The organism is Streptococcus sp. DD13, assembly GCF_001578875.1.
Classification (GTDB): domain Bacteria; phylum Bacillota; class Bacilli; order Lactobacillales; family Streptococcaceae; genus Streptococcus.
This window is the reverse complement of the sequence record NZ_KQ969506.1, coordinates 311,380-361,313: the sequence shown is the minus strand read 5'-3', so window position 1 is coordinate 361,313 and position 49,934 is coordinate 311,380. Positions and strand designations below refer to the sequence as shown.

Annotated in this window: 32 protein-coding genes and 1 pseudogene; 10 read left to right on the top strand and 23 right to left on the bottom strand. The window is 43.6% G+C overall.

Features of this window, described 5'->3' with window-relative positions:
* Together maeA and STRDD13_RS01555 are read left to right on the top strand one after the other, a co-directional pair.
* Nucleotides 1–1,019 (top strand): oxaloacetate-decarboxylating malate dehydrogenase (gene maeA / locus STRDD13_RS08650; RefSeq protein WP_231852535.1); only part of this gene is annotated, 1,019 nt, incomplete at its 5' end.
* Nucleotides 1,020–1,040: 21 nt separating this feature from the next.
* Nucleotides 1,041–2,315, top strand: a complete 1,275-nt coding sequence (locus STRDD13_RS01555) for a 2-hydroxycarboxylate transporter family protein (protein WP_067100995.1) — start codon at nucleotides 1,041–1,043, stop codon at nucleotides 2,313–2,315.
* Nucleotides 2,316–2,507: 192 nt separating this feature from the next.
* Here the strand turns inward: STRDD13_RS01555 and STRDD13_RS01550 are convergent, their stop codons facing one another.
* Together STRDD13_RS01550 and nox are read right to left on the bottom strand one after the other, a co-directional pair.
* Entirely contained in the window at nucleotides 2,508–3,434 is a 927-nt protein-coding gene (locus tag STRDD13_RS01550) for a hypothetical protein (RefSeq protein WP_067100992.1), read from the bottom strand.
* 361 nt (nucleotides 3,435–3,795) lie between these two features.
* Entirely contained in the window at nucleotides 3,796–5,175 is a 1,380-nt protein-coding gene (gene nox / locus STRDD13_RS01545; RefSeq protein ID WP_067100989.1) for a H2O-forming NADH oxidase, read from the bottom strand.
* Nucleotides 5,176–5,411: 236 nt separating this feature from the next.
* Between nox and STRDD13_RS01540 the strand changes: the two genes are divergently transcribed.
* The 4 genes from STRDD13_RS01540 to glgB all read left to right on the top strand — a co-directional run bounded on the left by STRDD13_RS01540 (nucleotide 5,412) and on the right by glgB (nucleotide 11,175).
* Nucleotides 5,412–6,524, top strand: coding sequence for a glucose-1-phosphate adenylyltransferase (locus STRDD13_RS01540; RefSeq protein ID WP_443031067.1), 1,113 nt, complete (start codon nucleotides 5,412–5,414; stop codon nucleotides 6,522–6,524).
* Nucleotides 6,525–6,535: 11 nt separating this feature from the next.
* Nucleotides 6,536–7,651 carry a glucose-1-phosphate adenylyltransferase subunit GlgD gene (gene glgD, locus STRDD13_RS01535; protein ID WP_067100983.1) on the top strand — a complete coding sequence of 372 codons (1,116 nt, stop codon included), beginning with the start codon at nucleotides 6,536–6,538 and terminating at the stop codon, nucleotides 7,649–7,651.
* Nucleotides 7,652–7,660: 9 nt separating this feature from the next.
* Nucleotides 7,661–9,109 carry a glycogen synthase GlgA gene (glgA, locus tag STRDD13_RS01530; protein WP_067100980.1) on the top strand — a complete coding sequence of 483 codons (1,449 nt, stop codon included), beginning with the start codon at nucleotides 7,661–7,663 and terminating at the stop codon, nucleotides 9,107–9,109.
* A gap of 173 nt (nucleotides 9,110–9,282) precedes the next feature.
* On the top strand, nucleotides 9,283–11,175 hold the full coding sequence (glgB, locus tag STRDD13_RS01525; protein WP_067100977.1) for a 1,4-alpha-glucan branching protein GlgB: 1,893 nt from the start codon (nucleotides 9,283–9,285) through the stop codon (nucleotides 11,173–11,175).
* A gap of 103 nt (nucleotides 11,176–11,278) precedes the next feature.
* Here glgB and glgP read toward each other — a convergent pair whose 3' ends face one another.
* Nucleotides 11,279–13,552 (bottom strand): glycogen/starch/alpha-glucan family phosphorylase, encoded by a 2,274-nt coding sequence (gene glgP, locus STRDD13_RS01520; RefSeq protein WP_067100974.1) that lies wholly within the window; start codon nucleotides 13,550–13,552, stop codon nucleotides 11,279–11,281.
* Nucleotides 13,553–13,739: 187 nt separating this feature from the next.
* On the opposite strand from glgP, the gene pulA reads away from it, so the two are divergent.
* Nucleotides 13,740–15,809 carry a type I pullulanase gene (gene pulA, locus STRDD13_RS01515; RefSeq protein ID WP_067100971.1) on the top strand — a complete coding sequence of 690 codons (2,070 nt, stop codon included), beginning with the start codon at nucleotides 13,740–13,742 and terminating at the stop codon, nucleotides 15,807–15,809.
* A gap of 290 nt (nucleotides 15,810–16,099) precedes the next feature.
* Here the strand turns inward: pulA and STRDD13_RS01510 are convergent, their stop codons facing one another.
* On the bottom strand, nucleotides 16,100–16,510 hold the full coding sequence (locus STRDD13_RS01510; RefSeq protein ID WP_067100968.1) for an acyl-CoA thioesterase: 411 nt from the start codon (nucleotides 16,508–16,510) through the stop codon (nucleotides 16,100–16,102).
* A 163-nt stretch (nucleotides 16,511–16,673) separates the two neighbouring features.
* On the opposite strand from STRDD13_RS01510, the gene STRDD13_RS01505 reads away from it, so the two are divergent.
* Nucleotides 16,674–18,158: a DUF1846 domain-containing protein gene (locus tag STRDD13_RS01505; RefSeq protein WP_067100965.1), complete on the top strand. Its 1,485-nt coding sequence runs from the start codon at nucleotides 16,674–16,676 to the stop codon at nucleotides 18,156–18,158.
* A gap of 258 nt (nucleotides 18,159–18,416) precedes the next feature.
* Here the strand turns inward: STRDD13_RS01505 and STRDD13_RS01500 are convergent, their stop codons facing one another.
* A complete protein-coding gene (locus tag STRDD13_RS01500) occupies nucleotides 18,417–19,340 on the bottom strand; it encodes a carbohydrate kinase family protein (protein WP_067100962.1) in 924 nt (307 codons plus the stop codon).
* 199 nt (nucleotides 19,341–19,539) lie between these two features.
* On the bottom strand, nucleotides 19,540–20,724 hold the full coding sequence (gene trpB / locus STRDD13_RS01495) for a tryptophan synthase subunit beta (RefSeq protein WP_067100958.1): 1,185 nt from the start codon (nucleotides 20,722–20,724) through the stop codon (nucleotides 19,540–19,542).
* A 640-nt stretch (nucleotides 20,725–21,364) separates the two neighbouring features.
* Between trpB and STRDD13_RS01490 the strand changes: the two genes are divergently transcribed.
* Complete coding sequence (locus tag STRDD13_RS01490; protein ID WP_067100955.1) at nucleotides 21,365–22,651, top strand: uracil-xanthine permease family protein; 1,287 nt, start codon at nucleotides 21,365–21,367, stop codon at nucleotides 22,649–22,651.
* A gap of 732 nt (nucleotides 22,652–23,383) precedes the next feature.
* On the opposite strand, the gene STRDD13_RS01485 is transcribed toward STRDD13_RS01490, so the two are convergent.
* From STRDD13_RS01485 to STRDD13_RS01425, 13 genes are all read right to left on the bottom strand, one after another.
* Complete coding sequence (locus tag STRDD13_RS01485; RefSeq protein ID WP_067100952.1) at nucleotides 23,384–24,454, bottom strand: VldE C-terminal domain-containing protein; 1,071 nt, start codon at nucleotides 24,452–24,454, stop codon at nucleotides 23,384–23,386.
* Nucleotides 24,455–24,819: 365 nt separating this feature from the next.
* Nucleotides 24,820–25,764 (bottom strand): mannose-6-phosphate isomerase, class I, encoded by a 945-nt coding sequence (gene manA / locus STRDD13_RS01480; RefSeq protein ID WP_067100950.1) that lies wholly within the window; start codon nucleotides 25,762–25,764, stop codon nucleotides 24,820–24,822.
* Between the two features lie 36 nt (nucleotides 25,765–25,800).
* Complete coding sequence (locus STRDD13_RS01475) at nucleotides 25,801–27,186, bottom strand: glycoside hydrolase family 1 protein (RefSeq protein WP_067100947.1); 1,386 nt, start codon at nucleotides 27,184–27,186, stop codon at nucleotides 25,801–25,803.
* 128 nt (nucleotides 27,187–27,314) lie between these two features.
* Nucleotides 27,315–28,598, bottom strand: coding sequence for a response regulator transcription factor (locus STRDD13_RS01470; RefSeq protein ID WP_067100944.1), 1,284 nt, complete (start codon nucleotides 28,596–28,598; stop codon nucleotides 27,315–27,317).
* A gap of 2 nt (nucleotides 28,599–28,600) precedes the next feature.
* On the bottom strand, nucleotides 28,601–30,238 hold the full coding sequence (locus tag STRDD13_RS01465) for a sensor histidine kinase (RefSeq protein ID WP_067100941.1): 1,638 nt from the start codon (nucleotides 30,236–30,238) through the stop codon (nucleotides 28,601–28,603).
* A complete protein-coding gene (locus STRDD13_RS01460) occupies nucleotides 30,235–30,849 on the bottom strand; it encodes a DUF624 domain-containing protein (RefSeq protein ID WP_067100938.1) in 615 nt (204 codons plus the stop codon). Before STRDD13_RS01460 ends, STRDD13_RS01465 begins: the two co-directional genes overlap by 4 nt.
* A 413-nt stretch (nucleotides 30,850–31,262) precedes the next feature.
* Nucleotides 31,263–32,720, bottom strand: coding sequence for an ABC transporter substrate-binding protein (locus STRDD13_RS01455; RefSeq protein WP_067100934.1), 1,458 nt, complete (start codon nucleotides 32,718–32,720; stop codon nucleotides 31,263–31,265).
* Nucleotides 32,721–32,809: 89 nt separating this feature from the next.
* Nucleotides 32,810–33,745, bottom strand: a complete 936-nt coding sequence (locus STRDD13_RS01450) for a carbohydrate ABC transporter permease (RefSeq protein ID WP_067100931.1) — start codon at nucleotides 33,743–33,745, stop codon at nucleotides 32,810–32,812.
* 12 nt (nucleotides 33,746–33,757) lie between these two features.
* Nucleotides 33,758–34,693: an ABC transporter permease gene (locus STRDD13_RS01445; RefSeq protein ID WP_067100927.1), complete on the bottom strand. Its 936-nt coding sequence runs from the start codon at nucleotides 34,691–34,693 to the stop codon at nucleotides 33,758–33,760.
* A gap of 172 nt (nucleotides 34,694–34,865) precedes the next feature.
* Entirely contained in the window at nucleotides 34,866–36,749 is a 1,884-nt protein-coding gene (locus tag STRDD13_RS01440; protein WP_067100923.1) for a beta-N-acetylhexosaminidase, read from the bottom strand.
* Nucleotides 36,728–37,612 (bottom strand): ROK family protein, encoded by an 885-nt coding sequence (locus tag STRDD13_RS01435; RefSeq protein ID WP_067100920.1) that lies wholly within the window; start codon nucleotides 37,610–37,612, stop codon nucleotides 36,728–36,730. The genes STRDD13_RS01440 and STRDD13_RS01435 overlap by 22 nt, the downstream gene beginning before the upstream one ends.
* Nucleotides 37,613–37,662: 50 nt before the next feature.
* The gene (locus tag STRDD13_RS01430) at nucleotides 37,663–40,302 is read right to left on the bottom strand and encodes an alpha-mannosidase (RefSeq protein ID WP_067100917.1); all 2,640 of its coding nucleotides are present in this window, start codon (nucleotides 40,300–40,302) and stop codon (nucleotides 37,663–37,665) included.
* A 1-nt stretch (nucleotide 40,303) separates the two neighbouring features.
* A complete protein-coding gene (locus tag STRDD13_RS01425; RefSeq protein ID WP_067100914.1) occupies nucleotides 40,304–41,596 on the bottom strand; it encodes a glycoside hydrolase family 125 protein in 1,293 nt (430 codons plus the stop codon).
* Between the two features lie 173 nt (nucleotides 41,597–41,769).
* Here STRDD13_RS01425 and STRDD13_RS01420 point away from each other — a divergent pair, with 173 nt between their 5' ends.
* Nucleotides 41,770–43,866 carry a GH92 family glycosyl hydrolase gene (locus STRDD13_RS01420; protein ID WP_067100911.1) on the top strand — a complete coding sequence of 699 codons (2,097 nt, stop codon included), beginning with the start codon at nucleotides 41,770–41,772 and terminating at the stop codon, nucleotides 43,864–43,866.
* Between the two features lie 183 nt (nucleotides 43,867–44,049).
* On the opposite strand, the gene STRDD13_RS01415 is transcribed toward STRDD13_RS01420, so the two are convergent.
* The 4 genes and pseudogenes from STRDD13_RS01415 to STRDD13_RS08940 all read right to left on the bottom strand — a co-directional run.
* A complete protein-coding gene (locus tag STRDD13_RS01415; protein WP_067100908.1) occupies nucleotides 44,050–45,798 on the bottom strand; it encodes a Cna B-type domain-containing protein in 1,749 nt (582 codons plus the stop codon).
* Between the two features lie 81 nt (nucleotides 45,799–45,879).
* Nucleotides 45,880–47,586: an alpha-L-fucosidase gene (locus STRDD13_RS01410; RefSeq protein WP_067100905.1), complete on the bottom strand. Its 1,707-nt coding sequence runs from the start codon at nucleotides 47,584–47,586 to the stop codon at nucleotides 45,880–45,882.
* Nucleotides 47,576–49,072: an Ig-like domain-containing protein gene (locus STRDD13_RS08945; RefSeq protein ID WP_443031066.1), complete on the bottom strand. Its 1,497-nt coding sequence runs from the start codon at nucleotides 49,070–49,072 to the stop codon at nucleotides 47,576–47,578. Before STRDD13_RS08945 ends, STRDD13_RS01410 begins: the two co-directional genes overlap by 11 nt.
* A 6-nt stretch (nucleotides 49,073–49,078) precedes the next feature.
* A pseudogene (locus STRDD13_RS08940) lies at nucleotides 49,079–49,934 on the bottom strand (DUF4982 domain-containing protein); the annotation flags it as partial.

Below are 49,934 nucleotides of genomic sequence, written 5' to 3'. Positions count from 1 at the left end.
GTCATGAACGGGTTCGTGGTGAAAAATACGATGCCTTTGTCGATCAATTTGTTCAAACGGCTGGAAATCTTTTCCCTAAACTCTACCTTCACTGGGAAGACTTCGGCCGTTCAAACGCAGCAGATATCTTGAACCGCTACAAGAAAGAAATCCCAACCTTCAACGATGATATCCAAGGAACAGGTATCGTTGTCTTGGGTGGTATCTTTGGAGCGATGGACATCACGGGTGAAAAATTGACAGACCAAGTTTACCTTTGCTATGGTGGTGGTTCTGCCGGTGCTGGTATTGCAGATCGTGTTCATGCGGAAATGGTTGCTGAAGGTCTTGATCCAGAAGAAGCTTACAAACGTTTCTTCATGATTGATAAACAAGGTCTTTTGTTTGACGATATGGAAGATTTAACGCCAGCTCAAAAACCATTTGCTAAAAAACGTGCTGACTTTGAAGGAAAAGGAGACATGACCAGTCTTCTTGAAGTAATCAAAACTGTGAAACCAACCATCTTGGTCGGAACTTCCACAAACCCAGGTGCCTTCACAAAAGAAGTCGTCGAAGCCATGTGCCAAAATACAGAACGCCCCGTGATCTTCCCAATTTCAAACCCAACCAAGAAATTAGAAGCAACTGCCCAACAAGTCATCGAATGGTCAGACGGTAAAGCCTTTGTGGCGACCGGTGTCCCTTCAGGAACTATCAGCTACAAGGGTGTGGACTATGAAATCGGTCAAGCCAATAACGCTTTGATCTATCCAGGTCTGGGTCTTGGAATGTTAGCATCTGAAGCTAGTCTTTTGACAGACGAAATGATTGGGGCAGCTGCTCACTCCTTATCCGGTATCGTCAATCCAGGTCAACCAGGTGCGCCTGTTCTCCCTCCTTTCCAATATGTAGCTGACGTGTCCATCAAGGTTGCTGAAGCTGTTGCTAAGAAAGCTCAAGAACAAGGTTTGGCGCAAGCTAAGGAAACAGATATGGCAAAAGCTGTCCGTGACCTTAAATGGTATCCAACCTACTAAAAAGGAGTTGACTGAACAACCATGAAAAAATTGAACAACATCAAAATTTCCGGTGTCAGTCTTCCTCTATATGCATTCATCGTCATCGTTCTTGCGGTGACGATTGCTATGGGGAAACTCCCACTCAATATGCTTGGAATCACCCTTTTATTGGTCGTGATGGGGCATCTTCTCTACTATATTGGTGAGAAACTTCCGATTATGAACTCTTACCTGGGCGGAGGCTCTGTCTTTACCCTACTTGGTGCGACCCTGCTCGCTACTTTCCACGTCATTCCAAGTGACATCATAGTAGCAACTAAGGGCTTCTTAGGAGATTCTTTCGGATTCTTGGACTTTTATATTGCCGCTCTCATCTGTGGCTCTATCCTTGGCATGAATCGAAATCTTTTGGTCAAGGCATCTGCCCGTTTTATCCCTGTCTCTCTTGTAGCCATGGTTGTAGGAGCTCTCTCAGTTGGTGCGGTAGGTGCTCTTCTTGGACAAGGGTTTGGGCATTCCATTCTCTATGTTTCCTTCCCTCAAATGGTCGGAGGCATGGGAGCTGGGATTTTACCCCTTTCCAAGATTTATGCAGCCAACCTTCATGCAAATCAAACAGATATTTTCTCCCAGTTAGCCCCTGCTACAACCCTTGGGAATATCCTAGCTATTATCGGTGCAGTCATGATTGCAAAGGTATTTGCAAACAGCAAATATAATGGTCACGGCGTTCTCATCCCCGTCAATAAGGACGAATTAAAAAAAGAGAAACTGACCCTGGACCCAAGCGAAATTGGAGTGGGTATGATGTTTGCTTTCACCATTTTCTTGCTCGGTGTTATCTGTAATGCCTTTATTCCCAAAATTCATAGCTATGCTTTCATGATTATTATCGTATTCATCCTCAAGGCTCTCAATGCTGTGCCGAAGGCTCTTGAAAACTGTGTCGTCATGTTTAACCAAGTGATCATGACGAACTTGACTCATGCCGTTTTGGCTGGGATTGGTCTCTCTCTTATTGACCTTTCAACACTTGCTAAAGCCATGACTTGGGAATTCATCCTCCTTAGCTTGACTTCCGTAGTTGCGATGGGCCTTGCTTCAGCCTTGATCGGAAAAATGGTTGGCCTCTATCCAGTTGAAACAGCGATTGGATCTGGAATGATCAACAACTCCATGGGCGGAACAGGAAATATTGCGGTACTTTCAGCCTCTGATCGTATGGAAATGATTGCCTTTGCCCAAATGGCCAATCGACTTAGCGGTGCCATTATCTTAATTTTAGGTGGATTGCTGGCTTCTATCCTTTCATAACTAAAAAACTCTGTCATTTCTGCAGTCAAAACGGCTATAGAAATGATGGAGTCTTTTTGTTATTCCCTGCTCCTTCAATCCTATACCATCTGTAGAAAGAATTGGCCCCCTTTAAACTCACAAATCTAGGTTCTTCCAACAAAGCAAAAAAACAGCCACCTCCAATAGGCGACTGTTTCTCTCCAATAAAATCTAATAGAGATAATAACGGCTGATGACTGTCCATACTTGACCAGAATCAGTGGATTCTTCTAGATATCCATTTGCATTGACCCGATAGTAACCACCGGTAGCTGCTGGTGATGTGCTTTGGGAAGAAGGACGAACCCGTATATAGACCAGATGATCGTCCCCCATCCAACTAGATGCCTGATAGTCTGAGTTGGAGCTATCTGTTCCATTTTCTTGTCGATAGGCTGCAATAGCCCAGTTATTCACTTGTTCAGTCGTTAAGCTTCTTGTATCTACGGAGCGATCTTCCCGTATCGGAGAGGATGTTTTATCCGTAGAGGTGCCATTTTTGGTTAATATCAAATCTTCACGTGATTGTAAAGGTTGACTGTAATCAAAGGACTCGTTGCTTGCAGCCTGCCAAATAACAGGTTGAATGCCGTCTGATGAGATCCGAATCCCAAAATCATATTTGACATAAGCCCCACCAATCTGAGCACCAGGACTTAAGGCGGCCGTTTGAGAATCGTCCTCTAAAACATAGCGATAAAGACCACTTCCGACCTGAATGGTTTGCTTTACCTGGGAGATGTACTGGGCATTTCCAATCACCGTTTCCACTTTTCCATTTTCAGAGAAAGTCATGCGAATTTGAGTCTGCATATTTTGATCATAGATAGACCAGGTCCCCAAAAGTGTAGAAGGAAAGATGGTCCCCGCCTGAGAAGTTGTCGTAGATGAAGAAACCGTCGACTCTGTCTGACTTTTTGAAGTAGCGCTTTGTGACGTGCTGCGACCTAAATTGGCATTATTGACCGTATTTTGGCGACTCCATATCGTGAAAAAAATGACAGCAAAAATGGAAACTAATATCAAACTAATACCTAAACCAATCCAAATTCCCAATTGGCGCTGTTTCGGTTGTCTGCGATTTGGTACCCGGGACATAGGGTCCTCCTTTTTTATATCGAACTTATCAATTCATTATACCTTTTTCAAAGCACTCTCGCTAGTAAAAGAACCTGATAATAGTGAAAATCCGATGGTTCATTCGGGCTTTGAAAGAAAGTAAACGGACCTGCTCCTACTCTTACAGGCCAAATCAAAAAAATAAAAAAGAAAGTGGGACAGAAATCGGTCATTCGTTCGAATTCGATTTCGTCGTCCCAGCTCCGCACAGTTGACTAGGGCTATAAAAACAGATGAAATCAGGCTAGTCGAGCCCAATCAACCACTGCGTCTTGCGCGACAATCCAAAAACAAAAAGAGGCTAGGACTTTTGTCCCAGCCTCTCCACTACAAGCTTCTATTAGTCTTTAGCAGATAGGGCTGCCATCGTAATGTAGTTGTATGGTTTATTGAAGTGTGGTAAGAAGAATAGGTCTGTCAAAGCCAATTTCTCAATCGTTACATGTTCTTGGATTGCCAAGGAGAACATATGAATTCCCATTGAAATCGCCGAATCACGTGAAACCATTTGAGCACCTAGGATTTCACGGCTATCTTTATCATAGACGATTTTAATCGCTACTTCATGGTTGTCATGTTTGATAAATTCTGGTTTTTGAAGGTCATTAAAACCTGTTTCTACCGCATTATAGCCAGCTGCTTTAGCCTTTTCAAGCGTCAATCCAGTTGAAACCATGTGAAGACCATAGATGGAAATACCATTTGAACCTTGCACGCCGATACCCTCTAACTCATGGCCACAAGCATTGTAAGCACCTACGATACCTGTACGAACAGCATTTGAGGCAAGTGCAATATAGCTAGTATCTTTACGAGCATTGTCATAGACAGTCGCACAATCTCCTACTGCATAGACACCTGGAAGAGATGTTTCTTGTTTCTTATCTACAAGGAAAGCACCATTACGGAAAAGTTCAATCTTGCCATCTCCAAGTGCAGTGTTAGGACGGAAACCAACAGCAAGAACCACCATGTCTACATCAAAGGTTTCTTTGTCAGTCACCAAACGTTCTACTTTTCCATCACCTTCAATTGCTTTTACAGTTTGACCAAGCGCTAAGCGAATATTGTTTTCTTCTAGGTTTTTCGCCATTAGCTCTGTGAAATCTTTATCGTAGTAACCATTTAAGACGGTATCGACAATATCCACTAGAACCACTTCTTTTCCAAGGCGTTCAAAGGCTTCTGCAAGCTCTACACCAATATAACCGCCACCAACAACAGCGATTCGTTCAAGGTGTTTGCTCTTATCTTCCAGTTTTTTAATGACTTCTTCAGCATTTTGGTACAATTTTACAAATTGAACATTTTCAAGGGTCGCCTTAAATTCGCGATTGCCTTTCACAATTTCTACCCCTTCAATTGGTGGTAAAATTGGTGTCGAACCGGTTGCAAAGATTAATTTTTCGTATGACTCTTTGTGTTCTTTACCTTCAACTTCTGCAGTCACAACTTTGTTATCGTAGTCAATTGAAAGAACTGGTGAGTTCATGTAAACTTTAGCACCTTTTGCTTCCAATTTTTCTTTATCTGAGTAGAAAAGTCCTTCTGGACCATCGATTTGCTCCCCGATCCAAAGTGCCATCCCACATCCTAAAAAGGAAATATTTGAATTTTGGTCAAAAACAACGATTTCATTTTCATTCCCAAAATTATCTAGCATGGTATTGATACATGCTGTACCAGCGTGATTGGCACCAACAACAACGATTTTTGACATAGAGAATTCCTCCAAAATAATATTGTACAATGTCATTATAATGAAAAAGTAGAGCGTTTTCAAAAAATATGCTCATGAATTCACAATTTTTTTGAAAAGTCTTCTAAAACATTTTAAAACAAAAATACATGAAACCTTTCAAAAAAACATGGGAATCGCTTTCAAAACGCCTCTTTTTATGCTATACTAATAGCGTAATATCTGATAAGGAGGACGGAAATTTGGCTCGTAACAAAATGCTTGCGATGATCCTAGCTGGTGGTAGAGGCACCCGTTTAGAAAGTTTAACGAAAAAGATTGCAAAACCAGCAGTCGCTTATGGTGGAAAGTATCGCATTATTGATTTTCCTCTGAGTAACTGTGCCAATTCAGGACTAGAAATTGTCGGTGTCCTGACACAGTATGAATCGATTTTGCTCAATGCCTATGTATCTCAGTCACAAAGATGGGGATTGGATGCGCAAGGATCTGGAATTTTTGTTCTTCCTCCTCGCGAAAAAATCGAAGGTTTTGGACTTTACAAGGGAACTGCTGATGCCATCACTCAGAATATTGACTTCATTGATTTAAATGAACCAGAGTATGTTCTGATCTTGTCTGGGGACCACATTTATAAAATGAACTATGACAAGTTGTTAGAAACGCATGAAAAAAATCAGGCAGATGCTACTATTGCTGTTATCGAGGTTCCACTTGACGAAGCTTCTCGCTTTGGAATCATGAATACCGACGCAGATTTACGGATAAACGAGTTTGAAGAAAAACCGGCCAAACCAAAAAGCAATCTCGCTTCGATGGGGATTTACATCTTCAACTGGAAAACCCTTAAAAAGTATCTCCAAGAAGATGATAAAAACGAAGAATCCTCACATGACTTTGGTCATGACATCATCCCGAAATATCTAGCAGATGGCCGCCGTCTCTGGGCACATCCCTTCAAAGGATACTGGAAGGATGTTGGAACGGTTAACAGTCTCTGGGAGTCTAATATGGATTTGATTGACCATTCTGATCAGCTCAACTTGTCTGACTCTACTTGGAAGATTTACTCTGAGGACAAGGGGTCTCCTGCTCAAGTCATCGGTGAAAACGCAGTAGTTCGTTCTGCTTACGTTGATAAAGGGGCAATCATCTATGGACACGCTGAGCACTCTGTCATTTCGACAGACGCCATTATCGAAGAAGGGGCGATTGTGACCAACTCTGTCTTGTTACCAGGTGTTCGCATCCAAAGCGGGGCTAAGGTGGATCATGCTATCGTTTCTGAAAACGTCCAAATTTCCGAGGATGTCGAAGTAGCGGGTAGTCCTGAGAAAATCTTATTAGTCGATCGAAATGTAAATAAATAAGGGGGATGGCTATGTTAAAAAATACACTCGGAATTGTCAATATTGAAGGTACCAATGTAAATTTTGGCAAGGTCATGTCTCATCGGGCTGCACAATCTTTTAGTTTTCTTGCCCGGTATCGATTGATTGACTTTGTCCTGTCCAATATGTCTAACTCAGGTATTTCTGAATACCAAGTTTATATGCCGGCAAACAGTCGCTCCACCATTCAGCACGTTGGAACGGGTCAGCACTACAACATCAATAGCAAGCGAGGAAAACTCCGTCTTCTCCATAGCGAACTAGATAGTTCTCCGATTTACCAGCATGATGTGCGGGCCTTTACGGATAATCTCCGTTATATTGAAGATTCCAATAAAGAATTTGTTCTCATCGCCCCTAGTTACTTTATTTACAGCCAAGACTATACCGAACTCCAGGAAGATCATGAACGGACCGGAGCAGATATCACTGTTCTTTACAAGAATGTCAACAACGCCCGTGAAAACTTCATCGGTTGTTCGACCATCGTGTTTGGAGATGACAAGCGAATCGTTAACTTCCAAGAAAATCATGGAAAATATAAGAACCGTCCTGTCTCTCTTGAAGCATACTTCATGCGTCGCGAGACTTTTATCGGCCTCATCAAGCGTGCCAACCAAGTCTCATCCCTCTATTGGTTGAAAGATATCTTACACGACGTCGTCAACGAATACAAGATTTACGGATACGCTCATCGAGACTATGTCGCTTGTATCAACAACGAGGAAACTTATTTCAATACCCAACTTGAGTTGATCGATGCCAAGCAAAGAAAGCTTCTTTTTAAGCCCAACTGGCCAATTTTCACGCGGACAGGCGATTCTTCTCCTACTCTTTACGGCCCTTTATCTGAGGTCAGAGGAAGCTTACTTGCAAATGGTAGTATCATTAACGGTCATATTGAAAACTCTGTCATTGACCGTGATGTGGTGGTAGAAGATGGTGTCACTATTAAAAATTCTATTATTTTAAATCGGGTTCACATCCGGACAGGTGCTTACATCGAAAATGCCATCATAGACAAGTCTACAGATATTAAACATGCCGTAGAAATCATTGGTAAGGATAATAAACCTGTCTATATCCGCTCAAATAGTATCATTTAGGAGGCAACGATGACCAAAAAGAAACGAGTCCTGTTTGTAGCATCCGAAGGACTTCCTTATATCAAAAGCGGAGGACTGGCAGACGTTATTGGCTCCCTTCCAAAAGAGCTCGTTCTACAAGGACAAGATGTCAGAGTAGTCTTGCCTCTCTATTTAAAAATGGCAATCCAAGACCATGGTCGCTTTGAGTATGTGACGACTTTTGATGTCAATGCTGGAGACATCCATACCCTGGCAAATGTCTACACCGAAAACGTCGACGGGGTTCAATTTTACTTCATTGAACACAGAGACTTTTTCGAGCGTGATGAGCTCTATGGATACGATGATGATGCCATCCGCTTCGGCTTTTTCCAGCACGCTACCTGTCGGTTATTAGAAGCCTTGGATTTTTTCCCAGATATTATCCATAGCCATGACTGGCATACGGCTGCGATTCCATTTCTCTGCCGTACCTTCTACAGCTATCGAGAAGAATTCCGAAACATTCGCCATGTCTTTACGATCCATAACCTAGCCTTTCAAGGGATTTTCTCAAAAGAGGCTCTCTGGTCAGCCCTAGGCATGAACTACCATTACTATGAAGACGGAACGGCTCGCTTTTATGAGAACTGTATTAGCTATATGAAACTTGGCATCCTCTATGCAGACAAGGTAACAACTGTCTCAGAAACCTATGCCCAAGAAATTCTAACCGATGAATTTGGGGAAAATATGAACCATGTTCTCGGCAGCCGCTACTATGACCTCTCAGGCATTGTCAATGGAATCGACTATGATCTTTGGGATGCTCAGACAGATCCTTATTTAGCTCAGCCCTATAGCTTCAAGAATCTACAGGATAAGAAGAAAAACAAACTCGCCTTACAAGAGCAGTTTGCTCTACCACAAAATCCCAATGTTCTTCTGATTGGTGTTGTGTCTCGTCTTACCTGGCAAAAGGGCTTCTATCTTATGGCCCATCATTTAGATGAACTCCTCGCTTCTGGAGCACAATTTGTGGTCCTTGGAAGCGGTGAGGAGGCGATTGAGGACACATTCCATTTTTACAAGGAAAAATATCCGCAACAGTTTGCTTTTTATCGTGGCTATAATGAGCCCCTGGCGCATCAGATTTATGCTGCTTCTGATCTCTTCTTTATGCCATCCATGTTTGAACCGTGTGGCATTAGTCAATTAATTTCCATGCACTACGGGACCCTTCCATTGGTTCGAGAAACTGGCGGGCTGAAAGACACAGTAGAAGCCTATAATGAATTTGACGGGACTGGAACAGGCTTTAGTTTTGCTGGTAAACAAGCACACAGTATGCTTCAAGTCTTTGGTTTGGCCATTGATACCTACTACAACCGCCCTGAAGACTGGCAGAAATTGATAAAACAAGCCATGGAGAAAGATGTTTCTTGGACCGCATCGGCTCAAAAATATCTCCTTCTTTACGATCAATTAGTATCCTAGTTATCTTGTGTATTAGCGTTTGGGGAGACCCAAACGCTAATTATCGAAGCAAGATGTCGATTCTTATTCTTAAACGATCAAATATAGTAATTTTGAAACATTTTCTATTTTGGGATCAGGAATGCTCTTTCCTACAGAACCCAATTTTAGCCTGTCGCTTTTAGGAGGTTATCATGTCAACATTTGGTGAGCTGGATCACTATTATTTCCAATCTGGAGAGCATACAAGCTTATATGAGAAGATGGGAGCACACCCAATTTTTGAAAATCAAAAAAGAATCGGCTTCCACTTTCGACTATATGCCCCAAACGCTCAAGCAGTCTATGTAGTGGGAGACTTTAATGAGTGGGAAAAGCAACATCCCATGTTAACTGAAGGAGATGGCTACTTTTCTCTTCCTATCCTAGGGGTCTTGGAACAAACAGCCTATAAATACCTCCTTCACACGAAAGATGGTCAGTGGCTCTACAAGTCCGATCCCTTTGCCTTTTGGAGTGAAATCCGACCTCACACTGCGTCTCTCACCTACCAGAGCCACTATGATTTCCAAGATCAAGACTGGATCAATCAACGACTCGAGACCTCATACGAAAACCAACCTCTTTCCATCTATGAAGTTCATTTAGGGTCCTGGAAACAAAAACATCCCAAACAACAAAAGGACGACCCTTCTACTGATCATTTTTACAGTTATCGAGAAATCGCTCCCCTCCTGATTGACTATGTAAAGAGCAACGGTTTTACTCATATCGAATTGATGCCGATCATGGAGCATCCTTTTGATGGCTCTTGGGGATATCAGGTTACAGGCTATTATAGTGCAACCAGTCGTTATGGTGAACCAGACGATCTGAAATACCTGATCGACCAATGTCACCAAGCGGGAATCGGTGTCCTCTTAGATTGGGTTCCCCTTCACTTCTGTAAAGACGCGCATGGTCTTTACCTGTTTGATGGCTCTCCACTTTACGAATACCCTAAGGAATCCGATCGTGAAAATCATCAATGGGGGACCGCAAACTTTGACCTCGCAAAGGGCACTACGCGCTCTTTTCTCCTCTCAAATGCCAGCTACTGGCTAAAAGAGTTCCACTTTGATGGAATTCGGGTGGATGCCTTGTCTTACATCCTCTACTGGCGTGGGGAGACAGAAGAAGACAAACTGAATCACGGAGCGATTGATTTTATCAAACGGGTCAACGCCCTTCTTCATACGGAACATAAAGGTATCCTCATGATTGCAGAAGATTCCTCCAGCTATCCTGGAGTAACTCATCCTCTGGATCAAGGGGGGCTCGGTTTCGATCTCAAATGGGATCTAGGTTGGATGAATGATTCCCTTAAATTCATGAGCCGTTCCTCGATTTACCGACCATTTCACAGCAATGAACTAACCTTTGGCATGTATTACAACCAAAATGAACACTTCATTTTGCCACTGTCACATGATGAAGTAGTCCATGGAAAGCTTTCTATTGTTGAAAAAATGAATGGAGACTATGAAGATCAGTTTCATCAAGCACGGGTCTACTATAGTTTTATGTATGCTCATCCAGGAAAAAAACTCCTCTTTATGGGCAATGAGTGGGGACACATTCGCGAATGGCACGAACATAGGGAAATGGACTGGATGTTATTAAATTACCCCGTTCACCAAAGCTTTCATCAAATGATGAAGACCCTTCTTACGCTCTATAGAGATCATGATGCCTTTTGGAAATACGATTTTCAAGCCTACGAAAAAGGCTTTGATTGGGTCAAAATTGATCCCGAAGCCAATCTTTATGCCTTTAGGCGCATGTCGGATGACGAAGAAATTCTCATCGTTAACAATTTCAATGATCAGGAATTGTTTGATGTCGAATTAGACCTACCCGATGATGGAACTTATCGACTGATTTTTTCTTCAAATGCTGTTCCAACCGCTACTTTTAATTTACAGGTCACGGATGGAAAAACAAAACTGACCATCCCACGCTATACAAGTTTTTATTTTAAAAAACTTCCCCAAGAAACACCTGCAACTGAAATAAAAAAAGGATCCCTTTCCAAACACATGCATTGAAGAAGACCACATCAAAAAAGCCAATCTGATCAAAACAGGATTGGCTTTTTGATTGTCCGGATAACGAACCCTTTTCAAAAGTCTTTTCAGGGGTCATGTTCGTTTAGTTTTCTTCTCTTTTTAAGTGCCAGATGTCTTGATTGTACTGCTCAATAGTCCGATCACTTGAAAAGAATCCAGCTTGAGCAATATTGACAATTACTTTGTCTAACCAAGCATCTCGATCCTCATAATCTGTCAGCATCCGATCTTTGACACGGATATAATCTTCCAAATCTAAGAGAGTCATAAAGTAATCCTCATTCTGCAACCGTTCTTGCAGGCGCCATAGTCTCTCATCGATTCCACCGGCTTGACGGACAACGTCAGACGTAATGAAATCAACTAAAGGCTTGATGGACGGACGCTCGTAATAGTCTCTGCAGTGATAACTACCATCCATATAATGCTGTATGACAGTCTGACTATCCTCTCCAAAGATATAGATATTGTCATCGCCAACTAAATCTGCAATTTCTACATTCGCTCCATCCAAAGTCCCAAGGGTCAGGGCTCCATTTAACATAAACTTCATGTTGGATGTCCCAGAAGCTTCCTTAGAAGCGAGGGAGATTTGTTCAGAAATATCTGCCGCTGGGATTAAGAAGCTGGCTTCTGTGACGTTATAATTTTCAATCATAACGAGCTGAAGATGAGGTGCCACTTCTGGATCATTGGCAATCACCTGCGATAAGACCAGGATCAAATGAATGATGTCCTGTGCAATCGTATAGGCAGGTGCGGCTTTCCCACCAAAAAATACAGTCAACGGGCGACTAGGAATCTTGCCCTCCTTAATTTCCAAATATTTATGGATGACGTAAAGGAGATTCATTTGTTGGCGTTTATACTCATGTAGCCGTTTAATCTGTACGTCAAAAATAGAATTCGGATTAATATCTAACCCTTGTTTTCTCTTCAGGTGACGTTGTAATTTCCGTTTGTTATGCGCTTTGATATCCTCTAAAGCAGTCTTAAAGGAATCCTTGTCCGCAATCGCAAGCAACCCTTCTAGTTCCGTTGCATCATGGTGATAGCCATGTCCTAGCAGTCGATCTAATTCCTGGGCCAAATGAGGATTGGCATGCATCAGCCAGCGTCTAAAGGTAATTCCATTTGTTTTGTTATTAAACTTGTCTGGATAAAGTTCATAAAAAGCCTTAAGCTCGGAATTCTTAAGAATCTCGGTATGTAAGGCGGCGACACCATTGATCGAATAGCCATAATGAATGTCCATATGCGCCATATGCACGCGACCTTCGCCATCAATGATATTCACAGCAGGATGATCTTTTATAGCCTTGGCACGACGGTCCAATTCTTCAATAAAGGGCACCAAATGTGGGACAACTCGATATAAGAAATCCAGTGGCCACTTCTCCAATGCCTCTGATAAAATAGTATGGTTGGTGTAGGCAGTCATAGACTGGACAATATTCACCGCCTCATCGAAGGAAATACCTCGTAATTCTAGCAGTCGGATTAATTCTGGAATGACCAAGGATGGGTGGGTATCATTAATCTGAATCACCGCATAATCCGCTAGGTCATGAAGATTTGAACCCTTCGCGATTGCTTCATCAATTAAGAGTTGGGCCGCATTTGAGACCATAAAATATTGTTGGAAAATACGCAAAATTTTTCCTTGATCCGTGGAATCATCTGGGTATAAAAAGAGCGTCAAGTTGCGGAAGATGTCTTCCTTGTCAAATTCAATCCCATCATACACAATGTTATTGTCCACAGAAGCCACATCAAACAGACGAAGTCGATTTTTTCGTTCTGTTTTATAGCCCGGTACATCAATATCAAAGAGCTGCGAAGTCAGAGTAAAGTTTGCAAAAGGAACCTGATAGGAAATCGGTGACTTGGTCAACCAGGACTGCTCCGTAATCCAACTATCCGGGATAGTGGACTGTTGGTGGTATTCAAAAATCTGACGAAATAGCCCAAAGTGATAATTTAAGCCAACTCCATCACCATTGAGGCCCAGGCTTGCAATCGAGTCCAAGAAACAGGCCGCCAATCGACCTAAACCACCATTTCCAAGAGAAGGTTCCATCTCCAACTCTTCAATAGCAATCAAATCTTTTCCTGCAGCTGCTAACTGCTGCTTCACTTCATCATACACCCCAAGATTGATCAGATTGTTAGACAACAGTTTTCCGATTAAAAATTCAGCTGAGATATAATAGACCTTTTTCTTTTGATCATTGGTACATTTTGCCTCACTTCTTTGTTTGGTAAAAGCCAGGAGAGCATAATACAGTTCCTGGTCCGAACAATCCTCAATCCGCTTGGCATAGCGAGCTTGCACAAAGTTCTGCAAATTTATCATGTCGTGACTCCTCATTTTCCATTCTTTCTATCTATTTTACCCTAAAAACTCATTTTGTGCATGAGGTTCTGGCTACTTTTTCACAATATCTTAGAATTTTTTCAATGGATGGACTCTTTTTGCTATGCAAGCGCTTGTTTTTAGATTATAATATTGACGTAACGAAATTCAAAGGAGATTTTCTAGGATGGCTTTTCGAAGATTCACAGCCTATTTAGACGACTTAAGAACTATTAGCATTCACCTTCCCCACCACTTTGAGCATTCGCACCTTACCTTTACTATCACGAAAAAGGGCGAAAAACATCTCGGTCAGGAGTTGCAATTGCAACACTCCCTCGAAGTAAATCAGGAAGTCATTTATCACTTGCAGGCAAGTGAGGATCTCGATCTGGATACCTTTTACGAAATTTACGATCACGACCGGAATCATACTACTTTGGAATATCGCTCTATTGTTCGTACCGCAGCCTTCGATCAGCACTTTTTTTACAATGGATCTGATCTAGGGGCTAACTATACACCAGAAGCCACTACTTTTACCCTCTGGGCTCCTATCTCCGAATCCGTCCTTCTGCAAATAGGAAACGAGACAAAACCACTAGTAAGGAAAGAGCGTGGAATATGGACGCTCACTCTTTCAGGAGACTACGACGGGCAAGCTTATCACTACTTGCATAAGGTCAATAACCAATGGGTGAGTGTCCATGACCCCTATGCCCTATCTTCAGAAGCAAACTCTAAGAGGAGTTATGTCATAGACAAAGGACGTTTTCAACCTGTCAAGCGTGCACGAACGCAAGTTCCCAAGCAAGAAGCTGTAATCTATGAGATGAGCGTCCGTGACTTTAGTTCGGATAAAGAGGCTGGTTTTAAAGGAGGTCCTTTTCAAGCTCTAACAGAGTCACCTCAGTTGAATGGGAAAAAAATCGGCTTTGACTATTTGAAAAAACTGGGTGTTAGCCATGTCCAATGGATGCCCCTTTATGATTTTGGCAGTGTCGATGAGGATCACCCTGAGCTGGTCTACAATTGGGGATACGATCCTGTCCAATACAACGTCCCCGAAGGAAGCTTTGCCTCCAATCCGAATGATCCTTATGCGCGTATCATCGAGCTACAAGAAGCCATTCACTTCTACCATCAAGCAGACCTATCGGTTATCATGGATGTCGTCTACAATCATGTCTATGACATTGATACCTATGCCTTTGAAAAAATCATTCCCGGCTACTGCTATCGCGTCGATGAGCATCATCGCAAAACGAATGGTACCTTCTGTGGAAATGATATGGCAAGCGAACGTTTGATGATCCGCAAGTACATCAAAGACTCGCTTACTATTTGGTTAGACCTCTATGGTTTTGATGGGTTCCGGTTTGACTTGATGGGGATTTTAGACATCCAAACGATGAATCAAGTAGCACAAGAACTTCAGAAACGTTACCCGAACGTTTACCTCTACGGAGAAGGGTGGGAGATGGCTACTGGACTCGAGTCTAGATTATTAGCACACCAGTACAATGCGGAGCAACTTCCACAGATTGGCTTCTTTAACGATCTTTATCGAGATACCCTAAAGGAGACCTTAGTTCAACCACAGCTTCTCCAAGACATCCATCATCGTCAGAGAATCGAGGACATCCTAACAGGGACCATCGGTGCAGCCTTAAAAAATGGTCGCTATCAAACCATTCAGCAAACCGTCAACTATATCGAATGTCATGATAATGCAACCTTTTTTGATTATATTCACCTAAAAAGACCGGATCTCACCCCGGAAGATCAAATTCATATCGCGCGCCTCGGACTTCAGCTGGTCCTCCTTTCTCAAGGAACCGCCTTTCTTCATTCTGGTCAAGAATTTTTCCGGACAAAGGATAACTTAGACAACACCTATAACTGTCCCGATACCATCAATCATCTGGACTGGTCCCGTGCTAACCTATTTGAAAAAGATGTCACCTTTATCCAAAAACTCATTCAATTTCGAAAGAATCATCCAGAGCTGACTTTCTCGTCGAGAGAAGACATTATTGAGAAAATTGATTTTTATTGGCTTAGTGAGACTCTCCTCCGATATAAGATTCAGGCGGAGAATGAAACTCTTGAGATTGTGATCAATTTTGGACAAGAAGGAGCCACTTACCCTCTCGAAACCGAAAAAACCCTGCTCGTCCGCTACCCATTTGTCGGAGAGCAAATCGTGCAAGAGAACGTCCAACTTGGTGGTCAAACTCTCTTGATTTTACGTTAACGAAAATGACTATTCAGACATGTCAACCATGTGAAGAGGGGGAATCCCTACGGTCGCGTGTTCGAATAGTTCTTTTCATTTCTTGCTAAATATACACGATATCTTCTTTCCTAGTCCCGTCTGGTAAATGGAGCACAACTCCTTTCGATTCCTGATTAAATTGACGCAAGGAGCCTTTTCTGAAAAATCTAAGTTAGAAATATGTCAAAAATGCCTGCGATAGAATAAAAGCATTCTACGACAGGCATTTACAACGATTGAAAAAGTTTTTTGATGAACCAATCGACGGACTAGTCTACTAAAATAGCTTCTAGAGCCTGATAAAGCTCCGGTAAATCACTCTTTAAGCGGATAAAGGTCCGGTCTTGACGTAAAAAGGTATTTTCAGTCCGTCCACGAAAGACCAATTCATCTGTGACGGTTCGCATCTCATAATCTAAGGTGATGCGCACACTCGATAGCTTTGTACAGCGGACTTGAATTTTGACCCAATCAGAAAACTTGGTCATCCCAAGATATCTGGCCTCCACCGATACAATCGGACAAAAGACTCCTGTATCTTCTAAGCGATCATAGGCCCAGCCAATTTGCTGAAAAAAATCAATCCGTGCTTCTTCCATCCAGCGAATATAATTGGAATGATGGGCAATCCGCATGCCATCCGTTTCGTAATATTGTACTTGATGCAAATAATCTTTCATAAGGAAAGTGCCTTCTTTTCTCTAGAATCTACTATCATCATAGCATCCCTTGAAAATCTTTGCAAGGATATCTAGAGTTATCTGACCTATTTTCTAGAAAATGGACTTTTGCTATCCTAGACCACTATTTTTTTGATATAATTTGGTCCAGAGGTACAAAATAATGAAAAAACTTGCATTTGATTCAAATCAATACTTAACACTCCAAAGAGACCACTTACGGGAACGGATTAATCAGTTTGACGGAAAGCTTTATCTAGAATTTGGTGGAAAGATGCTGGAAGACTTCCATGCTGCGCGAGTCCTTCCTGGTTATGAACCGGATAATAAGATCAAGCTGCTTCAAGAAATGAAAGAAGAAGTTGAAATCGTCATTGCTATCAATGCCAGCAATATCGAGCAGTCAAAAGCGCGTGGCGATTTGGGAATTTCCTATGACCAGGAAGTGCTCCGACTGATTGATACCTTTAAAGAGCTTGGAATCTATGTTGGATCTGTCGTGATTACCCAGTATGCCAATCAACCAGCTGCTGATTTGTTTCGATTCCAACTGGAAAAAAACGGCATTACGGCCTACTTCCACTATCCAATCAAAGGATATCCGACAGATATCGATCATATTATCTCTCCAGAAGGCATGGGCAAAAACGATTATATCCAGACTAGCCGAAATCTGATCGTTGTGACAGCACCTGGACCTGGATCTGGAAAACTTGCCACGTGTATGTCCAATATGTACCATGATCAATTAAATGGAATCAAGTCTGGATATGCTAAATTTGAAACCTTCCCTGTATGGAATCTTCCGCTCCACCATCCTGTCAATCTGGCCTATGAGGCAGCAACTGCTGACCTAGATGATGTCAATATGATTGATTCTTTCCACCTAGAAACGTACGGCCAAACGACCGTTAATTACAACCGAGATATTGAGATCTTTCCAGTTCTCAAATCCATGTTCGAACGGATTTTAGGAAGCTCCCCCTATCAATCCCCGACTGATATGGGAGTCAACATGGTGGGCTTCTCCATTGTAGATGATGAAGCTGCACGTGAGGCATCCAAACAAGAAATCATCCGTCGCTACTATCAGACTCTCGTGGATTTTAAGGCTGAAAAAGTTTCTGAGTCGGCCGTCAAAAAGATTGAACTCCTCATGAACTCCATCGGGGTTCACCCCCTAGACCGGAAGGTGACCGTCAAGGCCCGGACGAAAGAAGAGGAGACCGGTCATCCTGCTTTAGCCTTGGAATTGCCTTCTGGTGAAATTGTCACCGGAAAAACCTCTGATTTGTTTGGACCAACCGCTGCTGTTCTGATCAACGCGATTAAGCAACTCGCACACATTGATAAGGAAACCCACCTTATTAGTCCAGATTATGTAAAACCGATTCAATCCTTAAAAATTCACCACTTAGGAAGCCATAATCCTCGACTCCATTCCAATGAAATCTTGATAGCGTTAGCGATTACTGCCATGGACAATGAGCAGGCCCAAAAAGCCATGGACCAACTCAGCTCCTTGAAAGGAAGCGAGGTACACTCCACAGTGACCCTTCCTGAAGAGGATAAAAATGTCCTTCGCAAGCTCGGGATCCATGTCACCTTTGATCCAGTATATGAGCAAGAAAAACTCTATCGCCGCTAAATCTTCAAACAAAAACTAAACAAACACAATGAAACCACGAAGCTTCCAGGAACTTCGTGGTTTTCTGTTTCTTACCTCTGATAAGATTCTTCCCCTTTTTCTTATCCAGAATAGAGATCAAACGGAGAATTTCCTTCTTCACTTGAAAGGGCTTATTCTGCAACATCTATCTGTAGCCACATGCCATCAAAAGATTGGTCCATGCGTGAACGACGATATGATGAAGGCTAGAAAAGGAAATTCCAAAAATAATTCTGTCTACTGGGGAGCCTTCTCTTGTCTGATTTGGCGTAACTCTTGTCGTAAGGATGAATATTGCTCCTTTTTCAGGTGGACCCCCTTTGTAGCTACAATTTGGCTAGACACTCGGTTGGCGAAGTCAAGGGCGTCTGCTATCTCTAAATCAGACTGCCTAGCTGCTAGGAAGGCTCCCACATGGCTATCGCCAGCGCCCACTGTATCAGCGATTTGAGCAGGATACCCAGGAGCATGGTACCAGTTTCCATCATAAGCAAGGGCTCCCTTTTCACCTAAGGTCACGATAACCAACTGACCTGTCTGAGCAAACAGGCTTTTAGCCGCTTCTTTCACAGAAGATTCATTGGAAAAAGAAAGAGCTTCTGCTTCATTCACATGCAAAATAGGATGGAGGTCATAAATCGCTAGTAAACGATCCTGTGGAATGAAGAGGCCCCGTGGTCCTGGCGCAAAAATAACTTGTCCCTGTAGACGCCCAACTGCTTGAACCAATTCGAGTCCTGTCGGCTCCTCAACTTCCAATCCGCACACATAAATATAAGAAAAGGTCTCGTCTACCAGCTCATCTATCCAAGACGATTGAAAGGTATACTCGACGCCATGGTCAGATAAAAAGGTCCTTTCTCCATCCGACTCGATAAAGCAGTAGCAACAGCCATTATTCCCCTCTAACTGGATACGACTCTTGATTCCAAGCTTTTCCAGCTCGCTTTGGACATACTTTCCATAGACACCTTGACCAAGAGGTGAAAGAAATTCGTATTCTCCAGTTAGATGATGCAGGATATTGACAACATTAAAGGCACATCCTCCTAAAGACCACAGTTGATGATCTAGGTGAGCATCGCCTTCCCGACTTGGGAGACGATCCAGATAAATCATGACGTCACAGACAGTCGAACCAATGACCAAACTTCGCTTCATAATATTCTCTTTTCTACAGATTTCATTTTCTATTATACCAAAAAATAGGAGTATCTGGTTTCGATTCATTCCTGACTTCACTTATCATGAGATAAATAAAGGCCACTATCCGTCCTTCAAGTCCAACTACTGCCTTGCTGATTCTTATCCATAAACGGGAAAAAACAGGAGTTCCGTTTAGAAATCCTGTTTTTTTCGTTTATTCACCCCTATTTTCTAAATAAGCAGCAATGGAAGCCACATCCTTATCGCCACGTCCAGATAGGTTTACGATGAGGATCTTATCTTTTTCTAAGGTTGGAGCTAGTTTAATAGCTTGGGCTAGTGCATGGGAACTCTCGATTGCTGGAATGATCCCTTCTGTCTTACTTAAGAGCAAGAGGGCCTCTACTGCTTCATCATCCGTCGCAGCAAGATAGGTCACCCGTCCATTTTCCTTAAAGAAAGCATGCTCTGGACCGACACCAGGGTAGTCTAAACCAGCAGAGATCGAGTAGACAGGTGCGACTTGTCCATCCTCTTGGAAGACGGCAAAAGTCTTCATGCCATCGACAACCCCAATCGTTCCTTTCGTCATCGTAGCAGCATGTAAATCTGTATCAAGTCCTTTTCCAGCTGCCTCCACACCAATTAACTGAACTTGAGGATCCTTTACATACTCAGAGAAAGCACCAATCGCATTGGACCCTCCACCTACACAGGCAATGACAGCATCTGGGAGACGCCCTTCTTTTTCCAGGATTTGTCTACGTGACTCAACGGAAATGACTTTTTGGAATTCATGGACAATGGTCGGATAGGGATGAGGTCCAACTGCTGAACCCAGGACATAAAAAGCATCCAAGTCTGACATCCAAGCGCCAAAAGCTGCATCCACAGCATCTTTAAGGGTCTTGGTCCCTGTTTGAACCGCATGGACAGTCGCTCCCATCATTTCCATCCGAAAGACATTCAAGCGTTGGCGTTCGACATCCTCCGCCCCCATATAGATGTCACAGGCCATCCCAAACTTGGCAGCTGCAGCTGCGGTAGCCACTCCATGCTGGCCAGCGCCTGTTTCTGCCAGGACACGGGTTTTCCCCATCCGTTTTGCAAGCAGGATTTGACCTAATACATTATTCAGCTTATGAGACCCTAAGTGATTCAAATCTTCTCGTTTAAGATAAATCTTGGCTCCACCAAGGTGATCCGTCAAACTTTCTGCAAAATACAATGGAGTTTCTCGACCAGAATAATCCTTTAGATAATGATGGTACTCGGCCAAAAACTCCGGATCCTCTTTATACCTTTCAAACGTTCTTTCTAACTCATCTAATAATTCTTGAATTGGTTCTGGTACAAACGACCCACCAAATTGTCCAAAATATCCTTTTTGCTCTGCCATATGCTGTCTCCTTTCCCCAATCAGCTTTAAGCGAATGAAAAAGCCCACGCATAGAAAATCTACGCGAGGGCGCTAATCACAAAGTCATAACACGGTACCACCTCGTTGGATCCTTCACAACAGAATCCACTCATCCCTGTCTATCAACAGGATGCACGGTAAGGGGTGCCAACCGGAAGCTTATGTATTTGCTCCAAACTACTATCAGCCCATTTCCTAAAAGCATTGCCACTGTCTCACAATAACCGACAGCTCCCTGAAGACATTACTAGAAGTACTTCTTCTGATAAATCCATTATAAAATATGTTCCTCCGAAAATCAATCTCATTTTAAATCAATTTTCCTCTCTATTCAATCTTATAAACTATAACTCACTATAAACTCTAGCTATGGCGTCTAGACCGATTGACAGTATATTCATGTAGACTTCTTACCCTTCCGATACACGCTTAAAGGTTGAGGAGGTCATTGACAAATCCTTTGCTTTACGTGTGAAACTAATTTTGATATACTACTGATGCAAGAGTTTTTAAATTCATCCCGTGAGATGAGAAAGACGAGTCATTCACAGGCTTTTTGTTGCAAACTTTTGCCGCTAAAAAAAGGGGCTTTTTTTGTGCCCAAAAGAGAGGTTTAAAATTGGAAAAGAACACATCTGCTGATTTGATCCTAGACGTGGATCAAAGTCCTTCTTTTGGTAAAGGGATCTTGCTGAGCTTCCAACATGTCTTTGCTATGTTTGGAGCCACTATTCTCGTACCGCTACAACTTGGAATGCCTGTTTCTGTTGCTTTATTTGCTTCTGGGATTGGAACCTTGATCTACATGATTTGCACAGGTTTTCGCGTCCCTGTCTATCTAGGCTCCTCCTTTGCCTTTATTACAGCCATGGCATTAGCCATGAAGGAAATGAACGGCGATGTTTCAGCTGCTCAAACTGGCGTGGTCCTTGTTGGCTTGATTTATGTTTTGGTCGCTCTTTCCGTCAAATTTATCGGAACCAAGTGGATCGATGCCCTTCTTCCACCGATTGTAATCGGACCTATGATTATTGTCATTGGTCTTGGTCTTGCTAATTCAGCTGTAAGCAATGCAGGTCTAGTGGCAGATGGTGGTTGGAAGGCTCCTGCTGTTGCTTTAGTAACGTTTTTGATTGCCGCTGTCGTCAATACCAAAGGAACGGGTCTCTTTAAAATCATCCCCTTTCTCTTTGCTATTATCGGTGGCTATATCGCGGCTCTTTTGTTCGGATTGGTTGACTTTCAACCAGTCCTTGATGCGAACTGGTTTGAAATTCCTAACTTCTATCTTCCTTTTAGTACGGGTGGTGTTTTCAAACAGTATGATCTCTACTTCGGACCAGAAACAATTGCTATCTTACCTATAGCGATCGTAACCATTTCAGAACATATCGGTGATCATACAGTGTTGAGCCAAATTTGTGGCCGCCCTTTCCTGAAAAATCCTGGTCTCGACCGGACCTTGATGGGGGATGGGATTGCAACAGCCGTTTCCGCTTTTATTGGTGGTCCGGCCAATACAACCTACGGAGAAAATACTGGAGTCGTAGCTATGACCCGTATTGCTTCTGTCTCTGTGATTCGAAATGCTGCGATCATAGCCATTCTCTTGAGCTTTTTAGGCAAGTTCACAGCACTTATCCAAACTGTCCCTAAGCCAGTCCTCGGTGGGATGTCCATCCTGCTCTACGGTGTCATTGCAAGCAATGGCTTGAAGGTCCTCATCAAGGAACACGTTGATTTTGGGCAAATCAGAAATCTCATCATCGCAAGTGCCATGTTGGTCCTTGGAATCGGTGGAGCTGTTTTGCCACTGGGTCCTGTAACCCTATCTGGTACGGCTCTCTCAGCCCTTACAGGAATCTTGCTAAACTTGCTTCTTCCTAAAGAAACGAAAGCAAGCTAATAAAAAACAAGCAGCCTTACAACCTAACAAAAAGACGCGGTGAATCCTCTTCATCGCGTCTTCTCTTGCTTTTATAAGCAACTATTTACCAGTATTTCGGGCCCCTGCCCATTCTGGTAAAGGGGAAGCTAGGATAAACAGACATCCTAAAGGGACGAACGTACACCTAGTTCTTTCTCAACCATAAGGTCTACAATACTTTCACTTGTGATAGGGATTTAGAGTAGCCTCCCATACAGAATCTTATCACTTGCATGGAATGATCGGTTTTGGAAGCTGAAGCCTACTAATTGAAATGAGTGTGGAAAACACTTCATAAGCTCAGTCATAAAAATATAGGATATAGGACCTAAATTTCTCGTCTTTCAGATGGCTATCGTACGTTTAGCCCGATTATGTAACCGCTACTGTCTAAAAACTTGCTACTACCACTTGCTAGTAGTTCCTACTGGATGATTTCTTGATTGAAAGAGAGGAAGAGTGATCTTGAATCAAATATTCCTCCTTTCCTTTGCGGTACCTCTTGCTTAGCAAATCGCTCTCATGTCACGTGCTCATCAGAAACGATTTGAAGCTGATTGGGATGCTTTCAAGAACTGCACAAAGTATCGTTTCCGTTTTTCATCCTTTCTATTGTGCATCTCTTTTCTTCCCTTTCATTATGACATAGTTTCGATTTTTTTGCAAGCGATTACACAATCTTTGAAGTGTAATTTTGATATCGCTCTATTCCTAAGGGTTCAAGGAAACGTGGACATGGTCATAATGATTGGCAGTGATACTTCCTCTATCTGGCATCGGATTCCAAGTATTGGCTGGTCCATAGATACTTGGGTAAGGTGAATAAAAGCGCTGCTTCCAGATGATATAGGAAATTCCCTTGCTTTGCATTTGTTGAATGGCGTATTGGGCGATTTGATCTCCTAAAGCTGAGCTTGTAGGCACCATGAAATCAAGAGCCAGGCCTTTTCCATGGTCTTGATCGCCAGCTCGATATCCTCCTATATTGCTCAATCCAAATGCTGCAGCTACTTCGTTTTTAAAGGCAATTGTCTGTGGCTGAAGCCCTTCATTAGAGCCTGTATTTGTAAGCGACAAGGAAGCAACCTCGACAGAAGTAGACAAGTTATTGGACCTCCTGCTGCCACCCCCACTCGTGCTCGATTGGTTTGTGGTGGAAGGTGTCGAGTTCGTTGGACTGCTAGTTTGCTGAACTGGATCTTGCGATGACTGTTGAGCAGCTGGTGTCGTCGTATGCTCTTGAATATCTTCCTCCTTTTGGGAGGAATTTGATGGCGTTCCTTCTGCTTCCTTGGAGGAGGCCATTTCTTCCTGGATAGTTTCTTTCTCTTGGCTGTCGATTGGTTGGGTTAGATCTTCAACAGAATGTGTCTGCTCCCCTACTTGAATCTCATTTTTTTCCAAATCAGCCGAAACAACTGTTGGCTCAGCATTTGCCTGAGGTGTTTCAACCTCAATCGCTGTAACTTGCTCTTTTTCGTCCACTTTGGTCCGCAAGACTGTTTCGGGATAGATCAAGTCTAGATTGGTCACATCATTTAAGTTGGCCAGGACCTGCATGTCAATGCCAAGTGCTTCTGCTATCGTACTTAAGGTGTCGCCGTATCGAATAGTATAGACCTTGCCTTCGTTCTTTTCTTGGATATCCGCTTTAATCTCGTCCACTGAGCGGGCCGTCCAATTCATTTCTACTTCGTCAGCCTGTACCTTCATCATCGCCAAAGAGGCCATCGAAAGAGTAAGTGTTGAGAATAAGAGGATTTTTTTATTTTTCTTCTTCATGTTTAGATACATCCTTTTCGTTATGATAGTTCTCATCCTATCATAATTTTCGGATAATAAAAGCACTAACTAATGATTTTATCAACTTGTAGTCTTGCTGTAATCTTCTGACACAATCGTTATAAAATAGTAATCTGACACATCCTCGTGAGACCGATTGATGAGAAGGGAAGGACATGAGAGGGGGGAAGGATTGTAGCAAGAGAGCAAAAGAGAGTGGCACAGTTGAATAGGGCTGTAAAAACTGATGAAATCAGCCTAGTAGAGCCCACTCAACCACTGCGTCTTCTTCGACCATCCAAAAACAAAAAAGAGGCTAGGACTTTTGTCCCAGCCTCTTACACTATAGCATGTGAAGCTCCATACTAAGGATGACTGACAATGACCTCCAGGTCCTGACCGCTCATCATCCAGTTCGTCACATCACTAGGAAGGATAAAGTGGTCTCCTTTTCTAAGTAGATAGCTTACTCCGTCCACTACTATCTCTCCCTGCCCATTCAGGATACTGTAGAGACTATAGTCGACAGTCTTCACAAAGTCAACACGGCCATTGATCTGCCACTTATAAACGGCAAAAAAGTCATTGGCCACAAGGAGGGTCGATTCCAAATCATCGGCATGCAGGCTTACAGGACGGCTATTCGCTGGCTGACCAATGGTTAAGACATCGATAGACTGATCGATATGGAGATCTCGAAGATGTCCTTGGTCGTCCTTGCGATCAAAATCATAGACACGGTAGGTCGTATCACTCGATTGCTGGGTCTCTAAGATGAGAATTCCAGAGCCAATCGCGTGCATGGTCCCGCTCGGCACGTAGAAAAAGTCTCCAGCTTTGACCTTCACCTTGGTCAGGAGTTGCTCCCAATTTCCCTCTTGGATGAGCTGGCGAAGTTCTTCCTTTGACTGGGCATTGTGCCCATAGATAATTTCCGCTCCTTCATCCGCTGCGATGATATACCAGCACTCGGTCTTTCCTAACTCACCTTCATGAGATAGTCCGTAGTCATCGTCCGGATGCACTTGGACACTAAGCCAGTCATTGGCATCGAGAATTTTGGTCAGGAGTGGAAAAACTGGAGATGTGCTATTGCCAAAGAGCTCCCGGTGTTCTGCATAGAGCTTATCTAGTCCTTGTCCACTAAAGCGACCGTTTTTGATGGTGGAAACGCCATTTGGATGAGCTGAAATAGCCCAGTACTCCCCTACCTTATCAGAGGGGATGTCATAGCCAAAGGCGTCCCGTAATTTAGTTCCGCCCCAGATTTTTTCCTGCATAACGGACTGTAAAAAAAGTGGTTCTGCCATGATTTTTTCCTTTCTTATTCTCTCCTTATCGGAAATTCAATCTTCAAATCCATTTTTCTGACTGACTTCTTTAAACCAGTAGCCAGATTTTTTGATCACCCGTTCTTGGGTCTCTAGGTTAAGCTCGATGAGTCCGTAACGGTTTTTATAGCTATTGAGCCAGGACCAGCAGTCGATGAAGGTCCAGAGCAGGTAGCCTTTACAGTTGGCCCCATCAGCAATCGCACGATGTAACTCTCGCAGATGGTCCTTGATAAAGTCGATGCGGTAATCGTCTTGGATAAAGCCGTCTTTTCGGAATCTCTCTTCACCTTCTACACCCATCCCATTTTCAGTTAAGAACCAGTCAATATTGCCATAGTTTTCCTTGATATTTTGGGCAATATCATACAGCCCTTGCTCGTAAATTTCCCATCCTCGATGGGGATTAATTTTTCTACCGGGCATGGTATAAGGCTCATAGAAGTGCTCCGGCAAGAGCGGACTATCTGGGTGCTTGGCAAAACGTGGTGCCATGACACGAAGGGGCTGATAATAGTTGACTCCCAAAAAGTCAACCGTATTCTCCCGAATCAAAGAGAGTTGCTCCTCTGTCGTTTCCGGCAAGAGGTTTTCTGCCTTCAAGATCTCCACAAGCTCTTCTGGATAATGGCCTAGTACGGATGGATCGAGGAAGGATTGAGCTTGCACCAAATCGGCTATGCGAGCAGCCTTGACATCCGCTGGGTGTTGGCTGCGTGGATAAGCCGGTGTCAGATTGAGGACGATACCAATTTTATACTCTGGGTTGACCTCGTGGCATGCTTGAACAGCTAGACTACTAGCCAATTGTGTATGATAGGCTACCTTTGTGGCCGCTACTGCATCGACCTTATGAGGATAATGTGCATCATAGAAGTAGCCAAACTCGACTGGAACAATCGGTTCATTAAAGGTAATCCACTGGTCGACCAGATCCCCAAATTGCTCGAAGCAAAAACGAGCATAATCTGCATAGGCATAGGCCGTATCTAAGCTTTCCCAGCCTTCCTGTTCTTTCTGAAGGGCATAGGGCAGGTCAAAATGGTAGAGATTGACCATGAGTTGAATCCCTTTAGATCGAATTTGCTCAAAAACCCTGCGGTAAAAGTCTACTCCAGTTTGATTGACTGGACCACGACCCTGCGGGAAAATCCGTGACCATTGGATAGAAGTCCGAAAAATCGTATGACCTGTCTCCACCAGTAGGTCGATGTCTTTTTCCCAATGTTGGTAAAAAGTCGATGTTTCTTCTGGCCCAATTCCATTGTGAAACCGATGGGGCTCTTGGGAGTACCAATAATCCCAAAGATTATCTCCTTTTCCATCCCCTGCTTGACGGCCTTCTGTCTGTGGTCCAGACGTTGAAGACCCCCACTTAAAGTCTTTTGGAAATTGCAACATATCGTCACCTCGTATTGTTTCTTGCCCTGATTGTACCTCATTTTAAAGAGAAAAAACAGAACCTATTTATTCCAATTTCTCCGCTTTTTATAGGAGAAATCAAAGCATAGGCTCTGTCTTTCATTTGGTTAATCCTTCTGTTGACGATAGGTCTTGGGTGACTTCCCACAAAGCTTGCGAAATACTTTATAGAAGTAACCAACATTACTGTACCCTACTGCATAACAAATATCTTCGATGCTGTCATTGGTTGAAAGCAACAACTGCTGGGCTGCCTTTATCCGTTGTTTATTCAGTAATTCAGCAAAGGTTGAATTGGTTTCGCGCTTGATCAACTGTCCTAGATAAACTGGATTGATAAAGAGTTCTTGACTCATGTCCTTGAGGGAAAGGTCCTTTTGGTAATCCTTTCCAATAATCTCCAAAACCTTGGCAACGTTTTCGTTCATCCGATATTGGGTAAAGACATCTGTCAGTTTATGACGGATGTAATCGAGCAGATTGACAAAACTATCTGATCCTTCGATGTCCTTAACAATACGGGTCATATCCTCTGATTTTAGATGCTCAAATAAATGATAGACATCCATCACAAACTGGATAAACAATTGTTTGGTGATGCTGACAGACGGTGTATTGTTCAACACAACCTCTTCTAACATGTCTAACTCTTCTAAAATCTGCTGGAGATTGCCTTGGACGATGACACGATACATGGGTTCATAGTATTGAAAGAGAGGGTCCGTTTCTTGGAGATTTAAGGTTCCGTAAAAGAGCACCTTTTCCAGGTGATCTTGAAAACGGGCCATGGTCTCCTTGTAAGGAGGAGTAAACGGTGTTTGGTACAGACTTTCTTCTTCCTTGGTAGAAAGATAGAGAGAGAGAGATTTGCCAAATAATGGATAAGGAGTCGAGACCAAGCCAGTCGGCTGACTGCTGGCCCCTAACCACAGGCTTCCTTTTCCGTCTACTAATTCTGCAATGACCTCCTCTGATGTATCCAGCTTAAAGATTTGTTTCAAACGGTCATTGGAGGCTTGATCAAATTGCTGAGATAGCTTTTCCAGGATATTCCCCAGCTCCACCTTGTCCACTGGCTTGACTAGATAATCTGCTACTTGGAGATTGAGGGCTGCCTTGACATATTCAAACTCTTGGTAACCAGACAAGATGATAAAAGCAAGACTTGGATTAATCTCCTTCATCTCCGCAATCATCTCAAGGCCATTCATACCCGGCATATTGACATCTGTGATGACCAGGTGGACAGAATGTTGTTTGAGATACTCTAAGGCTGTTTCGGCATCATTTGCAGTAGCCACCACCTTCATCTTCCAATTTTCAAATGGGATGAGCACCTTGAGACCTTCTGTGATCATAAACTCATCATCAACTAATAATACATTGTACATACTTACTCGGTATCCTTAATTTCAATCATATAGGTCACTCCATGATCTTCTACTGAATCAACCTGAATGCTGTAGCGATCCCCAAAAAAGAGGAGAAAACGTTCATGGATATTAATAATTCCGATGGACTTGCGCTGTTCTTTTTCTTCAGTAGTTTGAACGGTCCTTGAAGACAAGATTTGTCGAATTTCATTCAACTTCTCAGCAGACATCCCTCGACCATTGTCCTGGATTCGTATCTGAATGGTGTCTTTAACCTTCATCGCTTTGACACTGATGACATTGTCATTTCTACGGTAGTCAACTCCATGAGCAAAATAATTCTCGATTAAGGGTTGAATCGTAAACTTGGGTAGCGTCAGATTATCCAGTGATGGATCAATTTTAAACCCATAAGCGACGGATTTCGGATGACGAATCATGCAAAGATAGCTGTATTTCCGACAAAATTCTAATTCTTGCTTGAGCGTTGTTTTTGACTCATCTGAAATGTTGTTTCGTAAGAGACTACTAAATTCATAAATAATATCGGCTAATTCTTCTTGCTTTTCCATAACAGCATACATCCGGATAAATTCCAGTGTATTGTACATAAAATGAGGATCAATCTGCGCCTGGAGAGCTCGCATATTGGCATCCTTTTGACTGATTTGAAGCTGGTAGATATCGTGGATATTTTTTTCTAAATTATCCAGCATGGTATTGGTGTTATTGGCGATGAGTAAGAGCTCCTGCTCTTTAGACTCTGTGTTGATCCGCCGATCACTGTCTCCTTGACCGATCGTTTGGATAGTCTCCACCAAATCACTAACCTGAAGTTGGTAGTTTCGAAAGACCCCCCGAAGGATGAAATAAAGACTAATCGTTAGGATGAGGCTCAGTCCAATAACAAACACAGTATTGGAAATCGTTGTTCCAATCCGATAACTATCTGGAATAGCCACTTCAACCACATATCCATGGGTGGTTTCCTGCTTCAGCCAAGCAGCTCCTTTCCCTTCACCAAAAGTCATCATCGTTTTTCCATAGGGGGAAGAAATCTTCACTAAAACAGGGGTTCTATGACGGATATTATCAATCGCTTTTTCAAAAAATTTCTTCGAAACCGTCATATAAACCGTCCCGATATGATTGGCTGTAAAAGGATCATTCAAGGGAATAGCAAAGGCACTATCCGAAGGTCGAAACTGATCAGCCTCAACCTGTTTGCCCCCTTGTTTCATTCGTGTGGAGACAAAGGCAGTTGTATAATCTTGAAGCGTCAGATCAAAACCTTCCACAAAGTCATTTTGCAAGTAAATGGAGGAAACATTTTCATGAATAGAAACCTCTACAATCCCCAACAAATTGCTCGCCAATCGCCAGGTGGCATAATCTCCTGGAGACAAGGTGAAGTATTTATAGAGCCCTTCTAACTTGGCCTGGTTACCTGCTAATTCTTGCGTGAAGCGGACACCTTGTTGGTAGTAGTTTTCTACTTCATCCGCCACTCTTGTAGAAACGCGCTGAGCAATGGAAGTTGCTTCCTGATCATTAGACTGCCAGGAAGCATAAGAAATGAGTAAGGCTACAAATCCTACGATGACAAACATGGCCACCGCATAGACTTTTAAAAGACTGTCTAACCAGATTTTTTTCATGGCTCAGCTACAATACTAGAAGAAACCACCTGATAAACTGGCTCCAGCAAATCACTAATAAAGAAGTGCCAAGCTCCTATAAAGACGAAAAAGACCAAGGCAGGTGCAAGATAAAGAATCATGAGAACGATGGCTGCTCCAATGAGTATCTTAAACATGGACAAGAGACTCAAAAACATGCCAATAAAAGAAAGTTTGAGGCTATTGAAATAGGACATGTCAAAGTAAACTTGTAGCTTCAGGTAAACAGCGTAACCAAGCGGAATAATCACTGCAAAAACGAGATTAAAGATCGTTACCAAAACAGTTAAAATGGATTGGGGCACCTGAATAATCAAGTAAATCCCGTAAAGAAAGGCCGATTCGGTCACAAAAAAAGTATAGAAAATTTGATTGGAGCGAACAAAGTTTTCCTTAAATAAAGTCCACGCTTCTGTCCACTTGTACTGCTTATAGTTGTAGCGATACTGGGCAAACAAGGTCATTAAGACACTTCCAGCTGGGGCAATCCCAAGCACCAGTCCACCACATAAAGCTAGGACTAGAAAAATCCCTGAGGCCAACATGGCCATAAATACTCTTTGAAAGATAAAGTCAATCAATTTTCCCATTGTGAACTCCTTCTCTTTGATTATGATAATGCTTTCATTATACCACTTTTTTTCGTAAAGTAACTCATTTAAACAAGTTTTCTTGAGTAGCTTGATGTATTTTTCTTCTACCTGACGTAGGTTCAAAAAACGTCATCAGAAAGAAGATTTTGTTTTGCGTGAGCATTTCTATGAGGCTCTTTCCCATCATTGGATGACTCTTTGAAATGAGAATGAGAGTGGGACAGAAATCGGTCATTCCTTAGAATTCGATTTCGTCGTCCCACCTCTTCCTCGTCCCACCTCCGCACAATTGAGTCGAGCTGTAAAAGCGGATGAAAACAGCCTAGTAGAGCCTACTCAACCACTGCGTCTTGCTCGACAATCCAAAAACAATTGAGAGGCTAGGACTTTTGTCCCAGCCTCATCATCTCTTATTTTTTAGATGCTAAGAATTCATCGTATTGTTTTTGCATTTCTTTCAACACTTTGTCGTATGCACCTTCAGATTTTAGTTTTTCCATCAATTTTGGAATTTCAACTTCAGGGTCAACTGTACCGGTGTTGATCGCACGGTCAAATTGTTGCATTGTGTTGGTCACTGCAGTAATTTCAGATTTAACAGGTTCAGTATTGAAGATGAAGCCAAGTGCTGGTGATTCAGTTGCTTCAGCCAATTCTTTCTTAGAATCTGCAATTTGTTGGTCTGTTACATTTTCGTTGATGTAAAGAATCCAGTTGTTACCGGTGTTCCAACCTGACATATGAGTGTTACCGTTGTATGGTTCAAGAACTTTAACACGGTTTTCTGTGTCTTTAATCTTTTCCCAGTTTGTTCCTTCTGGACCATATACCAATCCATTCAACAATTCAGGGTTTGTATTGATTTCGTTCAATACTGCCATTGCTTTTTCTTTGTTCTTAGAGTTGTTTGAGATGACAAAGTTCGCAACTTGAGTAGTTTGGTTTTTCTTGATGAATTTTGTGATTGGTTTGATTTCAATCTTACGGTTTGCGACGCGAGAAAGTAAGCTGTTACCATAGTCAGCAGGACCGACAGTTTCTTCACGAACCAACCATGTATCGCTGTTGTGGTCATAAGAAGTATCGCTGGTTGCTACGTCTTTTGGAATGTATCCTTTTTCGTAGAAGCTATGGATCGTCTTCAAGTGCTGTACAAAACGTGGTACTTCGTAACGGTTTACAATCTTCGTTGTATCCCCTTCAAGGTCGATAACAAATGGAAGACCGTTCGCAACTGGGTAGTCAAAGTTATCGGAAGGAATGTAGTTTTTACCGATAGCAAATGGAACAACGTTTGGATCTTTTTCTTTGATTTGTTTCAAAACTGGTTCCAATGTTTCGTATGAAGTCACTCCAGAAATGTCAATGCCATATTTTTCCAAAAGTGGACCATTGAAAGCGAAGTTTTGTGAAGAAGCTACGTTTGCTGCAACTGGTACTGCATAAATCTTACCGTTGACAGTGTTTCCTTTGATGTAAGCAGGGTCAAGAGCTTCATAAAGAGCTTTCCCTTCTTTCTTATAAAGATCTGTCAAGTCAGCATATGCACCTTTTTGTGCTGTCACAACATAGTTATCTGCAAAGGCAATGTCGTAGTTTTCACCAGATGAAGTGATAACAGACATTTTTTGACTGTAATCTCCCCAACCGAGGTATTCGATTTCAAGTTTAGCTTGAACTTTTTCCTCAAGGATTTTATTTGCATTGGCCAAGAGTGTATCTAGATTGTCAGGAGCATCCCCGATTTGATACATCTTAAGGGTCGTTACACCATCACTCTTAGATGATGAACCACTACCACACGCTGCTAGTCCTGCAACTGCGAGCGCACTTGCTGCAAATAGAGCTACTTTTTTCCACTTTTTCATATGAAAAACTCCTTTAAATAATTTTTTTATTGTTTACTGAGTAAGTGTGTTGGACAGTGTACATACGTCCGGGCATACAGGGCAAGATCCTATTCTTTTACCCCTCCAATTGTCAAACCTTTTACAAAATACCGTTGGAAGAATGGGTAGAGGAGGGCTATTGGTAAAGTCGCCACAACGACCATGGCCATCCGACCTGTTTCTTTTGGAAGGGCACTGACAGCTCCAGCGAGCTGGGAAGAAAGCCCTGAGGATTTTGCGATGTAATCCATATTCGATTGAATTTGCATCAACAGGTATTGAAGTGGGTATAGATTTGGATTCTTGATATAAAGAAGGGCATTGAACCAGTCGTTCCAGAAACCGAGTGCTGTAAAGAGACTGATTGTTGCGATACCAGGTAAGGCAAGTGGTAAACTGATTTGGAAGAAAATACGCGTTTCACTTGCCCCATCAATCCGAGCAGATTCCAAGATGGCTTCCGGAATGTTTCTCTTGAAGAAGGTCCGCATCAAGATAATGTTAAACGGAGAGAGTAACATTGGCACAATCAAGGCTGCAATCGTATTTCCGATATGTAGAAGCTGGGTGACGACGATGTAGCCTGGAACTAGCCCTGCATTAAAGAGCATGGTGATCAGAGCAAAAACAGTGAAAAATCGTTTGTACTTAAATGTTCTTCTCGAGATGGCGTAGGCATAAGTTGTTGTGATAAAGACGTTTGTCGCTGTCCCTACCACTGTCACAAACAAGGTAATAAAGAGCGAATTTAAAATTTTATCTTTAAAGTTTACCAAGAAGAGATAGCCATCTACACCAAATTTGGAAGGCCAGAAATTGAACCCTTGTGTTGCAATCACGGATTCATCCGTGATGGAAATCATGATAACAAAAATGAAGGGTAAAATACTTGAAAGCGCGATAATTCCAATTAAAATACTGAAGAAGAAATTGGCTGGTCTACTAAAAGCGTGGATACCAACGCTATCAATTTTTTTCTTTTTGATTTTTTTTGAAGCTTGCATTGGTTCCTCCTTCTAAAATAGAGCAGATTCTTTGTCAATTCGACGAACAATCAGGTTAGATGTCACCACCAGGATCAAACCGACAATGGATTGATAAAGTCCGGCAGCAGCTGACATGGAGATGTCCCCAGTATTGGCCAAACCGTTGTATACGTATACGTCAAGGACGTTGGTGACACTGTAGAGAGATCCTCCGCCTCCGTTACGGGTTACTGTATAGAAGAGACCAAAGTCTGCACGGAAAATATTTCCAACTGCTAAAATCGTAAGAACCGTAATCAGTGGTGCCAACTGAGGTAGGGTGATATTGCGAATCCTTTGCCACTTCGAAGCGCCATCCACGATAGCTGCTTCATAGTAGGTTGGGTCAATTCCCATGATGGTTGCATAGTAGAGGACACTGTTGTATCCAAGTCCTTTCCAGATCCCTATGAAGAGCAAGAGGACTGGCCAGATACCCAATGTCGTGTAAAAGTTAATTGGATCCTTGCCCATACTTTCTAAGATATGGTTGATCAATCCTTTATCGATATTCAAGAAAGCATCAACAAAGTAACTGATAATAACCCATGAGAGGAAGTATGGAAAGAGCATGGAAGTCTGAAAAACTTTTACCAACTTTTTCGAGCGCATCTCACTAAAGATTACCGCAATTGCAACCGCTGCAATCAAACCGAGCACGATAAATCCGAGGTTATAGAGCAAGGTGTTTCGCGTGATGATGTAGGCATCTTGTGAACTAAAGAGAAATCTGAAGTTATCCAATCCCACCCATTTACTATTCAGGACACTGGCCAGGAAACCATCCGGGTGAATGTGGAAATCTTGAAAGGCAACCGCATTACCGAAGACCGGGATATAGAAGAATAAGATCAACCATATCGCACCAGGCAGGACCATGAGCAGAAAGATAAAGTTTTCTCTAATGTTTTTTAAAACTTTATTCATAACATCTCCCTTTCTTTTGTTATGGTACCGTTTTCATGTTTTTATTATAAGGCTTTTCGCTATAAGAGATAAACTACAAATTATAGAAAAAATTCTACTTATTTCAAACACTAAATAAAATAAGTTAAAAAAAGATCTCAAGGAATCGTCTTGAGATCTTCCGATGGCTTGATTAGGTTGTATAAATGGTCGAAGCTGTCGCAATCGTATGCCACTGGTTGGCAGTTGTCGCTTGAAACTCCTGTTCTTTATAGAAATCTGTAAACGGTAGAATCTCTTCTTCTAGTTCTTCTAAACGCTCCACTTGACCGGAAGCATATTGTAGCAAGCGTTCTTGCGCCCGTTTGATCCGTTGCAAGAGTCCACCTAGACGAATGTCCACTGTATCAAGTCCAAAGACCTTATTTTCCTTGAGCCACTGCTGGCTAAAGAGCTGAACAAACCGCTCTACTGCTTCATAGATTATCGGTAGGTCTTGTCTTGCAATTTCTTCTAAGTCTGCCTTTCGGTTTTCTTGGTAGGCTGAGCGAATCTTCCCACCGATATCCGCCTTGAGAGACAGGACATGATTGAGCTGAGCCTGAGTTTCAAATAGATACTGGAAGTCCCCGGCTTTTGGACTAATTTGTTCTAGCGTCTGAGCGGCTCGAGCAAAATGTTGGGCATCTACTTCTGGACGAATATGCTCATCCAAAAGCGGGCAGAGAATATCTTGATAAAAAACATAGCGGTTAGGGTTAATCCCACTCAGATTTTCTGGTAGACCAGGCAAGCGATTGGCTAAGTCAATCTGCATAAAGTCATCAAAATCAAGCCCTGTCGTTATGGAAAAATGTTCGTAAATGCGGTCCAAATCATTGCGGTAGCTGAGTTCTGCCCAGATTTGCAAGCTTGGTAGGATAGAGAACTGGGCCGTTTCACCACCGTTGTCCCCCCAGCCCGTCACAATGACTTCCTTGATGCCGTTTTTGCGGCAGGCTTTATTGGCCTCAAGGGCAATCAGGCGACTAAAGTGATTATTGGGCGTAAAGCCAATCCACTTCCAAGCACCCCCTGCAAAAGCAAGGTCGTCGCTAATGGTGTGGTGATTGCTGAAGTTCCTGTTGTACTTTTCTTCGCTGTCTTGGTAGTAATCCCAATAAACCAGTGTCACTCGATCTTTCAAACGGTCTAGATAAGCCCTGGTTTCAGCAGGAATCTCAATTTCCCGATCATACTGGCCGTCAGAGGACATGAGCTTGAAGAACATATCGCTCCACATTTGACAGTGGAAACCGTATTTTTCAGCAATATCCAGCACGCGCTCCAAGTGTTGGCACATAAGAAGACTCCGGTCTACCACACCATTCAAGATCAGATAGCGACCAAGTCCTACCAAGTGAGCTTCGTCCATCCCGATATTGACCTTGCGGGTTTTGAGTTTAGACAAGGTGGCAAACATCCCATCAATCAGGTCATAGACCTTGTCTTCTCCGATCAGGAGAATATCCTCTACATCACGCAAGACCTGGACTTCCTTGACACCCCATTTGACGAAGGCCGATAAGTGAGCCAAGGTCTGGATACATGGGACGAAGTCCATGTCAAATTGAGCAGCATAATCTTCAATTTCTTGTAATTCAGCAGCTGTATAACGTCCTCTAAAATAGCCAAAGTAAGGCTGATTTTCGACTTCATACGTATCTTCCATATACAGTTCGAAGGTCGAGTAGCCCATAAGGGCTAAGACTTCAATCATTTTTTTAGCAGAAGATAGGTTTAAAACCGCATTACGCGAACAGTCTGCCATATAGGACAAGTGGTCATAAGCAGCAGTCTCTTGGATAGAGACAACTGTCTCGCCTGATTGGAGTGCTGCAGCTAGTAGGGCCAGTGCCCGGTACAGGCGATGAGGTTGATCATAAGCAACCTGGTAGTGGCCCTCTTGTCCTGTCACTCGGATCGATGATTGGGCTGTTGAAGAGACCTCAATCTCGACATCTCCTAAGGGCAACTGATGAGCTAAACGCTCCACTGCTTTTTCTTGTTTTTCTGTTAAGCCGATAAATGTGGCCATTCGTTTTCCTCCTGTAACCAATTGACGAGAGCGCCATATAAATTGGCATCTGCTTGATAGGTGCATGCTTGAATCCTTGGGGCAACGGTAAACTCATCATAGCGGTCCACATAGGATGAGACTGCTTCTTGGACTCCTGTAATAAAAGCTGGATTTTGGCTAATCGATCCTCCGATACAAATCTGATCTGGATCAAATAGGTACTGGATATTGAGGATTCCTTTTGCTAACTGTCGGTTCATGTGATCAATCGCCTCTTGACAGATGACATCTCCATCTGCAGCCGCCTGATAGATTTTTTTGCCGTTCCAATCTTCGGAGTGCTTTCTCGCCCGAACAGCTCGAACCAAACTCCCTGTTGAAGCCAGCAGGGACCAATTCCCCAAACTTTCTCCAGGCTCTGATAAGAGCATGTAACCAAACTCTCCTCCTAAACCATGACGCCCCCGATGTAAGCGTCCATTGAGAATAAGGGCCCCACCGATACCTGTCCCGACCACCACGCAAGCTGCATTGTCTAAGTCTGGCTGAGCGAGTAATTCGCTAAGCCCTACGCAATTGGCATCATTTTCTAAATGAATGGGAAAGGAATACTGGGCCAGCTTTTCGTACCAGGAAAAACCATGAATATAAGGAACCGCACTAATGCCACCAATCACTCCTGTATGGGGATCCACAGAGCCAGGCACGCTGATGCTTAAGCCCTCGTAGTCCTGAGATGTGAGAAGCAGATCAAGCCAGGTCAACAAGTCCTCCAAACAAGCAGGTGTTGGAATCGCTTGTCTACTAAGAACCTTTCCATTCCTGGTCATACTGGCAAATTTTACACCTGTTCCTCCGATATCAACTGTCGCAATCACCATTTCCTTTCCCTTTCTCTATTCATCGATCGCGCTGTCTCCCTCATGTGAGACTACGATCTCGCAATTCGTTCGGTTCGAATTTCCTGTGGTTGGATCCCTTCAGCTTCTGCTTCGATTGGTTCTTCTAAAAGGTTCAATAGGGATCCGTATTCAGCTCCAAAAGCTAGCCTTTCTTGACTCATATTGTAATAGCGTAGGACATAAGCTTCCTCATCTTCACTTACCTTATAAGCAGTTGGACAGAGCTGGTCGCATTCGAGTGCTGGGTGTTGTAGAGCTTGACCTTTTGCTGGAATGGTCCCTGTTTGTTTCGTGATTTGCAAGGATGTTAGCGGTGTTTGAAGAGCCTTGGCCCTGCGATAAGCCGCAAAGCGACTTTCTGATGTATGGCATTCCAGACTGTACTCCACTTCCACTTCCCTCAAGCATTGCGCCTCTGGCGTTGGGAAGTAGCCCCAGTCCCCTAGTTCACCTGTCGCCCGAAGCAAGGTAACAGCAATCGTATCATCTTCTAGGATTTCATATTCGTTGAGACCTTTATTGCCGACGGTAACCCCTTTTTTCTCATCATATAAACTAACAAAGGCTTGTTGGTGCTGAGGATTTTCAGGATTTTCCCAAACTGTGGCGGGTTGATTTGGCCGGGTGACTACCTCGTAGATGCTCTCAGAATCATTGGTCTTGCTTTGGTTATGGGTTTTAACCAAGAGACGGATGCGGTGGTCTTTGGCTGTATTGGTAAAGCGTGTCTTAAAGGAAAGCTGCGGGCTATCCGCAAAGACGGTCATTTCGGTCAATAAGGACATCGTGGTCAGCTCCTTGGAGCGTCCAGCAGTGCGCTTCATAAACTCAACAATGCCTTTTTGCTCTTGATCTAAGACTTCATCCGCACTGACTGGAATGGTCAGCTCATGTGTCAGTAACAATTTCACAAAACGAGCGTTGTTTTCAAGGACTCTTGTCCCTTTTAATTGGGCTAGGATTGGCTGTGTCCCTTTTGGTTGGAAATAAATATATTCATTTCCGATATCGCCCCGATCTTCAAATTGCAGGAAGTCTTCATATGCTTCTTGGGTCGTCTTATCGTAGACGGTCAGACCCTTGTCTACACTGACTGTGACAAAAGGCGTATCAATCACGCCGTTACGATAAAGACCAGGAGCCTCTGCTACTTGACCTTCCACGAGCTGATAGCTTTCCCATGAAAGGGGAGCTAGCTGGACTGGGAGGGTCACCCGTACTTGCCGTGCGATATAGGCATAGCGGAATTGATCTTTTGGCAGAGTGTATTGGAAGGAAGCTCCTAGGTCTTCGACCTTAGCTTCGACGAGCTGTCCGTCCAAATCCTTGACTACAAAGGCTGGAATTTCTAGATCAGCCATCCGTTGATAGGCTACTGTCGGATGAGCCTCCTTGAAATCACAGGTGGCAATGGCCACGTCCACTGTTGCGATACCTACCTTCTCATGAAGAGCTGTATTGACTACTGTAAAGAGGTGCTCACTCTCAGCTTGATGGCTATCGAGCTTGCCCTTCCATTCATCTAAGAGATTTTGCTTGACGAAGTGAGCGACTTGTCCTACCTTGGCAAAGCGGGTCTCCATTTCTCGGTGAACCTCATCTACACTACAGCCACAAATGCTATCGTGGGGGGCATTTTGAAGGAGGGTCTTCCAAGCATAAGTCAGTTGGTCCTTATAGTTTTTACCATTTGTTAGGATGGTCAAGGGTTCCACGACTTGTTCTAGCAGATTGCTCTTTTCTTGGAAGGCTTGCTTGAGGTAAATTCGGGAGGAAGAAGTATTGGCCAGCGTATACCAACCGTCTGTTTCTTGACTAGTTAGCTCCCCTTCTACCGTCGACAGATTATCCGGTAGGGCTGCTTGTACAGCCTGGATATACTCTTCAAACGAACTATGCACAAAGTTGATCTCAGGATACAATTCATTTGCAACACGAATGGCATCGCTCAGGTTCTTTTGAACAGGTTGGTGATCACATCCATTCATCAGCAGCCATTGATTGGTCGAAGCGTAAGCACGGACATCAGCTAGTTTTTGCTCCCAAAAGACGCGTGCCTCATCTATATCTACAGGAATTTCATTTCCATTACTGTACCAATTGGCAAAAAGAATCCCTAGGACTTGGCTCCCATCTGCTCCTTTCCAGAACATTTCAGAAAACTGGGAAGAAAACTGCTCGTCTTCCAGAACTTGATTGTCAAAGCCGATGGGCTTCACCCCACGACCAAAGGCCGCTACATCCAGTCCTGACTTTTTCAGTATCTGCGGAGCCTGTCCCATGTTCCCAAAGGTATCTGGAAAGTATCCAATTTGGGTGGACTTGCCCCATTTTTTACATTCCTGCTGACCGATCAAGGTGTTTCGCACATTGGCTTCACTGGAAATCAGGTAATCATCCTGGAGGATGTAAAACGGCCCAATCTTGAGCTTGCCTTGGTCGATATAATGCTGGAGTTTTTCCCGGTTTTCAGGTCGGATCTCCAAGTAGTCATCAAGTACAATCGTTTGTCCATCTAGGTGGAAGCTTTTGAAGTCTGGGTCATTTTCAAACAGGTCGAAGAGATCATCAAAGAGCTCCACTAATTGCATGCGATGTGCTTCAAAAGGCTGGTACCACTCACGATCCCAGTGGCTATGGGAAATGATATGTACGGTAATATTTTCCATTTTACACCTCGATTCGTAAATCATAATAATCTAAAACCAACTCACAAAACATCATATTGGCCCAAGAGAACCACTCCCGAGAAAACTTGGTCGGATCATCCACATGGAAGCTTTCGTGCATGACACCTGTCCCGCCATCACAGGCTACCAGAAGGTCCAAAATCCGTTTCTTCTCTTCCTTATCCTTGCTGGTCAAACCTTGAATAGACAGAGCGATCGGCCAGATATAGCGGTAGAAGGTATGGGAGCTCCCCAGACCTGACGCATACTTGCCTTCATAGTAATACGGATTTTCAGGACTCAGAATGGTTCGTCTAGTATTTTGATAGATTTCATCTTCTATGTCACAAAAGCCTAAGTAAGGAGCTGCTAAGAGACTAGGAACATTTGGGTCATCCATGATGCTGGCGTGCCCTAGGCCATCCACTTCAAAAGCGTAGACAACTTCTCCTTTGTTATTTTTGGTGTGGGCAAATTTCTCGATCCCCTCACGAATTTCTGCCTGCAGCCGCTTAGCTTGTGGGACAATGTCTAAAGCCCCTTCCAAGTCCAGAGTTTCAAAGAGCTCCGCCACATAGCCTAGGACCACTGTCGCAAACATATTGGACGGTACCAAGTAGCTATAGATACAAGCGTCATCACTCGGACGAAAGGCTGACCAGGTCATCCCTGTCACCGCAAAGTCTGGGCCAAATCCGTCGTTAACCAAGGTATCTTCTTGGCGATCCGTATCCCGGACAAAGCGGTATGGGGAGTTACTGTGGTCCTGCTCTACCTGCCAGAGGTGCAGGATTTCCTTTACTCCTTGAATGAAGGTCGCATCGAGATGGCTGGTCTCTCCGGTCTCTCTCCAGAGAAGGTAGGCTAACTGTAGGGGATAGCAAAGGGAATCCACTTCATACTTGCGCTCCCAAATCCAACCATTTAAGTCGGTATGGTCCGTCTCATGGTGACCATTCCAGTTTTCCTCGATATTAAATGAATTGGCATACGGATCCTTGAGAATCAAGGCCATTTGTCGCTTCACTAGACCTGCGATGGTCTTTCGCATTTCTGGATCTTCTTTAGCCACAAAGAGATAAGGCTTAAACTGGGCGGTCGAATCTCGCAACCACATGGCAGGGATATCTCCTGTCAAGACAAAGGTCGAGCCATCTTCTAGGACCTTGGCTGTATTGTCCAAAGTATCGGTATAGCAGCGTTCAAACACAGCTACCCAGTCAGGGTGGTCCTGAGCCATCTCAGCGATGCCATCCAGCCAGTTACGTACAATTGATGTTGAATAAGGCGCCATTTGCTTACTCCTTTTTAACGAATGATCATAGTTCAGTATTTAGTATAGGGTAAACCGCTTTCAAATCCTATACACAAACTAAAGTGCTTTCGATAGTATCTTTTTCGGCTACTGTTTTTCTGTCGAATCCATGATATAATCGAAATTAAGAAAGGGTTTTCACGGAGGTTCATATGAAAACAATCATTGAAAACATTGATACACGATACGGAACAGAAAATTCCCCCCACTTTTCCAATGGCAACGCCCTGCCTTATACAGGTTATCCTTTTGGAATGAATTATTTTGTTCCTCAGACAAGTCATACAGATGGGGCTTGGTTTTTCCATCCGACGACGCCAACTTTTCAAGGGATTCGCTTGACCCACCAGCCCAGTCCTTGGATTGGAGATTTTTCATGGTTGCTGGTCACACCAGTGATTGGAGAGATTTCACAGGCCGATATCCTCCATCGACAGTCCTCTTATCGACCAGAGGAGGCGACCTTTCAGCCTCATTATCTTAAAATAGATAGTCTACGCTATTCCCTTACTACTGAGCTGACCCCTACCTTGTATGGTGCTGTCATGCGTTGCCAATCACCTTCTCAAGAGCCCTTGCGACTTCTTCTCCACAGCAAGGCAGAGATCAGATTCACTCAAAAAGATAAGCGAACTATTTTACTTGAGTTAAAAGAAGAGACCCAAACTACAAAACAAGCTCTTGTCTTGCATGTGGCTTTAGCCTTTGATCAAGAGATTCAGTCCGTTCAATCCTTAGAAGAGGATTTCTCTCTTACTTTAGACAAGTCAAATGGGGAAGTCAAAATCGCCACTTCATTTATCTCATCTGATCAAGCCTTTCGAAACTTGCCATCTCACGATTTTGAACAGTCAAAAGAAAAGACCAAGGAGGCCTGGGAAAACTACCTGCATAGGCTAGAAATCGTCGATCAAGGAAAAGAAGACCGTCGCATGTTTGACCACGCCCTCTACCGCCTCTTCCTCTTTCCACAAACTTTTTATGAACGAGATGCAGATGGTCGGGAAATTCATTTTGATCTGAAACACCAAGCAGTCCGACCAGGAAAGGCTTTTACAAATACTGGCTTCTGGGATAGTTTCCGGACTAATTTCCCTCTCTTGGGACTCCTCGCTCCAGAAAAATACCGGGATATGCTAGAGGGATTTTATACCGTTTATCAAGAAACGGGCTATCTGCCCAAATGGCTGGCTCCGGATGAACGGGGCATGATGCCAGGCACCTTGATAGATGGAGTCATAGCAGATGGAGCTATCAAAGGCCTCATCCCGGACCTAGAAGAGGACTTCTTGACCGCTATGCTCCAAACCGCAACGAAGGCAGATCCAAAGGGAATCTATGGCCGTCACGGAGCAGCAGAATACCAGCATCTAGGTTACCTTCCTTCTAGCCACCATGAAAGTGTCAGTCATACCTTGGATTACTGCTACAGTGATTTTTGTATCGCAACACTCGCAGATCGGTTAGGGAAGCCTGACCTAGCCCAGGACTATTTCCAATCCGCTCAAAACTTTCGCCAACTATTTGACGCTGAACAGGGCTACATGCGGGCCAAAGACGAAAAAGGGAACTGGCGTCCAGAATTCTCTCCCTATAGTTGGGGGCTAGACTATGCCGAGTGTTCAGCCATCCAGAGCAGTCTTGGAGTCCTTCATGATATCGAGGGTCTCAAGGAGCTACTAGGAGGAGAAGAAAAATTTCTAGCCTATTTGACCAAACTTTGTAATGATCACCCGCGATTTGAGACGGGTGGCTATGGATTTGAGATACACGAAATGAGTGAGATGGCGGCCGCGAATTTTGGACAACTTGCCATCTCCAATCAACCAAGCTTTCACATCCCTTACCTCTTCCGCTATAGTCGCCATCCAGAGTTTACCAGCCTCCTTCTGAAAGGCATTCGTAGCCAGACCTTCCAAGCTGGCGTGGCAGCCTTTCCTGGTGACGAAGACAATGGCAGCATGGCTGCCTGGTATATTTGGAGTGTGCTAGGCTTTTATCCGACCTGCCCTGGTAAACCAGTCTATGATGTGGGGATTCCCGTCTTCAATCATATCCGTATCCGACTGGGACAGACAGGCCATTGGTTGGACATCCAAGCTCACCAAAATTACCCACACTTCTCCTTTGTAGACAAGGTCCTCTTAGACGGAGAGTCCGTTCACCAAATCTCACACAACCAATTATTGGAGAGTCGCCAGCTGGATTTCCACCTATCCTGGTTGCCTGCTTCTCACCGACCATCATAATCCAGTCTACCGGTTAGAAAGTAAGTCTATTAGAAGCATGAGTCGATCCAAATGCCCATATACAAAAAGGCCCCAAGTCTGGAAATCCAGTCTTGAGGCCTTTTCTAATCTTGTTCCATCAACCGACAATCCTTTTCATTTTTTGAAGAACTGATCTCCTAGGAAAAATGCCTGTCAGCTTTTTTAATTCTCTTTTTTTGCCAAATGGCTCATGGATAAGAAAGCCAATCCGATCAAGCCTACAATCGTCAAGAAGGCTACTGATTCTTGACCAGTCTTTGGTAACTCTTTCTTTGGTTTGTTCGGCTCTTTAGGAGTGGGTGGAACAGCATTTAATGTATTGGTAATGTCAAAGCCATTAATTGTCGTCCTATAGCCCGCTACCTCATCTTCCGTCACAGAGTATTGAATTTCTTTGCCAGTCTCATCTCTTTCTGGAAGATTTTCAAAGCGGTATTTCCAATCATCTGAGGCACCAATTTCGGTCACTTGGACTTCTTTTCCATTGGCATGAAGACGGACTGTAATCTTGGTTGGTCGTTTATCTACTTGATTTTGATCCACCCAAATCTTCCGTCCTTCGATCGTGCGTTGGCCTTGATAAACATTGGTAAAGTCTTTTTTGTCACTATCAAAGCGAACAGTAGAAGACTTGAGCCCTGCCTTATCTGTCGTCGTAACAGTCACAGCTACTTCTCCGCGATCATAGAGGTAACCTGTTTGATCCTCAGGAACGATTTCTTTAATAACATATTTTTTTGTTCCGGCAGCGAGGCCTGTCAAAGAAAAAGTCACTTTTCCATCGGCAGCGTTGGTCGTTGTCGTGACCGGAGTCGTACTTCCTTCAGGATAAAGACCGAATGTGAATTGACCCGCTTCTAGCGTTTGACCAAGTAGTTTCTTGTCTACTTGAATCGTCGCTTGCCCATTGTTTTCACCACTAATAACGACCGATGCATTTTGCAACACAACATAAGGTTCCAATGTTCGCTCACCTACAAAGTTTGTCGCCGTCCAGCCTAGACGGTTGTACACTTGGGTACCTGCTTCAACCCCTTCTGGAACAAGGGTTGAATATTCAATAAACATAGGCCAATTGTAGTTATCTCCAAATGGAATGGTAAATCCAGTGATGCCTCCTGCTTCATTTTTGGTAAATACAGCCTTAGAACTAAAATTATCGAGTACAGGTAAAGCTGTCAATTCATTCTCTGTCAAAACAGGAGTCGCTTGAGGAGCATAACGGACTGCTCGGAAACTTCCTTCTACCAGAGTTTGCCCCTGACGGAAGGTATCTGTGATCACCATCCCCCGCAACATATCCTGACGCGCATTGAGGATGATTCGCCATTTGACAATACGAGGATTCGTAGTATCTTGGTATCCGTATTTTACCTCATAATCAGCTAATCGATCACTAGTCGCCTCATAACGAAATGGGAAGACGCCACTACCAATCCGGATATTCACAGTTCCAGATTCTTTGACAACAGAGCGGTCAACTGTCACATCAAAGGACAGCAACATTTGCTTGTTCAAGGGACGACCTTCAAAAAAGTTCCCAAAGGTGACAGTCACAGTCCGACTGGAATTATTCAAAACGGCTGAACCAACAACATTTCCAGTTGTGTCATAGACATCGAAGGTTAAATTGGTCGCTGCAACCACTTCTTTTGGAAGTTCCAATACAAATGTATCCCCACTCTTGATGGTTTGACTATCTGGAAAGTTCACCGTATTGGACACTGTGAAGGTTTCTCCTAAGCCAACAGTGGTACTACTTGTGATGGGTTGTCCCGCCTTCGTTAAGCTAGTTTGGATCGTATATTGGTTTACTTCAGCTGCCTTTGCAACATCCGTCAAAGCCAAAAGTCCGATAACTCCTGCAACAAACAAGAAAAACTTAATTAATAAGTTTACTTTACTTTTCATGATGTTCTCCTTTCTAAAAGATTATACTATTAAGTACTAAAAATTTGCAAACGTTTTAGCGTTTTTTTATCGTTTTCGTACTCATTTTAAAAGGAGGTTGCTTTCATTGACTTGAATTCGTGTAACAACTGAGGTTCCATCTGCTCTTCTTGCCTTCATATAAAAATCAAGCAAGGATGATCCACTAAAGGCCAGTGTATCTACTGCAATCTCCTTAAGGGTTTCTCCACTCGCAAAAGAGATGTCTACCACTTGATCTAAATAGGCTACCCCATGTACACCGGTACCAGGCTCCGTAAGGAGCCGCACGACTTCGCTTTGGGATAGATTGTCTGTCCTTTTCACTTGAACAGTAACTGTTTGTCCGCCCACGACCTTATAACATTCTTGTCCAAATGCAAGCCCAGATGAGCTGGATCGTTGATGCATTACATCTGGCGCCTTATAAACTGCCCACTTGGATAAGATCGGAAGAGCTTGATAATCCAACAATATGAGTCGCAATCGTCTAGCTTGACGCACTTCCCCGACTAGTAAACGTTTAAAGCCAATGGTTTGTCCGGACAAATACTCTTGAAAGACGCCGTCTACTTCTACTTGCAAAGCAAAGCGAGCAACTCGTTGCCCTTGGGTCAAGTCTTCTCTTAATTCGATGGTATCGAAGACTTTCTCACACCCAAAGTCCATCTCAAGGATAAGGGGCTCCAGGTCATTCGGAGCTAGCCAATGACTCCTTACTTGCCCGTCCGTCAGTTCTTGAATCGGCTGACCTTTGAAAGAAACCCTTGCTCCCTGGGCCAAATCTGTAGCATATAATTCTTCTAGTGTTTGATGAAACTCCCGGAGGCGCTGGACATCTTCATCCGCTAGCAAGCCTTCCTTGTTCGGTGGGACATTGAGCAACAGTGGAGCTCCCCTCCCAACAGAATGAAGATAAATCTCTAGGAGATCTGCTAGACTCTTTGGTTCTTGTTGCTCATGATAAAACCAACCTGATCGGATAGACACGTCTGCTTCTCCTAGTGAGTAGATAGTGCCATCTGGATCCCCATGATTAAGGTAGGCAGGATCTGTGTGAAGACTTAGTTTTTCTGGACGTATCTTTTGCCATAAGGGGTCTCCAGCTTCACCCTTTTCATTTCCAATCCAGCGAATACTTGTGGCTTCCGTTGAAAAAATTAAGGCGTCTGGTTGATACTGAGCAATGGTAGAAAACCAAGCAGGATAATCATAGACCAGCTCCTCAGCCCCTTCTCCACGCGCACCATCCATCCAGATTTCGACGAACCGCCCTTTGTTTCCATATTGTGGATTGCTAAGAATTTCAACCAATTGTCGCTGATAATACTGGTTGTACTGGTCCTGGGTGTCGATATGGTACAGTGGGCTATGTGCATCCCAGGGGGATAGATAGATGCCCAGATCCATATCATACTTACTCGCAGACGCTGAGATTTCAGCCAGTAAGTCACCTTTTCCGCCCCTCCAAGGACTAGCCGCCACAGTATGATCCGTCCAACGAGAAGGATAGAGAACAAATCCGTCATGGTGTTTCACGACCATAATCACTCGCTGAAATCCCGTTTCTTTCAGAACCCTGATCCACTGATCTGTATCCAAGGCTGTTGGGCAAAATCGTGACGGATTTTCATTCCCATTTCCCCATTCTTGTTCATAATAGGTATTGATTCCAAAGTGAATAAAGGCTGCCAACTCATCTTGATGGTAGTCAAGCTGTGCTCTTGTCGGCCTTGGTCCTCCAAAAGGAATTTTTAGTTCATTCGTCATGGCTCCCCCTTTGCCAAAGTCGATATTCTGCGACCAGATGGTTGTCTTCTGATCGGACGATGATGCGATGAGCTTGTCCTGGTTGTAGGGCAGGCACTATTGTTTTGCTGGCATTATTGGTCATTTTGACTTGCAAATCTGTCTCCTTCCAATCCTCAGGTAAGGATAGGTCATACTGTCCTTCCTGCAGGTCTTGCTTGGTTCCTTGATACCATAATTCTACTTCTGTAGCATCCTTAGCGATGGCTTTTTTCGAAAATACTTGCAACTCAGATAGCGCGACGGGTTGCGTAAGCTGAGAAAAGACGACTCGGATCGCATAGGTCTTTACCTTATCAAACTGCAATTGGACGACCTGCCCGTCGTCTGACGGAACTGTTTTCAGATGCGCGACTTTTTTCCAATGGTCCTCGTTTAAATGATTTGCATCATCTAAACTTGGTTGTCCACCATCGTAATAGTCCACTCTGAGTGTATCCAAGGGCAAGGTACCGGTTTTCTCATGGAGATAGAGCGTGAGATTGTCCACAAAGACAGACGAAACTGTCCCTGCATCTCCAAAAAGAATCCCCGCGTAGGCTCTTTCCTCCCCGTGACAACTAGCCCAATAATGAGACGATTCTCTATGAGCGTCTGTCTGCCGGTCATTTAAGTACTGGGCCTCATGTCCTTCTTGCTCACTTGAAGCAAATGCCAATGGCAGGGTGGAACCTGTCCACTGATTGGAAATGACTTGGCCTAGATCCGCTTGATCGGTCACACGGACCTTTAGGACAGCCGGAACCAGACAGCCGTCCACGCGACCCTTGACCACAAAGCTTCCAACCTGCTCATATTGAGAAGGTAGGATGCTTTCCCAGTCCACCTTCGCTTGATCTGTCATGCCATTTGATAGGTAAACCCGAACAGTTTCAGGTAACCTTGGTGGCTCTTGGATGAGCGTGACGCAACTTTTTTCCTCTACAGCCTGGATACCAGATACCGTGACGATGGCCTGAGCTTGTGTGTGATTCTCCCTTATTTGACCGGAGATGAGGACATTCTGATAGTGTGAGAAGGTCTCTGGATTAGGAAGTTCCCATACAACTGGGTAGCGCTTGGGACTTCCCTCTACCATCTCAGCAATCACCGTATCAGGCAAATTGGGCATCTGACCGAGTTGGGTATACAGATGAACAGGCCGGACGCGTCGAATCGTTTTCTCCATCATAGCAGGCTCAATCTTCTTTTTAAGGGTGGTCTCTAATTCATCATAACGGGCATGGATTTCCACGTATCCAGCCTGACGTAGTTCCCATACTCCTTCTTGAACGACCAACCAGCCCTCGCCAGATACCTTCCACGTGACAGCTTGACTCGGGAGAACTTGTTGGTGACCATCGGGATAGTCCAAGTAACAAGTGACAAATACCTGCCGGTCTTCCCTCCATTCTCCCTCTTCTATATGAAGGGATAAACCAATCGGATCAGATGTCGATTGACTCACTTCCTCTTTCCCTATCCAAATCGTCCTGTCATCACTGACAAGCCCATCACTGCTAGCCCTTAGAGAAAGAAGGCCTTCCACTTCTCGACTCCCCAGAATCACTAGACCACGACCATTAAAGGCCTTGCGGTGCCAGCGACCATCTGCCTGTACTTGGTAACGCTCGCGACTAGCCTGTTCTCCATTGTCCACTCCAAGAATACGCCCCGGTCCATCCAGCTGAAAGTCTACTTTGTGCTGAGCTGTAGGGACCACTACACCTGCTTCATCTTCCACTTGAAAGTAGACATAGGAAAGGTCCTGTCCATCGGATTTCAACCTTTCTTGGTCCGTCAACAAACGAATGCGTGCAGGCTGACCTGCTGTCTGTACCATCTCTCGAGCGACTTCCTGACCGTCTTCATCTGTAGCTACAGCAACTAATTTGCCTGGAATAAAGGGCAGACGCCATTCTAGAAAAAGTTCTTCCTCCCGCTGTCCTTCTTGGTAAAAGAGTCCATTTGATCCTTTTTTTCGTACAAAACATTTCTTTCCTTGAGAGCGACCATTTAGAAACAGTTCTACATGGGAGGCATTGGAATAGACTCGTACTGGAATCTTCCCTTCCTCATCCGCAACCTGTGCCCGGCGTTCATCATCCTCCCAATTCCAATGGGGGAAGAGATGAACCATCGGATAATCTTCTACCGACCGCCATTGACTTTGATACAAAAAATAATCATTTTTGGGAATACCTGCAGTATCCACTAGACCAAAGTAAGAGCTTTTCACTGGCGTGTCATTTTGATTATGCCAAGGAGTGGGCTCGCCGATATAATCGTAGCCGGTCCAAATGAATTGTCCCGCATAACTCACCTGATCC

Coding starts and splice junctions, on each gene's coding strand:
- glgP (WP_067100974.1), bottom strand. CDS start 13,552: ATGATAAATTTGCAGAACTTTGTGCAAGCTCGCTATGCCAAGCGGATT.
- STRDD13_RS01460 (WP_067100938.1), bottom strand. CDS start 30,849: ATGGGAAAATTGATTGACTTTATCTTTCAAAGAGTATTTATGGCCATG.
- STRDD13_RS01485 (WP_067100952.1), bottom strand. CDS start 24,454: ATGAAGAAGAAAAATAAAAAAATCCTCTTATTCTCAACACTTACTCTT.
- trpB (WP_067100958.1), bottom strand. CDS start 20,724: ATGGCAGAGCAAAAAGGATATTTTGGACAATTTGGTGGGTCGTTTGTA.
- STRDD13_RS01475 (WP_067100947.1), bottom strand. CDS start 27,186: ATGTTGCAATTTCCAAAAGACTTTAAGTGGGGGTCTTCAACGTCTGGA.
- STRDD13_RS01445 (WP_067100927.1), bottom strand. CDS start 34,693: ATGAATAAAGTTTTAAAAAACATTAGAGAAAACTTTATCTTTCTGCTC.
- STRDD13_RS01465 (WP_067100941.1), bottom strand. CDS start 30,238: ATGAAAAAAATCTGGTTAGACAGTCTTTTAAAAGTCTATGCGGTGGCC.
- pulA (WP_067100971.1), top strand. CDS start 13,740: ATGGCTTTTCGAAGATTCACAGCCTATTTAGACGACTTAAGAACTATT.
- STRDD13_RS01550 (WP_067100992.1), bottom strand. CDS start 3,434: ATGTCCCGGGTACCAAATCGCAGACAACCGAAACAGCGCCAATTGGGA.
- STRDD13_RS01470 (WP_067100944.1), bottom strand. CDS start 28,598: ATGTACAATGTATTATTAGTTGATGATGAGTTTATGATCACAGAAGGT.
- nox (WP_067100989.1), bottom strand. CDS start 5,175: ATGTCAAAAATCGTTGTTGTTGGTGCCAATCACGCTGGTACAGCATGT.
- STRDD13_RS01410 (WP_067100905.1), bottom strand. CDS start 47,586: ATGACGAATGAACTAAAAATTCCTTTTGGAGGACCAAGGCCGACAAGA.
- glgB (WP_067100977.1), top strand. CDS start 9,283: ATGTCAACATTTGGTGAGCTGGATCACTATTATTTCCAATCTGGAGAG.
- STRDD13_RS01450 (WP_067100931.1), bottom strand. CDS start 33,745: ATGCAAGCTTCAAAAAAAATCAAAAAGAAAAAAATTGATAGCGTTGGT.
- STRDD13_RS01510 (WP_067100968.1), bottom strand. CDS start 16,510: ATGAAAGATTATTTGCATCAAGTACAATATTACGAAACGGATGGCATG.
- glgA (WP_067100980.1), top strand. CDS start 7,661: ATGACCAAAAAGAAACGAGTCCTGTTTGTAGCATCCGAAGGACTTCCT.
- STRDD13_RS01540 (WP_443031067.1), top strand. CDS start 5,412: ATGCTTGCGATGATCCTAGCTGGTGGTAGAGGCACCCGTTTAGAAAGT.
- glgD (WP_067100983.1), top strand. CDS start 6,536: ATGTTAAAAAATACACTCGGAATTGTCAATATTGAAGGTACCAATGTA.
- manA (WP_067100950.1), bottom strand. CDS start 25,764: ATGGCAGAACCACTTTTTTTACAGTCCGTTATGCAGGAAAAAATCTGG.
- STRDD13_RS01555 (WP_067100995.1), top strand. CDS start 1,041: ATGAAAAAATTGAACAACATCAAAATTTCCGGTGTCAGTCTTCCTCTA.
- STRDD13_RS01425 (WP_067100914.1), bottom strand. CDS start 41,596: ATGGCGCCTTATTCAACATCAATTGTACGTAACTGGCTGGATGGCATC.
- STRDD13_RS01435 (WP_067100920.1), bottom strand. CDS start 37,612: ATGGTGATTGCGACAGTTGATATCGGAGGAACAGGTGTAAAATTTGCC.
- STRDD13_RS01430 (WP_067100917.1), bottom strand. CDS start 40,302: ATGGAAAATATTACCGTACATATCATTTCCCATAGCCACTGGGATCGT.
- STRDD13_RS01505 (WP_067100965.1), top strand. CDS start 16,674: ATGAAAAAACTTGCATTTGATTCAAATCAATACTTAACACTCCAAAGA.
- STRDD13_RS01500 (WP_067100962.1), bottom strand. CDS start 19,340: ATGAAGCGAAGTTTGGTCATTGGTTCGACTGTCTGTGACGTCATGATT.
- STRDD13_RS01440 (WP_067100923.1), bottom strand. CDS start 36,749: ATGGCCACATTTATCGGCTTAACAGAAAAACAAGAAAAAGCAGTGGAG.
- STRDD13_RS01455 (WP_067100934.1), bottom strand. CDS start 32,720: ATGAAAAAGTGGAAAAAAGTAGCTCTATTTGCAGCAAGTGCGCTCGCA.
- STRDD13_RS01415 (WP_067100908.1), bottom strand. CDS start 45,798: ATGAAAAGTAAAGTAAACTTATTAATTAAGTTTTTCTTGTTTGTTGCA.
- STRDD13_RS01420 (WP_067100911.1), top strand. CDS start 41,770: ATGAAAACAATCATTGAAAACATTGATACACGATACGGAACAGAAAAT.